This window comes from Ruegeria sp. CH11 (assembly GCF_056537105.1).
This window is the reverse complement of sequence record NZ_JBQFQX010000012.1, coordinates 57672-115342: the sequence shown is the minus strand read 5'-3', so window position 1 is coordinate 115342 and position 57671 is coordinate 57672. Positions and strand designations below refer to the sequence as shown.

Here is a 57671-nt window from a genome sequence, read left to right as displayed (position 1 = left end):
GTCTCCAGAAGCGGGCTTAGCACATCCTTTGTGGTGCCCGGGAATGTCGTTGATTCTAGTACAACAAGCGTATCTGGGGACATGTGCTCAGAGATCGCCAGAGCCGTCTCCTGCACGTATGTCAAATCGGGTTCGCGATGAAGGGTCAATGGCGTGGGAACGCAAATGACAATAACATCGCACGTAGAAAGTTGAGCGAAATTGCTCGTCCAGGAAACTTTTTCGGCATCGGTAACAGACACCAACAACTGGTCTGAAACCGCATCAATATAACTGTTGAGCGCGACCAGTTGCCGAATTTTATCCTGGTCAATATCGAACCCAACGACATTGAAACCGCGGGATGCCGCCGTGACCGCCAGAGGGAGCCCGACATACCCCAGACCGACAACCGCAATTCTGGCGGTCCTGTCCTCAAGCGCAGCAAACACTTTTGATTCGATAGGGTCATTCATGTTCATTGTAGATTTCCAGAGGTTTCCGGCAGGCGATTTTGTATAAGCACGAAGCGGGATGCTGTGCGCTCATTTCTGAACCGGTATATTCTCGAATTTGGTTTATCCTCAAGCCAATTGGCGCTCAGGAGTGATTTGTTCGCCGTCGTTCGGTCTGAATGTTCGAATTCATCGAGGCAGAAAACACCTGGGATGTCGAATCCAAAGACGTTCTTACGGCCGGACTGTTAACAGATTCTTTCAATCCTTTTTAGAACCCTGAGAGCACAGCGCGAACGCTTTCCAATCAGCGGATTGATCTGACAAGCATAAACGCCTCGGCTTTGTCTAGCCCAGCGGTGGCCCCTCGCCAAGTCGACAATGCGTCCAATGCCGCAATCGAGCGGGTGTGCGGGTAGGGACGCATCTCGGATTGGTATGCCATCAACGCTGCTGCCTTTTGTTCCCAATGGTCTGATACATCAACAAACCAGTTCGGCGTAAATGGCCGATCATGAGCCGGCAACTGCCATTCCGTGCTGGACGCCGTTTCAAACTGGAGAATTCGACGAACCGGACAATTCGGTTGTGCCCTTGCCGCTATTGTAACGGCGTCCGCGGTGTAGACATGGTCGATATTAACGTCGCCCTGATGGTGGGTGTAGATCGTATCCGGCGACAAATCAGCAATGAAGTGTTCACATATCTTCGCAATATCCAGCCTTGCTCTGGTGTCCATCGCATTGTCTGGCATGGTCTCAAAGAATACATCAGCAACGCCGAGAATATCGCATGCCGACCGACATTGCGATTGGCGGATCGACGCCGACCTTTCGGAAACCTTATCGCGCGACGCTTCGCCATCCGCCAGCACCAAAACGTTCACTATGTCGCCTTCGGCGGCATGGCGCGCTAATGTGCCGCCAGCACCGATCGTCTCGTCATCGGGGTGCGCAACTATCACAAGAACGTTTGATCGCAACGGTTTCATTCTCCTGATTTCCTCTTTCTTATGATCACCTTCGCGCGCACTTCATCACCGTGTTGAGTCGCCTCTGAAAACTCGTAGATTAGGCCTTCGTGCTGAAAGAACGCCGGCGGATAGCCTTCGGCGTCCAGCATGCGAATGTAATCGTAGACGTCGTTCACTTGGGACAGATGAGACAAGTTACCGTCCTGTCGTTTTCGGCGCACGAACGCTGTAACGTCACCCTGTTGCGGCACGGGCGCGGGATTGGTTCGAATCAGCTCCGCGATCATGTCCCAGGTCATTCGAGCGCATCGCCGCAGAATTTCTTCAGCCGAACCATCCAGCGCCAAGTCGCTTTTGAAATAGATCGGCCCAGCATCGATTTCTTCGGTCATCCGCAAGGCCGTGAGCTTGGTGTGTCTGTGCTTTCGGACAATCAGGTTTTGCAACGGTGAACCGCCGCGCCCATAAGGTAAGTCCGTCATATGAAAACAAACACATTCCGTTTCACTAATAATGTTTGACGGAACGATGTGGCTCCAATGAGGAAAGAAAACGTATCTCGGTGCAATATTTGCGACAAGTTCTGCGGTCAGGTCAGTCGGCTCTGCAACGTAGGTCCATTGTCCCGGAAAACTCGGAGTATGAAGATCAAACAGTTCTTTGTGCCAGGACTTATTTGCCGCAACGATATAGTTAGTCATCTAGCACCATTGAACTATTTTGCGGAGTCTTCGTGTGTACGAACATGTTGTTCCCAATAGCTTCAAACCCGCATTTCGTGAACAGCCGCATCGAGGCCGTGTTTTCGGGCAGAACATGTGCGAAAATCTTTTGACCGGTGTGGATGTCGATCAGGTCGCGCAATGCGCGGCCAGCAATCCCCCGACCTTGCAGTTCGGGTGCGACTAAGATCGAAACCTCCTCATTTTTGTGCCCGAACACAGCATCAGGCACCTCAGCTGTTTCATCCAATCTGACGAAACCGGCGGGAATGTTTCCGTAGAGTACGATCCATGTTTTATCAGGCATCGATCGCAGCCGATTTTCATACCATCTAAGGTGATCAGACCATTCTGGCACGACCGAGGATCTAAAGTGACGTCTGGTACCTGGAAAGCTTTGCCATTCGTACAAGATCTCGGCGTCTGGCGGACCAGCAGGCCTCAATTGCACCTCAAGCTTGTTAGGTACATAGGTCAAAAGGGTCTTCAATGCGCGAATGGAGCCTCCCCCATCTGCTATTGCTGCTGAATTCTCGCTCAGCTGTTCAAGCTGGCTTATATCGCGAAGAAAAGGCAGGAGCGTCTTGTTCACCCATGTTTTTGCCGTCTGTTGGCCGATCGAAGCGGTGCCGTCCCGAGCGCGTGCAAACTTCCCTCCGGAGACCGCAATCCCCGATTGCGAAAGGTTTTGGTCGACCGTTTGTTGGTTATCCGCAATCACTATGTTGAGCGTTGGGATCCCCAAGCAACATCGTTCCCAAGTCGAACTGCCAGCTGCACCAATGCAAACATCGATCGAGGCGATCACCTCGGCAACATTCTTTATGTTGTAGTGCACTTCTAAGCTCTCGGCGTGCCGCCGACATAGTGACATCAGGTTTTCGAGATGCGGGTAAACCGGCCCGACCAACGCATGAATTTTCAAACCAAGCTCAGGCGCGATTTCGAGAATGGCAGGCAGCAGAAACCCAAGCGCATCATCCTGGTCTCCGCCGCCCAAAGCAATAAGCAGAGACCTCGGTGGCTCCTCGCTTCGCGCCCTAGACTGCCTGCGACGAAGTGAGCGAGGACGTTGTTGTACAAATTCCGGACGCAACAGCGCAAATTCGCTTCCGACCAGAACATTCGCGTTGGCAGGTACCAACCCTGAATACTCCTGCGGGTCTTTTCCGAATGTCGTGTCAAGGATTGTGTCCGCGGTATGGTTGCGGCCAAGGTCATCAATTGCAAAAATTGGCAATTTCAATTCAGAAGCAACGAGAGTTTCCCATTCGGCACCGAGGCTATAGTGATCGACGATCATTGCAGAGAGTTTCGCGGTTGGGCGGTTCTTCAGTTCCTTGCAAACACAACTTGCATCAAAAGCTTCACTGGTGCCAAGCCAGGCGCTGTATAGGTCGGCGCTTTGTGGAGGCTTTGGCCCGCCTTGGTTCAATATTGTCACCTCATGTCCGAAAATTCGAAGCAATTGTTCTAGTTCTGGAGAGAGGTTTCTGGACAAGAAAATCGTGCTGAACTGCCTTTCTCGTAGTGCGTTTGCCAACGTCAGGCAGCGCATCACGTGGCCTGTTCCGATGCGCGCAGAACCATCCACTCGAAACACAAACCCGTACCTGTGGTTCGGGTCAGTTTCATCACTCTTCATCTAACATTGCCTTTGCACGATACGCAGTTTCATTGGCGTTGGCGGCCTTATGTGTAAGTTGGATGTCGCTTTTGACCTCCTAACACATTTGATCCGCTAGGCCATAGCCCATCCGAATTCGGCCCAGACAATTTGAACGGGGTGACGATCGCGACCCAAAAAGCAAAAAGTTAGTTGCGAGGTGTTACAAACGTGCTGCTCAAAACGCCCTGTTCGCGTGACCGCCGCAAGATAGCCACCGGTGCGCTTTGGTAGTCGCGGATCTTGCCGTCATACTGATATCACGAGGTTCCGCGCCCAGAGATCAAATTGAGGCAGTCCTTACAATTGCCCACTGCCCGTCAGTAGTTCCGTAATAATTGGCAAAGGAATACTCCTCGCAGTTTTTGAGGACACAAAGAGCGAGACCATGGAATGGCCAACCTCTGGAAATTGGTTCTGTCAAGCTGGTCCCGCTTGACGTCACTTTGAAAAAACAGAAGCAATTGGAGTTCCCATGCGAACGTCTTCGGAACAGAGTAGAAAGAGCCGATTGTCGCCCGAGTGCCTGCAACAGCATGGCCGAATACTCGGAGTTCCTGCGACGGTGAAGCACTTTGTGTTAAGACTAGAAAGGTATGAAAAGCGCATGAGATAGAGTCAAACTCGGGTGAAAACCAGATCAGTCGCAGCCACTTGACCGAAAATCATGCAATCTTCTATGAGGGGCTTGCGGAAGGTGACAACGCGCGAAACTTCAGAGAATTTCTCGTGAACAGAAAACTCTTTTCAGGCAAGGTCCGATAATGCTGCCAATCGTCATTCAATGCCGCCTCAATTCTTCACGCCTTCCCGGGAAAGCCGCTTTGGATATGTGTGGGAAACCGCTTTTGGTTCGTGTCATCGAGAGATGCAGAGCCGCGAGCTATGCTTCTGATGTCATCTTGGCAACGTCACAAGAAAGTCAGGATGATATTCCGATAGCAATGGCGGATTCGTGCGGGGCCAAGTCGTATCGCGGCCCATTGAACGATGTAAGAAAAAGGTTCATTGGCTGCGCTAGTACGTTCGGGGCCAAGACAATAATCCGCGTCACGGCAGACAACCCTTTTGTGGAACCTGCTCTAATAGATGCGTTGATTGCGTATAAACACGCAAACCCGGATTGTGCTTATGCAGTGCATGACCTTAGTCAGACAGTCTATGGGGTCGCGGCGGAGTTGATTGATATGGATATGTTGGATTCGTTGGAAACGGTTCTTCCTGAGAAAGGGCGCGAACACGTGACTACCGGCTTGGTTGATTTAGAAACCGCTGTTGTTTTGTCGCCGCCCAAAGAATATCGTGATCAATCGCTGGCATTGACAGTTGATACTTTGATTCAATACCAGACCGCGTGGCGCATAATGAACAAGTTCGGTAACGGGGCCGACGCCGTCCCGAACATCGTCGCCGCCTACCAATCGGGTTCTGAACCGAGCATCGATTTTCAAATGAGACCTTAAAGACCGATGAAACTTGTGCTTGGGACTGCAAATCTCGGTCTTGCTTACGGGAAGGCAAAGTCAAGGTGTTTGCCAACCAAGAAACTTGCATTTTCAATTCTCGAGCGCGCGATCGACCGAGGGTTCTCTGCTATTGATACGGCCCCGGCATATGGTTCCAGCGAAGCGAGAATTGGCGAGTATCTATCGCGTTGTGCAACGGGTACAATGGGCGCTTGCATATCCACCAAAACGCATCCGTCGCTACACCTTGAACCATATGGTAAAGCGCAACCGGTTCTGGAGGGGTTTTCGCAGTCTCTACAAGCACTTGGGTTGGATGCGATCTCCCAGGTTCTCTTGCACCGCTGGGAACAATACGAAGCAGCCGACGGAAAGATTTGGAACGCACTCAAAACCTTGAAAGAAGAGGGTTTGATTGATCGAATTGGTGCTTCGGTGCAGTCTCCTGACGAATTGGAGGCGGCATTGGGATGTGCGGACATCGACACGATTCAACTCGCGTGCAATATTTTGGATTGGCGTTATGAGGCGCGCGCTTTGGACGTTCGAATGGCGCAGTCTGACAAACGGATTGAAGTGCGCAGCGTCTTCTTACAAGGCCTGCTTGGACTATCCCCATCTGTGAAGTTCCCCAAGATCTCTGATGCGTACGACGAGCTTGAAATTCGTAACTTCCTTGTCGAAGCAGCAGCGAAGTTTACGAATGGCGACGTAATAGCCTTGTGTCTTCGTTATGCGGCGTCGTTGCACTGGGCGGACGCTTTGGTGATAGGGGCCGATAGTCCGGGCGAAATTGACACTTTATCTGATATCCTAGATACGGGTCCTTTAACTGCGGACGTGATCTCCGAGCTTCCTGCACTGCGACCGCACGTCCCTGCATCGTTTCTTGACCCAGCGCAGTGGCAGTAGGATCTGAAAGTATGACAACCAGCCGGTTTGAACGGTCAGGAACAAAGAGTGATTGCCTTAATAACTCATTGGTGCTTGTAACAGGGGCGGCAGGTCATCTGGGGCGAGAGATAGCTTTCGGTCTTGCGCATGATGGGGCCATTCCGGCGCTTAATGGCAGAAACAGAAAAAACCTTGAAGCTTTGGCTGAGGACCTGGATCAGAGTGGGTATCACAGTCTTGTTTTGCCAGCCGACGTCGGTGACGTGCCAGCCATGTCAGATATCCTGGATCACCTCGCGGACCACGCAGACAATAGCGGGCTAAGCTTTGATGGCCTTGTAAACAACGCATTTGCCGGTACCAGTTCTGACGATCACGACGATTTTGCAAGCCTTTTTGCCGCTGCTGCGAGGGTTAATCTTGGCGCAACCGCAGAATTGACGGAACGATTTGCGAACCTGCCGCAGCATTATCCGCGGTCTGTCGTGAATGTTTCATCAATCTATGGAGTTGTGAGTCCGGACCCTAGCCTCTATCCCGAAGGTGTGCCCATTAACCCTGTTCATTACGGCGTCACAAAAGCTGGACTTTTGCAATTGACCCGGACCATGGCCGTCTGTCTGGCCAAGAAGAACATACGCGTAAACGCCGTCATTCCGGGACCCTTTCCCAAACCCTCGGTGCAACAAGAAAATCCGGAATTTTCCGAAAGACTTGCCGGTCGAATACCCCTGGGCCGTCTGGGTGAAGCACGGGAGGTTTATCCCGCCATTCGCTTTCTTTTGCGTCCCGATTCCAGCTTTGTCACCGGTGCCAGTATCCCTGTCGATGGTGGTTGGACAGCCATCTAAGGAGGCCTGCGCCACAATGATCTTTGACCAGTCATATTCTGATGCATACCAAGACTTCCCCACGAGTCACTTCAGGTCCAAGTTCTGGGATTTCTACAAGGTCATTTGGGAAGCCGAGCGCCGCTTTGACCTCGTTTTTCGACGTGATCATAATGTCGCTGTTTGGACCGCAAACCGTGTAAGGTTCTACTATTTGATCGCGGAGAAGCTCGGTCTTTATGACTCACAAATGAGTGTCAATTCCGGGCCTATTCAGGTGACTCTGGAGGATCAGTTCGCCCCAATTGCACCGGTTAATCATATTATTCAAACTGGCGCCAACGGCCCTGCAACAGACCTTCGTAAACGACCGCGTGGCTGCGTGTACACCAGCGAAATCGTCGACCGGTTGTTGAACGCGGGAAGCAGCTTATTGTTGATCCATGGAGCGCCCGAAGATCTCGATCCACATCCGAAGATGCAGGCGATGTCCTTTGATGATTTTAACCGCCGTGTTCGGCAAAATTTGCTCAAGGAAAAGCAAAAGTCCATAAAGTTGGATCCGGAAGCTATCGAATTTTGGGACAGCGTTTCAGCGTATTTTCACGACGAGCTTGGCATCGAGGTTTTTGATTCAGAGGGCATTCGAAGGCGTATTCAAAGCCACCGTCGACAATATGCAGCACACCGAGAGTTCCTCAGGCCGTTGCAAGCGAATTCGCTGGTCTGCATGGCGCACTATTTTCGGTCGCCGCTGATCGAAGCGGCCAAGAATCTGAAGTTGTGGACCGTCGACTACCAGCACGGAATTAACAGCCGTTATCATTTGGGATACGGCTATCCCAACGTTCGACCAGAGCATCGAAATATTCCTTATATGCCAGATGAATTTTGGTCTTGGGGAAAGGTATGGACCGACGAGAGCTGGTTTCCTACCGAATGCTGCGCCCCGCGGCAGCTTGGCCATCACCAAGAGAAACGAAATGCGGAAACGCCAGTCTCGTTTTTGGAGCGGCCAGAGAAAACGATCTTGATCGCAACGTCGTGGGCGATGCAGTCCCAATTTCGGAGCATCGCAAAACAATTGGCCGATAAATACCCTGACTGGACAATACGATTGAAACTCCATCCAAGAGAGGATGCATCAAGTTATGCGAGTGTATTGGCGGATAGCAAGAACCTAGAATTGATCCGCAAGGATGTCGATATTCGGGACGCAGCGGCAAAAGTTCGATATGTCCTCAGCATCTGTTCCAGCTCATTATTCGACGTGTTGCTTGAGGATTGTAAGATTGCCGTACTCAACGCACCTGCAATTGAATACGCCGAAGACTTCGCTACGCGATTTGACGTACCGGTCCTGAATTCGGACGCGGCGAATTTTGCAGATGTTATCAGGGCAATGCGCGACCAAGACATTCCTAAGCGCGACGTCTTTCATGTCGTTACGGAAGAGGAGTGGGACCTGCTGACAGATTCGCTGTCGACGCCAATAGACTCCGTGCGTCTCGAGAAGCTCGTCAACGACGACAAAAACCTTCCGTTCATGGACAGGAAACGGCTTCAATATTATAAGCAGCACTGTGATCACAAAGTACAGCCCGAATTACTGCTTATGCCTAACAAGGGCGGAGTTCTTCAGCGATTTTCTGCCAAAGCTGTCAGACGCAGGAAGCAGCAGACCTATTTTAACGCTATTCGCAATGGGCTCGACAGTCTTGGATCTCTGGACATGAGGGCCACCGCCCTTGAAACGGCCATCGTTTCAGGGTTGGAGCCAGCTCGGTTTGTTGGCCCGCTTCGCGAAATCGTTCAGAACGCAAGCCAGGCAGGAAATTCCGCTGCTCTGCACAAAATTACAGGCGTTATCCGTGCAGATACGAGCGCCCAAAATGCCCCACTTAGCGCGGAAATGTTCGAGCATTTTCTGGCCACGCGAACGGGCAGCGAGGTGCCCGATCGTCGAGCGAACGAGACTCATTGGACTGAAGCGATCTCATTGCTTCGAGACCTGTCGCCGGTTACCAACCGCCTTGCCAAAAGCTATGAGAAATTTGCGACTTTGGCTAACCAATGTTTCGCAGACACCCGCGTCTCGCAGGCCGAACGGTCACGGCTCAAATCCGAGCTCAGTAATCGCATCAAGTCTGGCGACAATTTCACGATGTTGCGGCTTGGAGACGGTGAGGTTTATGCTTTCTCGCCTGACTGGGTGTCCAAAGAAGCAATAATTGCGGATCAGGAACTTCGCGAATCCATGTGGTGGGAGCAGACAATCGCATCGGATATCCGTGAAGATCTCCAACAGCAGGCTCGGAAAGGAATAACAGCGGCAGATTATCTCGGAATACCATCCGCTTATCGGTTGCTGCGCGACATACCCAAGCTGTTGCTAAAAATGCGCGGACCCATTGAAACCTGGCCAAGAACAGCACGCGCCCACCGTATCTTGTTTGAAGAGTTAGAGCGAATGGTCGCGAGCAATGAACTGGACTGGTCTCAAAAGGCTTTGATCGACGACCGGTGCCATCAGGAACTCTTTTTGCCACAGTATTTGAGTGATTTTGCGGCACCTGGCCGACCTGCGGTTCTTGTAAATTGTTTCCCGATGGATGAAGTCAATCGTGTTCTGGGCAATCGCTTTTTTTCTCATGAAATTCGATTACCACCCCACAAGAAGGTAAGGCACCTTGTTCCAGAGGACGCATTGAGTGCTATCGCGACACCGCTGCTTATGGAAGATATCCTCGATCAAGTGAACAATTTGGCCCAAGACGGCGCTATCTTTTTTGTTGCGGGTGGTTTCCCCGGGAAAGCAATCATCAACCGCATTGCCAAGCTAGGGGCAACCGCACTGGATATCGGTGCTTCTGCGGACTATTGGATGGGCGCCACCACCCGTGGCCCGTTGGATTTCAAACAGTATGGCAAGCCCGCTTAGCGGCGTGGCTGGTCCAATCCACATCTCGGAAAAGTGCACTTTGCTTCCGGTTCAGATTTTGTCCCAATCCAATGGCTCACCGGCTGAAATCGCGACTTTGGCCTCGCGACCCAATACCAAGTCCAATTGCTTGGGTGCGATTCCGTGGCCGGGCCTGATGACTCTGATATTGTCTCGGGTAAGTCGTTCACCAGCGTCGATATCTTTGACCGCGAAGATAGAGCGTCGAAACTTGATATTTGACCTTTCCTGACCAACCAAATCGAACGAGACTTGCCCCAAGGCAAGCCACGCCTGACGGCTGGACGCGCACAGTTCGCGAAATTCATTTGGCTCGAGACTGAATTCAGCATCGGGGCCACCATCCTCGCGGGCAAGCGTAAAGTGTTTTTCAATCACACAGGCACCGAGGGCGACAGCAGCAACCGCAACGGCATTGCCTTGCGTATGATCCGACAGACCGATGGGTAACCCAAAAGCGGACTTCAAGGCGGGTATGGTGTTGAGGTTGGTGTCTTCGTCAGCTGCTGGATAACTGCTTACGCAATGGAGCAAAACGATTTCTTCGCAGCCTGCGTTGCGAGCGGTTCTTACAGCCTCGTCAATTTCAGCTAGGGTTGCAATTCCAGTCGACATGATCATCGGTTTGCGCTGGGCGGCGACCGATTTGATCAGGTCCAGGTCCGTCAGTTCGAACGAAGCAATTTTATAGGCCGGTACGTCTAACGATGAAAGAAGTTCGACTGCTGAGGTGTCAAAGGGCGTTGAAAAGAGTGTTACGCCACGGGCTTTGGCACGTTCGAACATGGCTTCGTGCCATTCGTATGGTGTCTGCGCCTCTGAATACAGGTCATAAAGATTTCTGCCATCCCAAAGCCCGCCGGAGATCTGAAACTCTGGCCGGTCACAATCAATTGTCATGGTATCGGGCGTGTAGGTTTGAATTTTGATCGCATCGCAGCCGGTTGCGGCCGCCGCGTCGATGAGGGACAACATCCGATCAAGCGACCCGTTATGATTAGCTGAAATTTCGCAAATTATGTAAGGTGGCTGATCAGCGCCGATCTTGCGCCCGTCGATGGTAATCGTTTCCAGGGTCATCTCTTCTTCCGTCACTGCTACCAGAATTTTGGCGCGCCTCGGTATGCGGCGTGCGTTGAAAGTTATTACTGAGTGGCTTGAATTGCTTGCCCCAAGACATCTATCACTCGGGTCTGATCTTCTTCAGTCAGACCGGGAAACATCGGCAGGCTTATCGCGCGGCTATAATAGTCTTCGGCCTTAGGGTAATCACCGGGGCTGAATCCAAGGTCCCGGTAATAGGGCTGAAGGTGAACCGGTATGTAGTGAAGATTGACACCAATACCTTCGGCGCGAAGACGCTCGAACACGCTACGGTGGATCGATGGGTCCTTCATCCTGACCACATAGAGATGAAAGGCAGAATAACAGCCTTCACTGCGTTTGGGTGTGTCCAACGCTAGGTCCGCGAGTTTGGCGTCATAACGGTCAGCAATTTGATGCCGTCGCAAGATAAAGGCTTCGAGCCTGTCGAGCTGCGACGACCCGAGCGCGGCAGCAATGTCGGTCATTCGGTAGTTCAGGCCCAGGCTCAACTGCTCATAGTACCAAGGACCGTGCGGTTCAAACCGCATCCTTGAAGGGTCTCGCGTAACTCCGTGCGAGCGGATGTCCATCATGGCGGACGCGAGTTCAGCGTTGTTCGTCATCGCCATTCCACCTTCTGTTGTTGTGACGATTTTGACCGGGTGGAAGCTGAAGACCGTTATGTCGCTGTACTCACAAGAACCGACCGGGTTCCCTTGATACTTTGCCCCGATTGCGTGCGAAGCATCCTCAATCACGCGAACCCCATACCTGTCGGCGAGTTCGGATATCCGTTTCATATTCGGTGATTGACCGCACATATGCACCGGGATCACTACTTTTGGAAGCTGACCGGATTGCGCGGCTGCACGCAACTTCTCTTCAAACGCATCGGGGCAGAGATTGAAGGTTTCTGGCTCGATATCAACGAAATCTACGGTCGCGCCGCACAGTCGGGCGGAATTCGCCGTGGCAACAAAAGTAATGGGCGATGTCCAAACCTGATCGCCTTCTCCAACTCCTAGTGCCATACAAGCAATGTGAAGCGCGGACGTGGCGCTGTTGGTCGCGACGCCGAACTTGGAATCTGTTATTGCCGTTACATTCGATTCAAATTCGGGAACCTTTGGTCCTTGCGTCAGAAAATCGGATTTCAATACACGCGCGACGGCTTCCAGATCATTCTCAGAGATATCCTGCCGACCGTAGGGAATCATCAGATTTTTCCGATCGAGCTGTGATTGGCCAGAATCCACTGGTGCAAGTCATCGTCACTCATCCATTCGCTGTTTTGATCGCTTGAGTAAACGAAGTCTTGCGCGACGCGTTTGCCATCTTTTATTCTGGCTTTGCTCGAGCCCCACTGATTGATCGCTGGAAGAATCTTGAAATAGTCATCGTATTCAAAGGTGAACGGGGCATCTTCCATACCGATCATCTGTTCGTGCAGCTTTTCACCGGGGCGAATCCCGACTGTTTCCTGTTCTGCATCCGGGGCGATGACCCGAGCGATATCCGTCACATTCATCGACGGAATTTTCTTCACGTATATTTCCCCACCTTCCATGTCGTCAAACGCATGCCAAACCAGTTTAACGCCTTCGTCCAAAGTGATCATGAAACGTGTCATGCGCGGATCTGTGATGGGTAATTTTCCGTTCTCCCGGATGGATAGGAAGAAAGGAATCACAGAGCCACGCGAGCCCATGACGTTTCCGTACCGAACAACTGAGAACCGGGTTCCGTGTTCGCCCGAGTACGCGTTACCGGCGATGAACATCTTGTCAGATGCAAGCTTGGTCGCACCATACAGGTTAATCGGGCTTGAAGCTTTATCCGTGGACAAGGCGACAACGCTTTTGACTTTTTTGTCAATGCTGGCGTCGATCACATTCATTGCACCCATGACATTTGTCTTGACGCATTCGAAGGGATTGTACTCGGCTGTGGGAACGATTTTCGTCGCCGCAGCGTGAACGACATGGTCGACGCCATCGAATGCCCTGTACAGACGCTCTCGGTCGCGAACATCCCCTAAGAAGAAACGGACACGCGGGTCGTTGGCAAACCCCTTCGCCATCTCATATTGCTTCATTTCGTCACGTGAGAAGATGATGATCTTTTTAGGGTTGTACCGCTCAAGAGTCATCGGGACGAATTTGTTTCCGAACGACCCCGTGCCGCCTGTTACAAGAATAGTACTGTTGGCGAGCATCCACTTATCTCCAGAAGTAACTCTTTTGAAACCGCGTTTCCTTCTGAGTTGATCAAAAAAGCGGATTCTATATGTCTGTACCGATCTATTTGCACAATCGAAGACTGTCCAGCCTTCACTCCAGTGTGTTGTCATATTGCGACTGAAACAGGCAAAGTCGACGCGGTATTGAGTGAGAACTCTATCAGTGTGCCGTGGGAAGAAGCTTGTTTCGGAATGAGTGGTTCTTAAGTGGCACATCAAATATTCTTTGCTCAACGACAGGACTGGCTGTGCGCCCAAGGCGCCGGCGGGCATAGGAGCAGCGCAAAAAAGGGTCTGCCCCATGTGTCCTGGGGCAGTAACAATATATGCAGATGAATTTCCGCGCTTTTGAAGTCAACGCCGAGAGTAACCTGAACAAATTTAGATTGCTCTAGTCGTTTGCGCGACTGAAAAAGACATTCGCTGAGCCGTGGCAAAAGACTGCTGGTCTGGGTTCTTTCTCTTCGGGACTTCCGTTTGCAATACGCTAAAGAATACAGTAGCAGCAGCTAAGAAGACTATCGGACATATTTTGATGCGTGCAATTCATCTCAACTACCACGAGATCACGGAAGACCCGCGTGTCTTGAAAGAGTGTACCGCACTATCAGAGCGTGGTGTGGATGTTACAGTCCTGTGCGCTCTGCATCCCGGATTTCCGGAACGCGAACAGGTTGGCTCGCTGGATGTTCACCGCGTTTCCTGGATGGATCGTAGCAAGTTAGATGCTGAGTACCTCGAAAACGTCTCGGAATTTCCGCGTTCAAAAGAGTTGGTACTACAGCGTTTGCAACCCTTGTTGCCTGCAGACAAAGAGGCGCGGGATTGTGTTGAGGAACACGTCAGGGTTGCAGATTTCGAACTGGACCCAAATTCAGCCTACCGAAATCATCGTGGATTGAAGCGCTTCGCCGCGAAGAGGGCGTATAGGCGCAATCTCAAGTCGATGGTCGCGACCATCGAGAGGGAATTGCAGCAAAAAGACATGGCGTCAGCGTTTGAATCTCGTGATCAATTGCAGCGCGAGATAATGGACTGGCACTCATCGAAGAAAGTGTCCACCGTCAAACACAACGATGTATATCAAGCATCGGCATTTCTGTTCGATCTGAATGCCCGGGCGCTCGAATTTGAAGAGAGCTTCGATATCGTCCACGCTCACGACATCTACACATTGGTAGCTGGCGTTCGTCTGGCCGCAGAAATGAATGCGAAGCTGATCTACGATGCCCACGAATACGAGCCGGAACGCGCGTCGAAGATGCCGCCGGAAGGTAACCAATTGGCAGATTCAATCGAACTCGACTGCCTTGAACGAACAGACGCTTTGGTTACTGTTTCTCCTGGTATTTGCGACCTTTACGCGAAACGGTTCTCAACCCGAGCGCCCACATTGATAATGAATGCCCCGGAGATCCACTCCAAGTTGCCAGATGAAGACACGTTGAACGCGCGAAAGAAAGCGTTTCGCGAACGGCTTGGGCTTAATCAAGACACTCCACTGTTGGTTTTTACAGGGCTCGTATTGGGTGAACAAAGAGGCCTGAGCCAGGTAGTCGTAGCCCTTCGGAGCCTAACGGACTACCACTTGGCGATACTTGGACCGCGACAAGAACACAACGATGCGAAACTGCTGGAAATGGCCAAAGCCTGCGGAGTTCAAGACCGCATTCACCTGCTCGAGCCCGTCGCTCATAGCGAAGTTGTTCCTACCATTCGCGCCTGTGATGTTGCAATCGTTCCGTTTCAGGATGCGGGGCTAAGTTATCGCTACGCAATGCCGAACAAGCTGTTCGAGGGAATCTTTGCCGGTCTTCCCGTGGCAGTCGCCGATCTTCCTGATATGAAGGCATTTGTCGAAGGACAAGGGCGAGGCATTGCAATGGACAGCACAGACCCCGACAATATCGCTGAAACCGTCGTAACACTCTACAACGACCGGAAGAACTACAAACTGGATTCTGAAGCATTTGATAATTTGGTAAGAAACTACAGTTGGTCGGCTCAGGCAACGCGGCTGCATGAACTTTATCAATCGCTTGATGCCAATTGAGTGAGCCCCGACAATCCCACGTCCAAATAAGAAGAGAATTTTGACAATGGTCGATACCGACAGACAAGAAACCCTTAGATTTGCTCTGGTAGGGTGTGGGCGCATTTCAGTCAGGCATTCGCAACTGCTGGGTGAAGGCATGATCCCAGGGGCAACCTTGGCCGCAGTTTGCGATGTTGACTTTGAAAAGGCGAAAGCGCTGGGCGAAAAGTACGACGTGCCGGCATTTGCAGACATGCACGAGATGATGAAAAGCGCCGAGCCTGATGTTGCCGTCGTTCTGACCGAAAGTGGCAATCATGCGCGGGACGTAATCGCGCTGGCCGGATACGGAAAGCACATCGTTGTCGAAAAACCGATGGCCTTGCGGCTGAGCGACGCCGACCGGATGGTCGAAGCTTGTGACCGCAACAACGTCAAGCTGTTCGTCGTCAAGCAAAACCGTTTCAACGTTCCCGTAGTCAGACTGCGCGAGGCTGTTGAGCAGGACCGTTTCGGCAAGCTTGTGATGGGTACCGTTCGGGTCAGGTGGTGCCGTCCGCAAAGCTATTACGATCAGGCATCCTGGCGTGGCACCTGGGCACAAGACGGTGGCGTTCTGACTAATCAGGCAAGCCACCATATCGACCTGCTGGAATGGATGATGGGTCGCGTGACGAAAGTCTCGGCCATGACGGCGCGACAGCTTGTCGATATAGAAGCCGAAGATACAGCCGCCGTCGTACTTGAGTTCGCCAATGGTGCGATTGGTATCATCGAGGCCACAACAGCAACCAGACCGAAAGACCTTGAAGGGTCTATTTCAATTCTTGGCGAAAAGGGTACGGTCGAAATTGGTGGTTTCGCGGTTAACGAAATGAAGACCTGGAACTTCACTGAGCCGATGGAAGGTGATGACGAAGTTCTGTCCAAATACTCGGTCAATCCTCCGAACGTTTACGGCTTTGGACACCAGGAATACTACCAGCATGTTGTGCGGGCGATTAACGAAGGGGGACCAAACCTAGTGGACGGTCTGGCCGGACGTCGCAGCCTGGAACTGATCAACGCGATCTACGAATCCGTTGAGACCGGTCAATCCGTGTCTTTGCGCTTTAATCCCCGCCACTCGCGCCTTGGGCGTTCCGAACAATCGGCGGTTGGAAACTAGACCAATGTCAGACGGAACCCACAGCGCAACACCTGCAAGAAAGTTCCAGGTCGGCTTGAAGGATGTGAAATTCGGCGCCAACGTTACCGTCATCGAACCCGCAAACGTCTATGGCTGCGAAATCGGCGACGATGCCTTTGTCGGCCCATTTGTCGAGATTCAGTCGGGGGCCAAGATCGGAGCCCGCACACGGGTACAGTCCCATGCCTTCATTTGCGATCTGGTCGAAATCGGAGCGGATTGCTTTGTCGGGCACGGGGTTATGTTCGTCAATGATCCGTTTTCGGTCGGTGGGCCCGCCCGTGGGCGAAAAGAGCTTTGGCGGTCTACCCAAATAGGCAACAACGTGTCGATAGGATCAAATGCGACAATCATGCCGGTTCGGATCTGTGATCATGTGGTCATTGGTGCCGGGGCGGTAGTGACCAAAGACATTGAAGAACCAGGTATTTACGCAGGCAACCCGGCGAAACTGATTCGGGTGATCGAGCCGGAAAGCTAAGGCAATTCGCAAAGTGGAAGATTCCTAATGGCAACAGTTCCTTTCAACGATTTGAAACGCCATCATGCACCGCTGCGCAAGCAGCTAGACGCGGCGATTGCGGACGTAATCGACAACTCGTCCTTCGTGCGGGGACCGCATGTGGAAGCGTTTGAGGAAAAATACTCGGCGTTGATGGGCGCGCGTCATACCGTGTCCTGTTCGGATGGAACAACGGCGCTCTATATCGCGATGCGTGCCCTAGGCGCGGGACCGGGTGACGAGGTCATCGTACCCGGAATGTCATGGATTTCGACAAGCGAAACCGTCAGCCAGACAGGGGCGACGGTTGTATTTTGCGATATCACACCCGATACCCATGTGATGGACCCCAATAGGCTTGAGGCGGCGATTACCGACCGCACCGTCGGTGTCATTCCGGTGCACCTTTATGGGCATCCGGCCCCAATGCTCGAGATTATGGAGATTGCGCGGAAGCACAATCTTTGGGTGCTTGAGGATTGCGCACAATCGCATCTGGCGACAATCGACGGCCAGCTGATTGGCTCGTTCGGAGACGTGGCATCCTATTCGTTCTATCCAGGAAAAAATCTGGGTGCGATGGGCGATGCCGGTGCGCTGACAACCAACGATACGACGCTGGCCGAAACGATGGCCAAATTTGCTCGGCACGGCGGCCTGCGTAAAGGCGATCACGAAATTGAAGGGATCAACAGTCGTCTCGACGGTATGCAGGCGGCGATTCTCAACGTGAAGCTTGATCACCTCCGGCAATGGACCGAAGCGCGTCGCGCGGCTGCCGAGAAGTATATTGAACGCTTATCTGAGATCGGCAGTAACAAATTCTCGGTTCCGACGATTGCAGCGGGCTGCAACCCGGTCTGGCACCTGTTTGTCATTCTGGCAGAGGACCGGGACGGGCTGGCGCAGCACCTCAAGGACCATGGCGTGCAGACGGTCATCAACTATCCCAAAGCCCTGCCGTTTCTGCCGTGCTACGCACCCAAAGGTCACACGGCGGAAGAATTCCCCAACAGCCACCGGTTGCAGAACAACTGCCTGTCCATTCCGATTTTCCCGGAAATTACGGATGCGGAGATTGATCAGGTGGTTGAGGCACTTAAAGCTTGGTGAGGAGCCGAGCAACTCGAGCAATGCAAAGGTCGCAAAAAACCCCGCCGGGCGAGGCGGGGTTATTCATTTCTTTCAGAATTGACGACCAGTCTGATCAGCCCTTCTTCAGAACCTCACGGCCCAGCAGTTCGGCAATCTGTACCGCGTTCAGGGCGGCGCCCTTGCGCAGGTTGTCACTGACACACCACAGGTTCAGACCGTTCTCGATGGTCGAATCCTGACGGATGCGGCTGATGAAGGTGGCGAAATCGCCCGCGCATTCGATGGGCGAGACGTAGCCACCCTCTTCGCGCTTGTCGATCACCATGATGCCCGGCGCCTCGCGCAGGATGTCGCGGGCTTCGTCTTCGTCCAGGAACTCTTCGAACTCGATATTCACGGCCTCGGAATGGCCGACGAACACTGGAACGCGGACGCAGGTGGCCGTGACCTTGATCGACGGATCGACGATCTTTTTGGTCTCGACAACCATCTTCCACTCTTCTTTGGTCGAGCCGTCTTCCATGAAGACGTCGATCTGCGGAATGACGTTGAAGGCGATCTGTTTCTGGAACTTCTTCGGCTCAACCTCGGTCGTGGGGTTGTAGATCGCCTTGGTCTGATCCCAAAGCTCATCCATGCCCTCTTTGCCCGCACCCGAAACCGACTGGTAGGTCGAGACAACTACGCGCTTGATCTTGGCGCGGTCATGCAACGGCTTCAGCGCGACAACCATCTGCGCGGTCGAGCAGTTGGGGTTGGCGATGATGTTCTTGTTCTTATAGTCGTGGATCGCCTGCGGGTTGCATTCCGGTACGATCAGCGGGATCTCCGGATCATAGCGATAAAGCGACGAGTTATCGATCACCACGCAGCCAGCCGCCGCCGCCTTGGGGGCGTAGACTTTGGTTGCCTCGGAACCCACGGCAAACAGCGCCATGTCCCAGCCGGTAAAATCGAACGTGTCCAGGTCTTTGGTCGTGAGCGTCTTGTCGCCAAATGTCACCTCGGTACCCAGCGAACGACGGCTTGCCAGTGCGGCAAGTTCATCGACGGGGAACTGGCGTTCTGCCAGGATGTTCAGCATTTCGCGGCCCACGTTACCCGTGGCGCCGACGACGACGACGCGATAGCCCATTTCATGTCTCCAATGTTAAGGACGCGCGTTCATAGCTGCGTTGCGGCAAAGAAAAAAGGCCTATTGCGCAGGTTTTCGGCCTGTCACACCGATTTGAGGCAAATGGGCGCGGTCAGGTGGCATCCAGCAGCGAACGATAGACCCGGACAATCGCCTGCGCCTCACCTTCGATTCGAAAATTGTGTTCGACATGCGTGCGCGCGGCGCGGCCTTCGTCAGCCAGTTTTTCGGGGTCGGACAACATGTCGGACAAGGCGTCGGCCAGCGCATCTGCATTGTCTTTCTCTACCAATCGGCCGGTGACGCCATCTTCGATCTGCGCACTGAAGGCCCCGACACCGTGGCAGGCGATCGCCGGAACGCCCGACGCCATCGCCTCAAGCGGGGTCAGGCCAAAGCCTTCGTGACGGGCTGGGGCCACGAACAGGTCCAGTGCGCGGTAGGTCTCGACAATCTCGTCCCAGGGACGTTCGCCCAGAAAACGGACCCTGCCGGTCAGTCCGGCAGCAGCAAGCTTTGCTTCCTGGTCTTGCTGAAAACTTTCGAATTCCTTTGTGGCGCGGCCCGTAAACACGATCTGTGCATCGGGGTAGGACGGCAGGACGCGGATAGCGGCGTCCACCAGCAGATCGACCCCCTTTTGGGGGCGGATGCGGCCAAAACAGCCGATCAGCGTACCGCCGGGCAGCCCGAGTCTGGCGCGCAGAGCGCCCTTGTCATCTTCGGGGTGGAACAGATCGGTATTTACCCCGTGCATGATGACGGTTGAAGGATGCTCCAGAAACGAGGCCGCTTGCGGCGTCGTCGCAATCAAGGCGTCCATTTTCGAGATCAGCCATTTGGTAAACCCCGAGTGATCGCGCTGCGCCGCCGAGGTGAAGAGCAGCGTGAAATTGCACCGAAAGATCGATCTCAGCATGAGCCCCATCAGCATCTCGGTGTTTCGGCGCGCGTGCCAGACACGCCGGATCCGTCGCGACAAGAACGGTACTTTCCAGAGTCTGATGTGGGGGATCTCGGCCGGCAACCCGGGTCCGGTTGCGCGAATGCCAATCACCTTGTCCTGTATCGGAAGCAGGCGGACCACGGTTGTGGTTACACCGGAAAGGCTGTGTTTTAGATTGGGCGCGATGACCTCGATTTCCCGCACTGTTGTCTCCGATACCGCCAGTCCATGCTCTATCGGCTGATTAGATGGATCGTACAGCCAAAGGCAAGGGTGACGGCAAAGAATCGAAACCCCGCTGGCCCGCCCACACCCGTTTTGCGGACCGTGACAACTGGAGTTCACCACCCCGCCGGAGCGACCCGTGTGTTGCGTTCTATCGCGTAAGCGCGTGAAATGGGTCAGGCAAGGGACATCGTCCATTTCCGAGCTATGTCTGATGGCATGGTTCAAAAAGTGCATTGAGGGCAGGATGAACGCCGCTGACGCTTCGTTTTATGAGACGGTTCCAGTTTCCGTCGATTTCCTGAGTTTGAGTGAGCCGGACCGGTTCACGGCTTTGCCGGACAGTTGGCTGGTTGGCGTTGCGGATATCGTCGATTCGACCGGCGAGATTGCGCGCGGACGTTACAAGACCGTGAACATGGTCGGTGCCGCGGTGATCTCGGGCATGATCAACACCCTGAAAGGACGCAGTTTCCCCTATGTGTTCGGCGGCGACGGCGCCGCGTTTGCCATTCCTGCGCAGGACGAAGCGGCGGCGCGGCTAACGCTGTCCACCCTGCGTAGCTGGTCCAAAGCCGAGTTTGACATGCCCCTGCGTGCAGCCATCGTACCTGTGCGCGACATACGGCAGGCCGGGCGGGATCTTCGCGTAGCGCGACACGCGCCCTCGACCGGGGTTGACTATGCGATGTTCGGCGGCGGCGGGCTAGCCTGGGCCGAGGCGCAGATGAAGGCGGGATTGTACGAGGTGCCCCCGGCAAAGCCAGACGCATTGCCGGATCTAACCGGGCTGTCATGTCGTTGGTCGAACAGCACCGCCCGCCACGGTCAAATCGTTTCTTTGGTGATCCAGCCAACATCAGAGTCTGACGAAGCCGATTTTTCAGAAATTTCCCGGTCTGTTCTGTCCACGATCGAGGGGCTGGATCGGGCGGGTCATCCGGTGCCGGAAAACGGCCCGCCAATGAAGTGGCCTCCGCCGGGCGTCGATCTGGACGCTCATGTCTCGCGTGCTGGGCGTAACCTTTTTCTGCACAAGCTGCGTCTGCTTGGCGAGAATTTTTTGATCGGGGTGTTGTTCAAGACCGGATTGCGTCTGGGCAATTTCGAGCCCCTGCATTACCAGCGCATGGTCAGCCAGAACTCGGACTTTCGGAAATTCGATGACGGGCTGAAGATGACGCTGGACTGTGACGACGACACGCTTGGACGTCTCACGCGATTGCTGGATGCAGCGCGCGACACCGGCAAAATCCGATACGGCCTGTTTGTTCAGCAACAGGCGATGATGACCTGTTTCGTCCCTTCCGCAATGCGGGACGATCACGTGCATTTTGTCGATGGAGCGACGGGAGGCTACGCCCAGGCCGCTTTGGCGATGCGGTCTTAAAAACGTATATTTTGCCGAACGTTGCGAAATTTCGGGATTTGCGCGAAGATTAAGCATGACAGACGACTTGCCATTGATGTCACGATCCCTGCCAATCGCGTTGTTGCGGGCGCGGGAAAAGGTCATGGGCCCAATCCGCTCGATTCTGGCTGATGCGGGCGTGACCGAACAGCAATGGCGCGTGCTGCGTGTTCTGAAAGAAGAGGGGCCGCAGGAGCCGACCCAGATTGCCGAGCGCGCCTGTCTGTTGCTGCCCAGTCTGACGCGTATCCTGCGAAATCTCGAGGATAAGGGCCTGATTGTCAGACGCATTGCGCCCAAGGACCGTCGGCGTCAGATCGTTGAGATCAGCGAGGGGGGCTTGCAGATCATTCGCGCGAATATCGCCCGTAGCGTCGGCCAGGCCGAGCGTATCCGCACCAAGCTGGGACCCGAGCGGCACGATTTGTTGTTGGATATACTGGGTGAACTACACGAGTTGGATAGTTGAATCGACGCTTGAACTGGTCACTGGATGAACGGCTACTTTGAAATCATTGCCTGCTGGACCAAAGCATTCTCTTGTTCGCAGTTGGGTGGGGTCGGATGACAGAACATACGCCTCCGGAAGCGCCAGCAACTCAGAAGGATGTCACTGAGCCCTCAGAGTTGTCGGCGCGCTTGGGTCAGCGCGTGCGTGCCGCGCGGCAGAACCGTGGCATTTCGCGCCGGGTACTATCCGAAGAATCGGGTGTCTCACCCCGGTATCTGGCGCAGCTGGAGGCTGGCGAGGGCAATATCTCGGTTGGATTGCTTCAGCGTGTGGCACAGGCGCTGGGCCACAAGATCGAAGCCCTGATTGCCGAAGATGCGCCATTGGATTCCGAAGCCTTGAACGTGGCCAGATTGTTTCAGCAGGCGGATGCTGACCTGCGTACCGAGGTGTTGCGTTTACTACGTCCACAGCCCGTGGATCCAAGCCGCGCTGACCGGGTTTGCCTGGTTGGTCTGCGCGGGGCAGGGAAGTCGACACTGGGTGCGATGGCGGCCCGGGTGCTGGGCGTGCCCTTTGTCGAACTCACCCGGTTGATCGAAGATATGGCCGGAATGCCTTTACCCGACATCATGGCGTTTTATGGCCAGGACGGATATCGCAAGCTTGAAGCGCAGGCCCTTGACCGCGTGATCGATGGGCATGACAGGCTAGTTCTGGCTGTGGCAGGTGGCATCGTTGCGGAACCCGGCACCTATTCGACGCTGCTGGGCCGGTTTCACACCATCTGGCTGCGTGCTACCCCGCAAGAACATATGGACCGCGTCCGTGCGCAAGGGGATGAGCGCCCGATGAAAGACAATCCGGCGGCGATGGACCAGTTGAAGTCGATCCTTGCCAGCCGCGAGGCGCAATATGCGCAAGCTTCGGTGCAGTTGGATACGTCCAGCCGTCGGGTCGAGGACTCTTTAAAAGACGTCCTGCGCGTGATCCGCGAAAACAATTTTCTGGACTAAAAGCAGAGTCTATTTAGCAGATTTAAGCCAGCCATCTTCAAACACGACTTGGTCAAGTTCGGCGAACCGCCTGACACGATCCAGTTCGGCCTCAAGCCGCCGGGTTCGGGCGTCAGACCAGCGCACAGGCCGCTCGGGCCAGACGGCCCTGACCCGCAGCGTGCCGTGCTCGCGATGCGCCTTTGCGTCGATCCGACCGATCAAACGGTCGCCCTCGAGCATCGGAAAAACATAATAGCCATATGTCCGTTTTGGCGCAGGCACAAAAACCTCGATGCGGTAGTGAAACCCGAACAGCCGTTCGGCCCGGTTACGGTCGCGCAGCATGGGATCAAACGGGCTGAGCAGCCTGATCCGCCCCGGCGGCGCGGGCAGGGAGATTGCTGCATCCACAGCACCGGGCCGTGCCAGAACTTTGCGGCTGCGACCATCGGCGCAGGTCACCTCGATTTCTTCCAAATTTCCCTGTGTCAGAGCCTGTTCGCACCAGAGCTTTGCTTCGGCTGACGTGACCGTATCCCAAAAGGCGGCCAGTTCGCCCGAGGTGGCAAACCCCAACCTATCCAGCGCGGCGTTGCACAACCAATCCACGGTGGCCGCCGTGTCACAGTCGCGATTGCCGGGGCAGAGATGCGTCTCGATCACTCGCTCGGTCAGATCATAGCGCTTCTGAAACCCCTCGCGCCCGATCACGGTCAATGCGCCCGACCGCCAGAGGTATTCGAGAGCGGTCTTGGACGGATGCCAGTCCCACCACCCACCGGATCCCTTTTTCTCATCCTTGCCAACATCGGACGAGCTGACGGGTCCGTGGTCGCGAATATGGCGCAACACGTCCTCGAACCGCTCTTCATATCCGTCACGGCGCCAGTTCTTCCATCGCGCCTTCAGCAGTTCCGTATCGCGCAGAAACCGCAGATGCCAATGAGCGTAAAACTCCATGGGGATCATCGCCGCATCATGAGTCCAATGCTCGAACAGGGCTCGGTCGGCTTCGTAAAGGCGTTTGAGGTTGCGGGCGCGATAGCTGGGCCTGCGCGCAAACAGGATCATGTCATGCGCACGGGCGACGGTGTTGATACTGTCCAGTTGTACAAAGCCCAGCCGCCGGATCAGCGTCAGCAGGTCGCCTCCTTTGGCGTTCCCTGTCGGTTGTTCCAGCAGGGCGTGGCGGTCCATGAAAAGAGCCCGCGCAGCCTTGTTGTCCAGTTGTGGCAGGGTCAAGCGCTCAGCGCCGTTTGAGCGTGTCGCCAAAGCTGATCTTGGGGGTAAGCGTCACGCGCGTTTCCACCTCGGCTTCGGGGTCGTTCAGTTGTGCCGAAATGATCTCGGCTGCCTGACGCCCGATCTCCAGCCGGCACGCATCCATCGTCGCCAGCTTACGTGGCAGCCCTTGCAACAATTCGACGTTGTTGAAACCTGCCAACCCGATCTGCCCGGGAATGTCGATGCCCTGTTCCAGCAGGTACAACAGCCCACCCGCGCCGATCATGTCATTGGAATAATACAGGAAATCCAGATCCGGTGAACGTTCCAGCATCGCCTGCGTCATCTCGCGCCCCTTGGCCAATGCCGAGCCGCCGGAATAGAATTCCCGATCCTCGATCTCAATCCCGTGCTTGCCCAGCACTTCGGTAAAGCCCTCGAACCGTTTCCGCGCCCGGTGATCCAAGGGCATCTTGGTACCCATGAACCCGATATGTTCGTACCCTGCTTTCAGGATTGCCTGCGCCATCTCCCGACCTGCGCGGCGGTGCGAGATGCCGACCATCGCGTCGACCGGCTTGCCATCGGTATCCATGATCTCGACCACCGGAATACCTGCGGAATCCAGCATCGCCCGGGCCGCCTCGGTATGCTCAAGCCCAGCAATTATCACGCCCGATGGCCGCCACGAGAGCATCTCGTACAGAACCTTTTCCTCTTTTTCGGGCAGATAATCGGTGACGCCAACAACCGGCTGCAACTCGGTATCTTCCAACACCTGATTGATGCCGGTCAGGACCTCAGGAAAGACCATATTTGACAGGGACGGGATGATCACTGCGACCAGATTGACCCGGCTCGAGGCCAGCGCGCCCGCGATTTTGTTGGGTACATATCCAAGCTCTTTCGCGGCGGCCAGAACCCGGGTGCGGGTGGCGTCCGACACATCGCCGCGATTGCGCAGGACCCGGCTGACCGTCATTTCCGACACTCCGGACGCTTCCGAGACATCACGAAGGGTAAGCGGGCGTTTGGTTTCAGTTGTCACGGGAAGGCACCTGCAAAGTTGTTTTGTCCGATGGTAGCGTAAACAGAACGCAATTTACAACTGTTGACCAAAGCCGATGACAACCCCGGGAAACCAAGTTACACAGAGCACCGCGCGGCCCCGTGGCTCAACTGGATAGAGCAGCCCCCTCCTAAGGGGCAGGTTGCAGGTTCGAATCCTGCCGGGGTCGCCAATTCTCTCAAATCCTTATTTTATTGACGAAATATAAGATGTGGTGTTATGGCTGTGGTGGAGTTACACCACGATTTTACACTACAAATGATCAAGCCATGAGTAATGATAGGAACCTTGAGCAGCCACGTGGACCCGGTACGGCGTGGCGGTTTCGCATGTCTACGCCCAAAATTTTAAAAGGAACCACAGACCCCGAGACAGGCAAAACCTTTGGTCGAAACATCATCAGAAGCCTTGGAGGCGTTAAGCACAAAGCGACGGCACGTAAGTTACGCGATGTAGAATTGAGCAAGGTTCGAGAGTTAGAACTGCAGGCGCTGGGCAGGAACCGTTACAGCCTTGCTGCTGCAGACCGATGGGCGGAGGCAATGGCGGACCCAGACCCAGAGGCTGCAATACTGGCGCGTGATGTGTTCTATGATGAGGTCGAAAGAGCGCCTAGCGCAGTGCGAGATGCGTTTGGTAAACGGGGTATGGCCAAATCCAAACCACTGGCTGAGATGGTTGAGGCGTATATTGAAGCCAGAGCGCCGGGGAATGCTTCAGGTTACAAACCACTGAGGGGTTCGACCATCAACGATTTCCGAACTTCGGTTCGCTATCTGGTCGACTTTCTGGGTGGCGATGTATCCAGCCTTCATGTGGACGATGTGGCAGACGTTGAGGCGGTGGCCTTCAGGGAATACCTAGGGGGCATTATTTCGGAGCGGACAGAGCAGCCATTGGCAGGCGCGACAATCCAGAAACTCATGACACAACTTCGCATGTATTGGGCGTGGGTGGTTGAGACCAAGGCCACAAGCAAGCCCTCTGTGGACCCCTTCACGCTGCCTAAGGGGGTCACTAGGGAAGCGGCAACGCCGACGAAAGAAAGGCTGATGTATCGACCAGATCAGACCAGCGCTTTGTTCTTAGCGCGTTCGCAGGAGACACAGTTAGGTGCTTTGATACGGCTGGGTCTGATACTCGGAACACGCATATCTGAGTTAGTTAGGGTCACAGTTGACGATACTGACGTCGATGGCGCTGGGCTAAAGATCATTGTCGGCAAAAGCGATAACGCGAAACGGTGGACGCCTGTACCCGCTGAGCTTCAGGGAATGGTTTCAAAGTTGCGAGACGAGGCAGAGAGCAGAGAGGGACCTAAAGGCAGACTTTTGGGTGCCTTCAGCTTGGACCCAAGGACTGGCAACAGTAAGAAAGCCAGTAAGGATTACAGCCGCCTTAGGGACGAAGTTGTAGGACGGGCCGAGGGTAATGTCATGCTGGACTTTCACAGCTTTAGACACACGTGGACGACCTATGCGCACAGGGCAGGTGTCGACGATAAAGACGCTAATCAGCTAGGAGGCTGGACCAAGGATAAGCGCAGGTCTAAGGAAATTTACAACCACGGGCTGGGACGCGATGAGTTGCGAGAGGTGCAGCGCAGGATTGTGGATAGGATGCGGGCTGACGGATACCTTGAAGGGCTTTAGGGACTTGGAAGGCGATCACATACGTCGTCTGTGTCCCAAGTCGCTTCAATTGCTACGATACCGGCTGCGCTTGCCGAGGCCTTAATTTCATTTGGTCGTACAGGTAGACCACAAGCGCCCTTCAAGGCCATCATCATCGCCTCCATTAACTTCTCTTGAATGGCCGAAACGCTTGAACTTAAGGAAAAAGCTGCTGGAACGGGTTCTATTTCTCCGCCTGACATAAAAACGTATCCGGGAAGCCCATCAACATTCGGAACCGCCATGAAATCTACCTTACCGGGTCCTGCCGTTGATCTGTAAACGGACCACGAGACGTCCGGCGTTGTTGGCAATGTTTGGGTCACATCTTCGTCGGTCCAGCCCTGCGCCACCATTTCGTCGGTGAGAACTTTTGGCGTCAATCCGCCAGCCGCCTTTAGCCAAGACTTATTATCGTATGTGAACTCTGGGACGGTGTCCAAACCGCCCGCAATCATTTCAGCCATTAGTGGATCACCCCCTGAACCAGAAAGGCCGTCGTCAGTCATAGTGGTGATCACGCCATCAAACGCATCTGCATCTAGTTTTTGAGCGTACAATTCAGACGCTTGAAAAACACTCAAGGCTAAAGCGGTTCCTAAAATGAGCCTCATCACAATTCCCCAAAGAAAAATTCCAGTAACATACTCACTTTACGCAAAAGAAAATTCTGCCGTCCATCAGAAAAGGCCCGATATTTGACAGTGGTTATTCAATCCACGCAGGCGCTCAACAATTTTGGAAAAAATCTGAGTGCCAGAGATTATATAAGGTGCCGCGCATACCCCCCTGGGTGGGGCCACCTCGGGACCAACTCTCTCCATCTACGGGAATTTCCCATTAATGCAATAAAAACAATGTGTTGACTGTCATTTGGCGCTGGGCCAAGTTAAGTGCGCATCGCTCCTGATGCACATCATTTAATGAGGTAATGACCCATGATCATTTTTGACTTTCGCTTTGGCCCTTTTGACTTACTCGTTGAGCGTGAGACCCGTTCAGTTCCATTTAAGGTGACCCATGAGGGACCCGGTGAGGTGTTCCTTGATGTTGGACGGTACGCTCTGACCTTCACGAACCACCGAAAGGTTGCCAGAGCGCATGCGTCTCATTTGACCGGAGTGTAACAAGACAGTTGCCAACCCCTCAGATACTGTCTCATTTAAGTGGGGTTGACACTTAAAGCACATTTTCTTATTTAACCCTTAAAAACAAATGATACAATTTCGGAGGCGGGCACATGCTCATCGGATACGCACGGACATCCACAGCAGACCAGATTGCGGGGTTTGAAGATCAGCAACGCAAGCTAACAGACCATGGCTGTAAGGAGGTGTTCGCTGAACAGGTGAGCAGCGTGAAGCAGAGAGACCAGCTTGATGCTGCCATAAACTTTGCCCGTGAAGGGGACATTCTGGTCGTCACTAAGCTGGACCGTCTGGCCCGCTCGGTCCCTGACCTCATCGACATTCGCAAGCGGCTTTCGGACAAAGGCGTCGGACTGCATATCATGGATATGCCCATGATGAACGACAGCGCCACCGCGCAGATGCTTGAGACAATTCTCGGGGCTGTTGCTCAGTTTGAACGTGAGGTGATGCTTGAGAGGCAGCGTGAAGGGATTGCGAAGGCCAAGGCCGATGGCAAATTCAAAGGACGCCCTGCCATGGATGAGAAGAAGGCAGCCGCCATTCGTGAAGCGTTCCAGAACGGCGAGAAGCCGACCCAGATCGCAAGGGACTTCAAGGTCAGCAGAGCGACCGTTTACAGGCTGGCCAAAGAGGCGGCCTGAGGGGCTGAAACAATTCACCCACGTACATGCAGAAAGAAAACGGTCAGTGAGCAACAGTCATCGCTCATACATGCAGAACCAATTCACCCACACTATAGCCCCTACGCATCGCTCGCCATTGGCTCAGAGTTAACCCTCATACAAACCCTAACAGAACGCGCCCGGTGGCTCGAAGTTATCGGTCACAATAGCCCAACCTGACGGCCAGACAGGGTCAATTCACCCCCACTATAGCCGTCCACAAAATTTCCGAATTGCCTCGTTTCGTGGAAGTGCGAGGCGATGTCAGCATGGCGTTATCACCGACCGACAAGGAAGGCGGATAGCAGACCATCTGTGGTGGGGCGTCCTGTGTGCTGGACGTCTCACCCAAGCATTCCCCGTGAGTTGCCCCGTGGGTTACCCTGAAGCGGAACCTATCGGGCACTTCATGTGTATTTCCGATCATTGTTGTCTGGTGATGGCGGGGCGTTGGTCCCCTCAGATCATTTCGACATGCCTGTGCATCAGGGCGTCATCAGTTCAAAAGCCAAGTTGCACGCAATGCAGGAAGCAAACCCTCAACCCATGTAAAATGGAGCCAAGAGCAATGAAAGCCTCTGACCTCAACGCTGAACATGTCGTGGCCACACGCGACGAGATACCTGTCACCTCAATAGCAAAAGACCCCCGATTTTGGTTTCGTTCTGGTGAAGCGCCCAGCGCCGACCACATCGACACCCTTTCGAAAGCCTTGCGGGCTGGCCGAGAACTCGACCCGATATTGCTCTGGCGCGAATGCGATGACACCGGCAGCCGTACCGGGCGGTTGATCATCATGGATGGCCACCACAGGACGGAGGCTTACTACCACCATTTCGAAACCTACGGGATTAACCTCAGCGATGCCCCTCTGGTTCCCGTTTTGGTGCACGAATGCCTACCTATGGTCGCCCGTTTGTTGGCGCTGGCGGCGAATACAAAAGACAGTAAGCCGTTGATGCCTGCGGAGCGGAACAATGCCGCATGGCGGCTGGTGCGCGATAGCCTGCACTGGACGGGTAAGGCTTGGCAGAGCCAGCTAACCAAAGCACAGATTGCGCACGCATCCGGGGTTTCCACGCGAACCGTCCAGCGCATGAACAAGGTGTTCAAGTTGATGACAGAGGCGAAGCACGAACCGACCGGGGAGTGGTGGCAGGACAATCAGTGGAAAGTCCAACGCGACGACGATTGGACGCCACCCAGCAGCGAGGAATTAGAAGCGATGACCAACGACGCGGCGAATGCAATCAGCAAGGTGTTGACCGATGCCAAGCTAAAGCGGGATGAGGATGTGCTTACAGTTCTGTGCAAGGTGTTTGTCCCTTGGCGATTGAAGCAGATCACCGCAGAGCTTTGGGAAAGCGATGTGTTGGACGCTGACGAAGAATTTGCGGACACCAGCATCGTTGACCGAAAGCGTACCGCAAGGACAACTTTAGGGGACGCCGAACGCCCGCTTGATGCGCTACTAAGAGCGGCGAGTAACGATGAAGGCAACGACTTCAACTACAACCCCCGGCGTAACTTCAAGGGGCGGATGGACGCGCTTTCAGACGACGCCATCAAATTGGATTAGGTCGGCTCCTGAGAACAGCCTGAAAGAATGCCCGAGGTGACCGTGAAGGCGGCACTAGGGGAGACACCATAAAGGGAGACATTGTCTCCCCTGAGCAGCAACCGAGGGCGTCCAGAACGGGCGTCCCTCTTCATATCTGGAACACACAATGGAACTGAATGAACAGAACCGGGTGGCCGACAAACGGTTACGCCGTATCGGCTACGACAAGCGACGAGCGTTCACGAAACGCCTGAGGTCAACCGCACGTGCCCGTCTGGGGCACGATAAGATTGATGGACAGCTTGCCCCTTGGGCCGACAAACCGAGCCACTGGGCCAGCATGAGAGTGCGCCCTGAGGTGGTGGTTACAGTCAACACTGTGCGTGAGCGCATGGTTAAGCAATTGGAGCGTGAGGTTTCACAGAGCGAAGCGCTTTCCTTCTTGGTTGAGCTTGGCGTGCTGGCCATGAACCGCAGAGGCAAGACCGCGTGTTAACGACGCCGCAAACAAGTCCCAAGAACCTCATAACGAACGATGAAGAACCCAAAATGACAAAAACTGAAATCACCATTCATACTGATGGCTCTTGCCTTGGTAACCCCGGTCGCGGCGGCTGGGCGGCAATTCTCCGTCGATACGAAGGTGGCAAAGAGATCAAGAAGCGGTCCATTCACGGAGGCGTCAAACGCACCACCAACAATAGGATGGAAATGATAGCCGCCATTCAGGGCCTCAAAAAGATCAAGAAAGACGAGAAAGCCCAGATCACGGTCTACTCTGATAGCCGTTTGCTTGTCCAAGGAATGACCGAATGGGTGTCCAAATGGCAGGCTAACGACTGGCGAAAATCGGGCGGGAAGCCAGTTGAGAACCGCGAACTTTGGGAAGAGCTTCTGGCGGTCGCAACGGGGTTGAACGTGCAATGGGAATGGGTGCGAGGTCACGCCGGAGACCCAAGGAACGAAGATGTGGACGCACTGGCAGCGGCGGCGGCCAAGAAGGCCGCGTGAACGAGGCGCATTCAACCCCGGCAAATACTCAATTTGTCCCCGCTCAGTTTACCACTGGTGGGGACAACGACCACAAAAGGTCGATTTCACAGCAAAAAATTGGTGGAACGTTCGACTAAACCAAATTTTAGGCTACGTTTAGAAGTGCTTGAGGATAGTGCGCTAAGCTGACACAAGCAAAACGATTGACTTATGGTCGATCCCGATTCATTTTCGTCGCATCTGCGCACCAATGACAATGTAATGGCCGGGCGCGCTGCCTCGACCCTGGCGTAAGAAAGGATTCGTTGCGAGCTATGGCATCAGTGATAACAGCAGACGACTTCTTCCTAGCTACAATTGCGCTTCTTAAGAAGCAATCGGTGGACATACTACCGGTCAATGATGACCTGGATAGGAAATTTGCAGAACTGTACGCGCTGGTTTTTGGCGAGAAATCAGATGCGTTTCTCCCAACTTTCAATTTCAATGTTGATGAGGTTCATGGGAATTCGAGAGGTTTTCGAGAAACGATGTATGCGGCGCGTTTCAACAATATTGTTTCGTTAGAGAACCCGACGTTTCACAGAATGAAGATAAAGCTCACGGAGGAAGACGCAGAGTTTCTCTCCGATCAATCAGAAATAACTGACATTTTGAACGATCATATAATGTCTGTTTTTGCGGACAACATTACGGATGCCCGAATTAGCGGTTAGTCTAGAAGACCTCCAAAGGTTCTTTGAGGAATTTGCAGATCAACAGTTAGCTGAATATGTTGACTACATTTCTCAGGGGCCGGTTTGTTTCAATTCGAAAGAGATAAATGACCCTGTATGGGGAACAATAACGCTTTCTCCATTCGAGGTAGCAATACTAGATTCGCCTTTGCTTCAGCGCCTCAGAGGCGTTCGTCAACTTGGGGTGGTTCATTGGGTCTATCCTGGAGCGATCCACACACGGTTCGAGCACACACTTGGTGTCCTGTCCCAAACTCAAAACCTAATAAGTGCACTGAACTCGTTTCCAACCAAAGCTGATGAAACAACCGGGATTTCAAGGAGCATTTCTCAAACACTAAGGCTAGCGGCACTGTTGCATGATATTGGTCATGCTTGTTTTTCACACGTGTCCGAGAAAGCATTGGGGAACTTTGTCGAATTTCAAGTCGCTGTAACAAATTTTAATAAAGATCACGGGATCGATAAGTCGCAACTCAGCGAGATTGCAGCCTTTTATATGATTAAGTCACCTAGCTTTAAGAAGCTAATCGAAGCGCTATTCGGTAGAGCAGAAGGCTGGCCACAACTGACTTCCAATTTCGAAAAAAACAAATCAGAAGTGATAGACGCTGTATCAAAGATCATTATTTCAAAGAAGTTTGATGACGAGCATCCGACTGCCCAAGATATAATTTCAGGACCATTCGATGCTGACAAGATCGACTACCTTATGAGGGATGCGCTCTATTGCGGTGTGCCGAATGTTGTGGATACATCTCGGTTGGTGCAAAAACTGCAGCTAAAAAATGTCGCCGAAGCAGACGTTCCTAAGCACCTCCAAGATGGCCTGAAGAGCGGCAAGACTGGCTACAAATTATTTGGAATCAAGTCTTCAGGAGCCCGGGTCTTGGACGAGTTGGTTATGGCTAGAACATTCCTACACTCCAAGGTTTACAGGCATCAAAAGGTTCAGGCGATAGAGTCGATGATCGAAGCGCTCTTTCGTGCATTTGCCAAACAAACGAAATTAAAATGTCTGCTTCAAATCGCTTACCTCCTTTCCGACGAAGAAGTCTTGTCACTTAATTCGGAAAATTTTGAACGACGAATGAGTGCGATTGGCGTTCAGCTACGCGATAGTGCTGATGCTAAGTCAAATCTGCACGTTATAGGCAAGCTAACGTTCAAAATCAGGAATCGCCGTCTCTTTGCTCGTGTCATGCAATTGGAGTCAACGTATCCAGGTGACCCACATGGGGAGCGTGATCAACAGAAGAGAAACCTCACAAGGTTGATGAACGATCTGAAAAATGTGCAGAAACTTGGATACATCAAGGATAACCTCGTTACCGAGATCGAAGAGATATTAAGAAAGGCTCCAAACCTTGTCGCAGGAGTTAAGGACATCGCAACTGACTTTGCTTTGGCGATCACTCCCCCATCCGGTACATCTGGCAACTCAGAAATTGATCGGGCTTTAATATTTCATAAGAGCGGTCAAATCGAAAGATCTGGGGAAACACTTTTTAATTCAGATGGTTGGTCGAGTGCCTATGACGGCTCTGGGGCTGCGGCGGGGTTTATCTTCGCTGATCTACCTTATGCGCTAGTAACCTATTTGGCGGCAGAGAAAACTCTCTACAAAGAGTATGGTGTCATAGTTCCTTCGTCTTCATTGGTTGGTTCAAAGGTCACAGTAGAAGACATTGCGGATGCAAAAAAACAACTTGGGGAATTGGGATTTTACAGAAGCCTTCCAATTCAGATGCGGCCAGAACCAAGAAAATTGGAAGAGGTGCGCGCCAATACTGTGATAGACGATTTCTGCAATAAAGTGTCTCTGTACCAAGGTCCAACCGAATTCGAGGGGGACCATGTCATCGATGGAGACATACGGGAAAAAGTTGTAAACTGGCTAAAGCAGTTTGAGCGTGACCATCTAGTAGATATTGCACTCCAAATCTTGGAGAAATTTAGGGTGATGGCGAGAGCGGATGTTGTAAAAGCCGCGAAGAACTTCTTTGAGAAGCATCCTGATTTCAAGAGTGCGTATATCTGCGGATTTGGTTCACTCAAGGACAGTTCTGCTATCGTATCATACTTCGCAAATGATCTTTCTGCTGACTTACACTCTGGCGTGTATTCGGTCGATGAAGCAAAAGACAAAGCTAAAGCGGAAAACAACAAGTTACCCGTAGTCTTTTTTGACGACATTATTGCTTCGGGAGGTCAGGCATCCGATTTGCTTTCTGGCTGGTTTGGAGATGACCCAGGAAGAGAGGGCTTAAATGAAGAACGATTACCGCTTCACAAAGATACAATCGAGTTTCTAAAAGGTCGTAAAATAGCTTTCCTGTTCGTAGCTGGTTGGGATGCAGGGAAGAAAAAGCTGGAGGCCAAGTGTGAATCGCTTGGGCTTGACGCAACGGTTTACATAGATATCCCGGAGACAAAGATTCCTTTCGCATTCGAAAACTGCGATATCAAGGCAAAAGAAGACGATATTCAGGAGTTCCAGGACATCTGCAACAAAGTTGGTGAAGAACTCCTCCGGAGCAAAGGGCAGAGTACAGAAAAAACAAAGAAGCGCGGCCTGGGATACGGGAATCGTGCGATGTTGCTTGCTCTCCCTTATAACGTACCGACGCAAACATTGACCTGCATTCGTGAGAGAGGGGCCTATTTGGGCAGCGATTGGCAGGAAATATTTTTGCGCCGACAAAAGAAATAGACGTCCACTCGGTCATCTGACAATTGACTGAGTTTCGCGCTCGAAAGTGCTCCTTTGGATCGGAATACCTTGGCCTCAGGCCATAGCTGCTGTCGATCCGGACGCCAAGTCGCTCTAAGTGATGAGTAAGCTTGTGTCTGCTCCGTTTCTAAAGCGAAACCTGACTACGGCGTTGTTGACTTTGGCGTAGTGCAACTTGCATCACACAGCGTTTACACTACGTGAAGATGCGAAATTTATATTAAAAACAATCATTTAATGCGCATCTGGATTAAGTGGTGAAAGATTCCTGCCGGGGTCGCCAGAAAAGTACCCAATCGCCCAAGTTCGCCGAACTTCATTCTTCGTGCAATCCAGCGCAAGACGCAGAATTCTGTGGATGCAAAGATCGCGAATTGGGACGCGTTGCACGAGATCCGTTGCCAAAGCCTGCCGTCCCAAAAAGCTGTCAAAGGACGCTGCTAAGGCTATGCTCTCGAAGTCCGGACACCCGTTCACGGGGATCAGAACAAGTTTTTTCTCTTTCTAGGTGATTGTGTGCTATGGTCGCCGATATAGTTTATTGATTTTTCATTTTGGAGGAATTTGGTCCTTTGTCCGACACTCTGCAAAGGCGTTTCCGGCTCCGCCCTTTGGAGGCAGCGGATCTTGAAACCGTGGCGATCTGGTTTCAGGACGTTCAGGATCTGGCCTTGTTTGACCGGACCTTGCGGGCTCCCCTGAACCGGGCGCAAACCGATGAGATATGGAAAGATGCGGTTGGAGGCGATCAGAACTCGGGCAAGTGTTGGTTCATGATCGAAACCGAGGAAGCGCAGCCGATGGGCTTGGCCGGGCTCGAGGCGATATCGAACACCAATCGCGATGCGGTCATCCCGCTGTTTGTGGACAAGTCCGTTCGCAGATCCGGCGTTGGAATACGCGCGGCCGCGTTGACGCTGGACTTTGCGTTCCGGCAGTTGGGGCTGCACCGGATTACCTCGTACTACCGCGAGGACAACCAAAGCACCCGCGATCTTGTCAGCCAGCTGGGCTGCCAGGTCGAGGGCAAGATGCGGCAGGCCTGGTTCGCGGATGACGCTTATCACGACATGGTTGTTGTTGGGCTGCTGCGGCAGGAATGGATGGCGCGGCGTGAGGAACTGGCCAAGGAATTGTCTCCGGACACCACGGTGTATTTTGGCGACGTGAGCAGCACCAGTTGGTGTTGGCCACCCCGGAGAACCTGACTTGACCAGCCCCTGCAGAATTGTCAGGCATTTGCATGACCCGAATTTGTTATATGTTTGCTGTCAGAATCGACGACGGCCTTTAGGCGAGTATCCGCAGTGAATCGTGCACCATCAACAACTCCGATCCGGCAAAAGCTTGGTGCCGTCGTGTTTGCGGATGTTGTCGGCTATTCGCGACTGATGAGCGAGAACGAAATTGATACGTATAACGCGTTGAAATCTCTGCTGTCTCATCTGGAACAGATTTGCCCCAATTATCAGGGCAATGTTGTCGAGGTCCGGGGTGACGGGATTCTGGCTCTGTTCGAAACCGCCACCAGTGCGGTCGAGTTCAGCATCGAGCTGCATCGGATTGCAGGTCAGCACAATCAGGACCGCGCCACGCATGAGCAGATCAAGTTCCGGGCTGGCGTCCATATGGGTGAGGTGTTGCTGGACGAGCGCGGTGTGCATGGAGACAACGTCAACATCGCGGCCCGTCTTCAAGAAATCGCCGAGCCCGAGCGGGTCTATGTCAGTTCGGCCGTATACGAACAGATTCGCAACCGCTTGCGGTATGGCTATGAGTATCTTGGGCCAAAGCAGCTGAAGAACATTTTGTCTCCGGTCGCGACCTATTGTGTCCGCAGCGAGGTTGAGGGCGCGACAATGGCGGCAACGCTGCGCCCGGATATGCAGATCGAGGTGCTGGAGCGCCCCGATATCCCTTCGGTCGCGGTGCTGCCTTTTGCAAGTCAGGGCAACAACGAGGATGACGCCTGGGTGGCCGAAGGGCTGACCGACGACATCATCATGAACCTGTCAAAGTTCCGGAACCTGTTCATCATCGCGCGGAACTCGTCGTTCTTTTTCAAGACGCAGTCGATGTCACCACAAGAGGCAGCGCGGCGTCTGAATGTACGTTACGTCGCGCGCGGCAGCGTCCGCAGATCGGCCAGCCGTATCCGGATCACTGCCGAACTGATCGACGCCAGCACCGAGCGTACCATCTGGGGCGAACGGTTTGATCGCAAGATCGATGACATCTTTGATATTCTGGACGAGGTGACAGAATGTATCGTTGCCGCCACCGCCGTGATGATCGAGTCGCACGAAAAGCAGCGGATGGTGCAGGCGGTCCCTTCAGACTTGCAGGCCTATGGATCGGTCCTGCAAGGGCAGCACCACATCTTCAAATACACACGCCTGGATAACCGCAAGGCGCAGAATTTCTACGAATCTGCGCTCGAGCGCGACGAAGGCTATGCGCGTGCCGCAGCCGCCCTGTCACGCACGCTGAATCTGGATTGGCGCTATTCCTGGACCGAGGACCCCAACAGCGCGCTGGACAAAGCGCTGTCCCTGGCGCAGCGCGCGGTCGAGCTTGATCCGACGGACGCGCGCGGGTTTGGTGAATTGGGCTATGTGCAGCTTTATCGCAAGGAACACGACTCGGCGCTCGAAACCTACAAACGCGCCTTGGCACTGAATCCCAATGATGCGGATATGCATTCAGACTATGCCGATGCGCTGGCCCATTCCGGTGACAATGAAAACGCGATCAAACATCTGCAGCAGGCGATGCGTTTGAACCCTTATTTTCCGGATCAGTATCTGTGGCATCTGGGCGGCGCCTACTACAATCTCAAACGCTATGACGAGGTTATTGCGTCGGTCAACAAGATGAACAACCCGACCGAGGGCCAGCGGGTGCTGGCTGCCAGCTATGCCCAGCTTGGCGATATGGACATGGCGCGCCAGATCGCGGACAGACACCGGATCGTGCACCCAAACTTTTCGCTAACGCGTTGGGCCAAGGTACAGCCCGACCGCCTGACGGATGACACCCAGCACTTTGTCGAGGGTCTGAAGAAGGCGGGGTTCTAAAAAAGGCGCTCGAGAAAAGCGCCCTTTGCCAATCCGATTCTGGCAGGTTCAGTCGCCGCGCGCCTTGGCACCACTCACCTTCGCGCCGCTGACTTTTGCACCACTGACCTTGGCTCCGCTGACCTTTGCGCCACTCACTTTGGCGCCGCTGACCTTGGCACCGCTGATGGCCGGGCTGTCGAAACCGAAATACAGGTCCAGCAGCACCTGTTCGAACTGCCCGGACATCACGTCCATGCGGATCGTGTAGTCGGCCTTGTCATAGTCCCAGACGCGGATGTCGTCGGCCATCTGGTAATCCGCAGCGGCAACGCCTCCCAGCGACGGGTTGTTCGGGGCCCGAGACGCCAGATTACCCGGATTGTTCATGTCGGTGGCGCTTTCGCCTTCGCCATGGACCAGGAAAATCGACGGCTCTGGCAGGTCGTAATAGGTACCTTCATAAGAGAACCCGTAAATCCGGGCGAACCGTGCGCCCTTGCCCAACTGGTCGCCCAGGAAATTGTTTGCGCCCTGGCCGCGGCGTCTGGGCACTTTCTTGAACTTTTGGCGCCCTTTGGTGAAGTTGCCGACCTGTTTCCAGAACCCGGCCTGCGATCCTTCCATCACCTTGATCACGGTGCCCCATTCGAACTGGCGCTTGTCGATCCAGTCGTTGCTGTCGTTGCTGGACACCCGATATAGGCCATTCTGGCTTTTGCTGGACTGGTTCTTGATCAGAATCCAATCTCCGGCATAGACCTGCTGGCCGTTCACGCTCAGACCCTTGAGATCGGCGATATTCTCTTCGCTTGCCACCTTGGCCTCGAAAGACGAAATTTGCAGTTCCTGAATAAGACGTCCAAACAACAACACTTCTGAAAAACTGAGCAAGGACTCAGACATATCATTTTCTCCCGACTAAAGGATCGACGACGCCAAGGACCTCATCTCCCCCCTTATTGGCGCGCAGGTTGTGCGTGCCTAATTTCAAAAATCATCATCCCGTGCGCGTAAACTGCCACAAAACACGCAAAAAACAAAGACATTAAGCCCCCGTCAGTCCGGAACCATGGTGCGTACCGAGGACGCGTGGCTTGTCTCATCCGGTTCCTCAAGGCGTGGGCCGGCGGTGGTCAGGCCAATTTCGCGCATGCGGAAATTGCCCTGGATGATCTGCTGAAAAGCCCCGCCGGTAATTTCCTGATCGACGGCCAGAAGCGCGCGCTCAACGCCGAAATAGCTCAGCATGTCCGCATCCAGCTTCTCCCATGCGTCGGCAAGGTAAGAGCCCAGAAAATCCCGCGCTTCCAGCAGCGCAATGCGGAAGCCTTCGGGGTTCTCGGCATACCGCTGGTCAAAGATCTGCTGCATCACCTGTTCGTACTCGGGTGAGCCTTCAAGCTGATCGGACAGGTGCTCTTCTTCGGGCGAAATCAGATCATGGACCAGCAGACGCTCGTGATAAATGTCGACCAGAATGTCGAACATTGCCCCGGTCAGGGGTTCTGACAGGGCATGCTCGCTGGACCAGCCGTGAGAGAACTCGGACAGCACCCTGTTGTTTGTGGCGATACGGATTTGCGCGTTCTCGGACAGTTCCGCAAAGCGGCTGAGCCGGTTGAACGAATAGAGATTGCCGCGCGTGTTCTCCAAAAGGTCCTCGACAACCGAGCCAAAGTGAAGGGATGCCAGAAGGGCCACCAGATCGGCAGCGGATTCATGGAACCCGTAATACTCGCCCGAGGCATCCCCGTCCGACGGCATTCCGATCACGCTGTAAATAATGGCGTGCCCGATCTCATGCGCCACCACGTCGAAATTCAGGCTATAGGGCCGGTATTCATCGCCGTGATCCCAGGTGCCGCCGGTTTCCAGAAACCCCCAGCCGATGTGCGCGTTGTCCAGACTGGGCAGAAGAGACAGTTCCAGCCGGTCGAAGTCGCGGGCGAAATGCCAGGGGATCGGGCGGCCGAAATAGCCCTCCCATACATCCATCGTAAAATGGGCCGATCCGAACAGGTGCGCGGCTTCGAATGCAGGATCGTCTGGGGTGATGTGGATGAAATTGCCGAACTCATCGGGTTCGGGCGGCGGCTGAATATAGGCGTCCCATGGTGGCAGATACATCTGCGGGCCATTGGGTCCGGGCACCATCGCGCCGTAGGGCGTGGTTTTACCAACCGGGTTCATCGCATACATGCGCGGGCCGGATGGGCCGGGGCCGATGCTGCCCGGCGGGGCCGAGATTTCGACCATCTCAGGTTGCATGCCCGGCTCTAGGAAAGGGGATTGCGGGTAGAGTAGAAACCGGGTTCCGGGTGCCTCGTCGTCTTCGGGGGTCTCGAGCCAGCTCATCCATCTATCCCTTCAGGGTCTCAGTCCGGCGACCCGTTCAAATGGCAATATGCATATTCAGCTTCAATCAGTTCAATAAACCTGTCGCGCCCGTCCAGACCAAGCGCCTTTGCATGGGATTCAAGATCATCGGGCACCGCGCGGTCAAGCCGTGTTTCAAAATACCAGATCAACGCCCGCAAGTGGCGGGTGGGTTCGTTCTGTCGTGATGGTGCCGGTTGTGCAGCGGTCCGCTTGTGGCCTGCCCGCTGTTTCAACGCGGCATATCCACCCGAATGCCGCAGCTCATCCAATACCAGCGCGTCCAATTGAGTCTGTCGCGCAGTGATCGCGGCCTCGGACCGTGCCCGGTCGGACAAAAGCGCTTCGTATTGTTGCAGCGTCAGATCATTTTCGTTCAGCCAGCGCATGAGGTCAGCCTGACGCGGCAACCCGGATTTGGCCCGGTGATCCGACATCTGCCGCATCAGGTCGTCCCGGTCTGGCTGGTACCCGTCATCGCGGGCCAAAAGCCGCAGCGCCGCCTGTTCGCGCAATAGCGCAAAATGTTGCGGGTTCAGCCGTACCTCGTCCAGCACAGCGTGATCTGTGGGCACATCCGTGGGCGGCTCGGAGTCGATGCGGGCGCACAGCTCGCGCCATGCCAGCGTTTGCTCCACCCTTGCGGGATCGGTTGGCACCTGTGCGCCTTGGTTCAGATGCTGCGCCATCAGCGCCAACATCTCGCGTGCATCATTGGCCTTGATATCCACCGCCCCGGTCGCCAACCACTGACCAAACGCGTCCAAACCCGGCAAGCGCTTTGCGGCCTCAAGAATGGTACGCCATTCCCGGTCGCGGTAATGCAGTGCCTTAGCCAGCTTCAGCACTTCGACTGCGCTGTCGGGCGGCAACACTCCCTGATCGCGCGCATTGTCTACTGTAGCTCGGACCGAAACCATCGGCGTGCTGAGCGGTTTGAACCCCAATTCTGCCGGGCTGTGCAGAACCGCAACTTCGTCATCATCCTGAATTGCGCCGCTGCGGTAGTCTTCGAATACGCGGCCAACACCGATCATCCCGAAATCCGCCAGCTCTGCCGCCCGCAAGGCCCCCATGCTGGCGCTGCCGTAAACGGGGATGCCCAGTTCCAGCGCCCAGAGTATCTCTTTGTGCCAGACCGATGGAACGCCATCGAAAAACCCGTCGATGATACCGATTGCGCGAGGTTTGTCCTGCGCCGCGCGATAGACGTCGCCTTGCTGCACGGGGGGCAGCACAACTGCGTCCAGATGTTCCAACACATTGGTGGCAGACAACGTCGGTCCGGTGAACACGATAACGGTCATGGGTGCGCACCTGCCTTTTGCGCCCGGGGGCCTGCGACATAGTCGGGATCGTCGTGCGGGGCCTCCAGCCCGGGGATGACCGCACGGACGACGGCGATGTCATATTCGGGCCGGGACAGGTCGACGATCACTATCTGCGGCGCTCCGATAACGGCAAGCTGGGTTACGAGGAACACCAGATCCTCTTCGAAAGAGCTGGTGACATGTGTCGGGCATGACCGAAAATCCTCGGTCGGAGCCGAACCGGATATCAGGTCACTGACATAGTCGCCGCGCCAGGATCGGGCGGCGTCGCTGAATTCGGCGGGGTCCAGATCGTCCCGTGCGCCAGAGATATAGGTCAGGCGCGTCTGCGCGGCCTCAGTCACCGCTCGCAACAGGGCAATATCCCGGTCGGGGTGGCATCCATCTCCGATGCCGATATGGCCTTGGGCGCTGCCCTGTTCGCAGATCACGCAGCGAAAGCAGGCGACCCCGGTATCAGAGGTGGTGTTCCAGATACCAAGCTGCAAGCCTGCCTCGGCAATCCTGTCCATCGCCTGTCTCGATCTCGGGTCGTCCACAGTTTCCGTATCTATGCGTTGTCCCGGCCCCCGGTGGTGCCAAAGCGTGGTTGCGTCCCGCTCGATCACCTCGCAGATCGCGTGGCAGCTGGCCTCGGCCTTGTTGTTGCCCGATGCCAGCCCGTTGGTGGTGCGGGGAAAGGCGCGACCCGGCCCGTCGGGAGGTGTGGTGTAATCCGTATCCACCATCTCATACGGCACCCAGCAAGAGCTGTCAGTCGTCAGATCCACGCCTTCGACCCACAGCCTGCGGTCATGCGGATCGAAACGACCGCCAGTGACCCGAGGCAAACGAGTGGTATCAACGACGTTGGCCGTGGCGGCCAGATCGGCATAGCTGGCCAGCCGCAACGGCAGGTCGATCCGTTCTGCATGCCAGGACTCGATGGCCTCCATCACGCCCGAAGCGCGCGCGGCGCTGGGCGACAGTCCCTTACCCAAAGACACCGCAACCGAACGCGAATTGGGTCGCGTCACCATCACCGTTGGCAATCCGATCCGATCGAGCCCGGTCAGATCGGCAACCCGGGTAATACCCATTTTTCCAAGATAGGGCTGAACTGTTGCCAGCGTCTGCTCGGGGCTTCGCAGCCTGTGGGTATCATGCAGATACGCCTTCTTCGAGGTGTCGGGCATATGCTCAACCTTGCCAAACAATTGATGGGCAACCAAAAACCCCGATCACCGGACCGGAGGCAGTTTCAATGCGGTCAAGGATGCTGGATCAGAACAAATGGGTCAACTGCGCAGCCCTTTGCCGGATCATCTGGCATATGAAATGCCTCAATCAAGCGCGCGTTGCCTCTTGCGGTCATACCGGCGTCAGCTTTACCAGCCAGGAAACCGCCGCGCTATCGAGCTGCGGAATCTCTTCCGTGCTGCCCCCGGACAATATGCGCATGGCCGCGTCGTTCTGAAGATGCGCAGACAGCAGGTCGATCGTTTCCTTATCGAGGGCGTCCTCATCCAAATCCGCCTTCCGGGCTGCAAGCAGCAGGTCGGCGATACGGGGATCACGGGCCAGAACCTGCCAAAGGCCTGGATGTTCCGACATCAAAATGATCCAAAGTACAAGCTGCCTCCACTTGTCCGTCCCGGGTGTGATGGCCTGCAGGACCCGCGCGCTGCCCTGATAAATCGCGACCATGTTTATGATCCGTTTGATGCGCCGTGGATTTTCGGGAAGGCATCGGCGGAAATCCATCAGGCGATGGGCCACGTCCTGGCGCACGTCGTCGGAGTAAGCGGTGTTCACAACAGCCTCGGTATTGATCGCTCGTGTCAACGACCGCAGGGTTTCAGCGTCACCTCCGAACTGGTTACCGGCCTGCTGGATCAATTTTTCGGCTTCGGCGTCGATCTCTTTCGCGCTTCTCCGGTTTGCCAGCTGCTGGCGGGCTTCGGTCACGAACGCGTTCAGCTGTTCGTCACGCGCCGGATCGCTTTGCTGCGGCCCCTTGCGTTCGCCGGTCAGAAGATAGCCAAAATAGGCATCGCGCACGGACTCATCTGCTTCGGGCAAAAGAAACGACAACTGGATGACCTTTTCGGCAAACCGAGCCCCAAACGAGATATCCTCGCTGCGATGCGCGTCCCTCATGTTGTCGTGCACCTGCGCAAAGGACGCCTCGATCCAATGTTTGTCGCCCAGCAGCAGGTAAACCACATAGGGTGACCTGAAGACGGTCAGAAGGCCGCGCATCAATTCGACCACATATTCCGGCTCGCATCGGTCAAGATCATCGATTACCACGACAAGCGGGCGTTGAGCGTGCCGGCTCAACTTGGCGGCTTGGCTGGCGAACCGGCGGCGCAGGCGATCTAGCGGGTCAGAATCGCCCAGGTTTTCGGAATCCACCGCGCTGCCAGCCGTTACGATCACGTTCTGCAATCCGTTGCGCAGCGAATTGATCAGCGCGAGACCCGAGCCACCACCGACCAGCGTCAGAAACAGCGGCCAGAAACCAATCGAACTGGACTCAGGCTTTTTGAATAGCGAACTGAACCAGTTCTGGTCGGCAGCCTCTTGTCCGCTGAACGCGTTGGTCAGAATTGCGACCACAAACAAGAGTGCCGCGAATATCAAAAGACCGACAAAGGGCATCCAGACCCCCGGCATCCGCAGGCGCCACCAACCTTCCGATAGGTGGTTCACGACCCGCTTTGGCCAGGGCAGCGTTTCCAGATACCCCTTTCGGATGGTCTGATAGAAATCCCACCACGGGGGCGACACATGCTGGTGCTGCCACGCGTTGAACGGCACCGAAATCCATTTGCGTTCGCGCCAGCGCTGTGGCCAGCGCGACGCGATCTTTTCCGCCACCGCAGCAAAGACCGAAACGTTGTCGCCCGTGTTTTTGCCCAACTGCTGCAGATCGATCCCGTATTGCGACGGGTTCAGCATCCGCGTGATGTAATTGGCAAAGGTCGTTTTGCCCCCGCCCCACGGGCTGTCGATATGCAGGACAAAGGCGGCCTCGGACGGGACCTTGCCGCTGTCGCCTGCGGCCAGTTGATCGTCCTGAACCGCGTTGATCAGCGAGGCCAGCGAAAAGGCCAGCGGCCCACGATCCAGCAGGTCACGGGTCGTCTCGGCCCGGTCCGAGGACAGGGTCACTTCGGTCGGGCGGTCCCCGCTTGCGCCGGGATCTTCCGCGACTGAAAAAAGATGCCGGAATATTTCGACCTCACCCTGTTCGAGCTCTCGCAGCGAAATTTGACCCGGCCAGTTTTTGCCCGTGTTTTCAACAAAACGAAGAACGTTATCGCGTGAAATGGGTGAGTTCGGAAAACTGTCGCGCAGGCGCAGGGAGATCTGATCGCTCTCCGACGTCGGAAGCGCCTCGATCTGCGCCCATCCCACGACGCCGCCGCGGCTGGAGGGTTTCCCGCTGTATTCTTTGTTGTCCACCGTTCGCCAGATTGCCACCACATCGCCTGGCCTCATGGCGCTTTGCAGCTCGCTCGACGATTTGGGTTTGATATCCCAAGATTCCACCGATCCCGGGCTCATCCGCCCTTCCAGTTGGGTGCTGTCGGTTCGGCGATACTGGCACAGCCAAAGGGGTCGGTCGGTCAAAGCAATCGACAATTCGCTGTTGTCGTTGCTTAGCGCATGGTCCACGCCACCCCGCCGCAACAACGCCGCCGCATAATGTACTGGCTGCAATCCGCCAAGCTGCCTGAGCAGATTGTGGAATGAGTCTCCCTGATAGTCCCGGACTTGAACGAAATTCAGCAACTCAAGCACCACTTGCGCCGCATCCGCCGAGCGGCCATCTAGGCCAATCAAACCGACGAGCATGTCCAGGTTGTTCGACGCGGTTGCAATCGTGTTGAAATCGGTTCGCGCAAGAAGGGTCGCATCGGGGAACTCAACGCCATCACGAAAGAAGGTGGCCATGGTTTCCGAGTAAGCGTCTGCGGCGTGGTTTCGAACAAATGTTGCCAGATTTCGCAGAGGAAGCGGCGGTTCGGTCGAAGGATTCTCCGCCATACCCCATTCGATCGCCGCCAAGAATACCGTCGACGTTGAAACCAGCCCTGTCGATGAGGTCTTTTGAGGTGCCAGCACATAGGCAAACGCCAACAGGGTCCGGGCGTCGTCTTCGAGCCGATCACCAAGGCGGTCGCCCAGCCAAATGGTCACCTCGTCGTCGACCTCCAACGCTTCGTTCAGTTCGGATTTTGACTCCGCGGTCACTCTAACGAACCCCCACTTGCGCTGCGCCAGTCAGGCGGCGCGTCTGTGGATCAACCTAGAGCATAGGATGCACTCAATACAACAATGGCCAGATGCGGTTTCACGAGTGTCAATTCCGCATTTACTTGCTACGCGGTCTTTTGCACCTTTGCCAAAGCCTTCTGTAACTGCACGATTTTTGCGTCGCGCTCGGTGGCCAGCGTTTCGACGGGTGTGTCACCCGTGGCTTCAGAAAGGCCATTCGCCAGCATCTCGGATATCTCGCGGGTCAGCTGTGGCGTGCCAAGGTCATCCCACCAACCGTTGAACGTGTCAGAGAAATGATCGCAGAACGCGGCCAACCCGCCCGACCCGGCACCAAGGCTGAACAATGTGGTTGGTCCCATGACGGCCCATCGCAGCCCCGGACCTGCGGACATGGCCTTGTCGACATCTCCGACGCTGGCCACGCCTGATTGCACCAGATGGATTGCCTCGCGCCAGACGGCGGCCTGAAGCCGGTTGGCAACATGGCCGGGGACCTCTTTGTTCACGCGAATCGTGACCTTCCCGATATCCGCATAGAAGGCTTCGGCGGCAGGCACCACATCGGTGTCTGTCTGGCTGTTGCCCATCACCTCGACCAGCGGGATAAGATGTGGTGGGTTAAAGGGATGACCCAGAATAAAGCGCCCCGGGTTCTGCCACCCGGCCTGCATCTGGCCCAGCGTCAGGCCCGAGGCCGAACTGGCCACGATTACACCCGGTTCGATGGCAGGTTCAATATCTGCAAAGATGGCGTTCTTGATTGGCAAACGTTCAGGCACGTTCTCCTGCACAAATCCCGCACTTTCGACGGCCTTGCGCGCTGTCTTGGCAAACTTGATCCGGTCTGGATTGCCCCGGTTCGTTAGGCCCAGATCGGTCATGGTTGGCCACGCCTGTTCAATATACGCGCGAACGGATGCCTCAACTCCGTCGCCCGGATCGTAGACACAGACGGACCGGCCCGACGCCAGGAACAGGGCCGCCCAGCTGGCACCTATGGTGCCAGCGCCTAAAACCGCAGTATGCGAAACCTCAGCCATCAGAACAGTCCGGTGTTGATCGGAGAGGCGGCCGTCATGCCGCCGTCAATTGTGAACAATTGCCCGGTTGCAAATCCCGCCTCGTCCGAGGCCAGCCAAACCGCCATCGCGGCAATATCCCTGGGTTGACCAAAGCGTTTCGTCGCATGGCGTGCCAGCGCGTCCATTCGCGCTGCGTGTGGATCATCGGACAAATCAAACCCGGCTTCCAACATACCGGTCTCGATCCAGCCCGGACAAATGGCGTTGCAGCGGATCTTGGGGCCGTGATCCACGGCAATCGAGCGTGTCAGCCCGTGCACGAATGACTTTGATGCATTGTAGAGCGCCATAGAAGGGTCCGCGACCTGACCCGAGGTTGACCCGATATTGATAATCGACCCGCCTCGCGGCATGGCTGGGATAGACGCCCGGCACATGTTGAACACGCCGCGGCAATTGGCTCCGATGAGCAGGTCCCAATCGGCGTCGGTGCTATCCACGACGGTTTTTTCGATCTGGATGCCAGCGTTGTTCACCAGCACATCGATGGCTCCGACCGACTGCACCAATGCAGCAATTTGCGCAGCGTCCGAGACATCGGTGCTTTGCCAATGGACCAACTCTGGTAGCTCCTCGGGTCGGTCCCCGCGCCCGCAGGTGGTCACGATTGCGCCTTCGGTCAAGAAGGCGTCGACAATGGCGCGCCCGATGCCCTGACGGCCTCCAGTTACCAGCGCTGTTTTCCCTGCCAACCGCATCAGTGCGCCACCATGACGTGCCGGATCGAGGTATAGGCGTCGAGCGCGTAGACGCTCATGTCGCAACCGGTGCCGGAGCCTTTCATTGCAGCCCATGGCATCTCGGGCGTGCCGACGCCGTGGGTGTTGACCCAAGTAAACCCATATCGCAGCCGACTGGTCATCTCCATCGCGCGTCCCACATTGTTGGTCCAGACAGATGAGGCCAGACCGTAGCGACCCGCATTCGCGATGCGCAGTGCATCTTCGGGGTCGTCGAAACGCGAGATAGTAACGACAGGGCCGAAGACCTCGCTGGTTGCGACCTCGGCGTTGTTGTCGACGTTGGCGAGGATGGTTGGTTGGTAGAAATAACCCGAGCCGTCGGCAGCCGCGCCACCAGTGACGATTTCACAAGAACTCCGAGACCGATCGACGAAGCCTGCCACGCGCTCGTGCTGGCGGGCCGAGATGACCGGACCCATTTCGGTGCCTTCAGCCTTTTGCGCGCCAATCCGGATTTCGCTGACCTGCACAGCGATCGCTGCAACAAGCTTGTCGTAAATCCCGCTCTGCGCCAGAACACGGCAAGGCTGGGCGCAATCCTGTCCGGCATTGAAGAAACTGCCATAGCGGATGGTTTCTGCAACAGCGTCAATATCCGCGTCATCGAAAACGATCACCGGTGCCTTGCCACCCAATTCCAGATGCACATGGCGGATCTGATTGCCAGCCGCCCGCATCGCCGCCATTCCGGTGGCAGGGCTGCCGGTCACTGTGATTGCTTCCATCTCAGGGCTGTTGATCAGTTTGTCTCCAATGGTCGGACCTGCGCCATGGATCACGTTCAGAACGCCCTTGGGCAGAATATCATTCAGCAACTCCGCCGCCCGCAGGGTGGAAAGGGGAGTAAGCTCCGAAGGTTTCAGGACCACCGAACACCCCGCCGCAATAGGGGCCGCCAGTTTCCAAGCAGCCATCATCAGTGGATAGTTCCAAGGCGCGATGGCGGCCACCGGCCCGACAGGGTCGCGTCGGATCATACTGGTGTGGCCAGTGACATACTCTCCGGCAGCGCTGCCCGACATGGTGCGCGCCGCGCCGGCAAAGAACAGGAACGTGTCGATGGTCAATGGCATCTCATCATCGCGGGCCGAGGGCCAGGGTTTGCCGACGTCCAGGCTTTCGAGTTCGGCAAGCTCGTCCTGATTGGCCTCAAGACAATCCGCGATGGCCAGCAGCAACGCCGAGCGTTCTGCCGGGGTGCTGCGCGAAAACGTTTCGAACGCTTCTGCAGAAGAGCGCACCGCTGCTTCGACCTGTTCAGGGCTGGCCTCATTCACACGGACGATTTCGGCACCGGTTGCCGGATCGACGATTGGTAGTGCGGCCCCTGTTCCGGCGACCAACACGCCATTGATCAGCATGTTTGTCTGCATGTTTCCCCCTAGAATGCGACCTGGTCGCCGCCCTTGAGCGCCAGGCGTTCGCGCGCTTCGGTCGGGGTCGCGACCGTCAGGCCAAGGTTTTCGATGATGTCCCGGATTTTCCGAACCTGCTGTGCACTGGATACGGCTTTTTCGCCCGGCCCGATATAGAGGCTGTCCTCCATCCCGACGCGGACATTGCCACCCAGCAAAGCGCTTTGCGTGGTGAATGGTATCTGAAAGCGTCCTGCGGCCAGAACCGACCATTCATATTCGTCGCCAAACAGCTTGTTGGCGATGGTGTGCATATGCATCAGGTTGTCGAGATCGGCCCCGACGCCGCCCAGAATTCCAAACACCATCTGCACAAAGATCGGCCCCTCGATCCAACCCTGATCCCGCATCCAGGCAAGGTTGTAGAGATGGCCCAGATCGTAGCATTCAAACTCGAACCGCGTACCGTGCCCGTGGCCCAGCTCTTTCAGGCAATATTCGATATCCGCAAAGGTATTGCGGAAGATGAAATCGCGGGTCATGTCCAGAAACTCGGGCTCCCACGCATGTTTCCAGTTCGAGTATTTGTCCTTCATCGGGAAGATGCCGAAATTCATCGACCCAATATTCATGCTGGCCATCTCGGGCGAGGCTGTGGTGGCAGCGCGCAGACGTTCTTCGCGCGTCATGCCCAACCCGCCCCCGGTCGAGACATTTATGACCGCATCCGTGGCCTGTTTGATCCGTGGCAGGAACTCCATGAATAGTTCAGGGTCAGGATCGGGCTTGCCGGTTTCCGGATCGCGCGCGTGCAAATGGATGATCGAGGCGCCAGCCTCAGCCGCTTCGATCGAAGCGGCTGCGATCTCGCTGGGCGTAATCGGCAGATGTTCGGACATGGTCGGGGTATGAATCCCGCCGGTGGGAGCGCAGGTGATGATGACGCATTTTTGCTTGGCCATTGGTTACAGTCTCATCTGCTGCACCTGAGCCGACAGGCCACCATCCAGCACCCATAACTGACCCGAGGCATAGCGCGCCTCGTCCGAGGCCAGCCAATTTACCAGATTGGCGATGTCTTCGGGCGTGCCATAGGTTCGCATTGGGTGAACATCGCGCACCGCCTGCTGCAACTGGTCGATGGTTTTGCCGCCAGCTCCGGACCCATCGCCTGTGAAAAAGCTCTGCAACATCGGCGTGTCGATATAGCCGGGGCAGATGGCGTTGACGCGAATGCCTTCGGGACCATGATCACAGGCCATCGCGCGGGTCAGAGCGTGAACTGCACCCTTGGTTGCGCAATAGGCTGCCAGACCGGGATCTGCAATGAAGCCATCGTAGGAGCCGAAATTGATGATCGAGGCCGATGTTCCGGCGCTTGCTGCCTTGCGCATCAAGGGCAGGGCATATTTTGAGGTCAGAAACGTGCCAGTGCAGTTCACAGCAAAGCTGCGGTTCCACTCCTCAAGCGATGTATCTTCGATGGTTTTTTCAATCTCGATCCCGGCGGCGTTGACCAGAATGTCGAGTTGCCCGGCCTGTGCGTCGACCTGTTTCATCACGGCAATGGCGTCGGCCTCTTGCGTGACATCCAGTTTGACGAAAATACTGCCATCTTCGTCATGCGCAGCCAGCGACCCTTGCGGGGTGAGATCAGCCGCATAGACCTGCGCGCCTTCGCGTAGGAACCGTGCGACAATCGCGCGCCCGATGCCGCCCCGCCCGCCCGTAACCAGAGCGGTTTTTCCTTCAAGATTTCCTGTCATCTGGGGTCCTCAGGTTCAAACGGTAATGTTCTGCCGCCACGGTCCAATCCATGTGGTTGCGCACATATTGCTTGCTGGCATCCGAGGGCGGGTTATAGTCCCAATGCTCTCCGGCCCCGGCCTCCATCGCTGCGTGCAGGGCGCGGCGGGATTTCTGAGTGGCGATGATATTGCAGCGCAAAGCCTCGCTGTCCCAACGCTCGGCGACTTCCGCAGCAAAGGCTTGCGCCGCGTTGGAATAGGTCGGATCAGTTGCAACATTCACCGTCTCCAGCGGATCCGCAGCCAGATCATAAAGCTGCGGCGGGTCGGCGTCGCAATGAATGTACTTGAGCGGCCCGCGCCGGATCATGAAGACGGGATATGGCGTCATCTCGGCGCAATATTCTCCGATGGCCTCATCCACCGGATCATCCGCGCCACGGGCCAGCGGCATCAGTGACCGGCCATCCACCGGCTCGCCCAGATTTTCCGGGTCACCACCGGCGATTTCAACAAAGGTTGGCAGCAGGTCCAGCAGTGAACACGCATTCCCGGCGACGCCATGCGCCACCCCGGCACCTGCCATGATCAGCGGCACTCGGGCAGAATGTTCAAAGAAGTTCATTTTGTACCACAGCCCACGCTCGCCCAGCATGTCGCCGTGATCAGCGGTCACAAAAACGATGGTGTTGTCGCTTTCGCCGATCACTTCGATCGCTTTGACGATCTCACCGACCTTGCTGTCGAAATAGCTGACATTGGCCAGGTAAGCGTGCCGGGCGCGGCGTATTTCCTTGTCGTTCAGGGGGACGATACTGGCCTCGATCCCATCCATCACCCGGCGCGAGAACGGGTCCTGTTGCTCAAGCGGGGGTACATAGTCAGGCATTGGGATATCTTCATCGAAATACAGATCCCACCACTCCGGTTTGGCAACATAAGGGTCATGCGGGTGAATGAAACTGGCCACCAGACAGAACGGCGTCGCATCACCCGAGGCACGTTCACGCCCCCGATCAATCAGCCAGCGATGCGCGGCGAAACCGACCTCGTCGTCATAATCGGTCTGGAAGGTGGCAATCGCAACGCCACTTTCCTTGACGGTTTGCATGTTGTGATACCACTTGTCGATGCGTTCATCCGGGGCTTCCCAATCCGGGGTCCAGGCAAAATCGGCAGGGTAGATATCGGTGGTGATACGGTCCTGAAACCCGTGTTTCTGGTCGGGGCCAACAAAATGCATCTTGCCGGATAGGCAGGTGCGATACCCGAGTGCCTTTAGGTAATGCGCAAAGGTCGGAACCGAGGCACGAAACTCGCTGGCGTTGTCATAGGCAGCAATGCGGCTGATCAACTGACCCGACATAAAGGCAAAACGCGAAGGCGCACAGAGGGGCGAGTTGCAATAGGCCGCGTCAAACCGCATTCCCCGTGCCGCGAGGGCATCGATATGCGGGGTTTTGGCCACCCGATGACCATAGGCGCCGGTCCAGTGCGGCGCCAGTTGATCAGCCATGATGACAACGATATTGGGCTGCGTCATCGCAGGGCACCAGCGTAGGCATCCAAGACCAGCCCGTGAAAGTGGTGTACCGCGTGCTCGGATTTACCTGACCCTGTTGGGTCGTTCACAATGCGCCCCTGGGTAAAGGCCGGTGTGCTCATCCCGCGCTGTACGCTTTCGACCAGACCGATGTCTTCGACCTGCAAAACCTCATCCAGATACCGGATCGCGTCCAGTTCGCCTTCGTCCGGCTCGGGCGTTTCCAGAAAGAAATCATAGGTTTCCAGGGTCCGGTCCGGGCCGACAGGAATGATGTTCAGCACGATCATGCTCGACCGTCCCGGGTACCGCATCAGGCAGGTTGTTGGCCACAGCCACCAGACCGCATGGGTGCGAACCGTGGCGTTGGACACATCATAGGCCGAATTCGCGGACGTCCCCGCATCGGCCATATGGCTCGAATAAATCCCCTGCGTGGTCACCTTGTAAGTGTCCATGTCGACAAGATCGCAAAAGTCCTTATGCGCCGTCGGGCAGTGATAGCATTCCAGAAAATTGTCGACGACGTTCTTCCAGTTCGACTTGATGTCATAGGTTAGCCGGTGCCCGAATGTCAGCTGGTCGATATCCGGGGCCCAGTGGCGAATCTCGGTTTCCAGATTGCCGGATTGGTCCCGCAACGGGGCGGCGGACGGATCGAGATTCACAAAAATAAAGCCTGCGAATTCCTCGACCTGGACCTGATCCAGACAAATCTCACCGGTGCTGAAATTTTCGAGGTGCTCCGTTTCCGGCGCGCGCACAAGCTGACCGTCCAACTTATAGACCCACGCATGATAGGGGCACATGATGCGGCTCGTATTGCCCTCGCCTTTCAGCAGCTCGTGTGCGCGGTGCTTGCAGACATTGTAAAACGCGCGCAGCGTGCCTTCCCGGTCGCGGACAACGGCGATGGGCTGCCTGGCGATCTCGACGGTTACGAACGACCCGGGCGCGCGCAGCTTTTCAACATGACAGACCCACTGCCAGGACTTCGCAAGAATCTCGCGCTGATCGGCCTGGAACCATTCCTGCAACACATACGCGTCGGCTTTCAGCGATTGCGAGTCACCGGCGTCCGATGAATAGCCGTCGCCAATGGTCGAGAATTGAGCCTGGGTCGGTAGGTTTGCCATGCCGGGCGCTCCTTTGCCTGCCTGCGGGGTCGCACGGGGTATGATCGGCCAAATGCGGTCAATTGACCAATAGTTTAATCGCCTTTGGATAAACCTTATTCGTCATTTTGAACGGCTGGCGCCGGGCGGTACATTGGCCAGGCCCTGAACTCGAAAGGGACGCGACCTTCAATCCGGTCCTGGCTGGGCGGCAGGCCAAAGCGCTGTTTGTAGGCACGCGTAAAATGGACATGGCTGGGAAAACCGCATGCCAATGCAACCTCGGAGATGGGTAATTCCGTTTGCGTCACCAGCCCCCGCGACCGGTCCAGGCGAATGTCACGGTAGTAGAGTTGTGGGCTGGTTCTTACATAGTCCCGAAACAAGCGATTCAACTGGCGTTGCGACACGCCCGCCAGTTTGCACAGTTCGGGGATGCTGATCAGGGTTTCCAAATGACGTTCCATGATCTCGATGGCCTTGCGCACCTTGGGCGGTGCCGTGTTCCCCAATGGTTCTAGACGATCATCGGTCTGATGCGCGCCCGGACCGCGCAGGTTCCGGTAGAACAGATATTTGGCACAATCGTTTGCCAGCGCGTCGCCAACAATTCCGCGTAGCAGGAACAGCGCATATTCACCGGCTGCCGCCCCACCGCAACAGGTCCCAATATTGCTTCCATGGGCAAACAAGTCCTCTGACACGTTGACCTGCGGGTATTTTTCGCCAAAGGCATCAATATGTTCGTAATGAACGGTCGCGCGCCGTCCTTCAAGCAATCCGGCTTCCGCCAGAATGAACGCGGCGGTGTCAATTCCTGCGATAAAACTGCCGGTCCTGGCGAATTTTCGTATCGCTGAAAGCAGCGGCTCGCTCGTGAAGGCCTCGGGTGTCCAACTGCTTGAAACCGCAATAATGTCCGGGCGGTTGTGTTTCAGTGTGTCCAGAGGGTTGACGGAAACCTCCAATCCGTTGCTGGCCCGACAGAGCGCTCCTTCCACGCTTGCGATGTGCCAAGTAAATTGTTGGCGACCGTCAAGATAATTCGCGGCCCGAAACGGATCCAGAAACGCCATCGTCGCCGCAAGATTGAAGTGCGGCGTAACCAAAATCAGAATCTCGGTGCCTTCGGTCTTTGTCTGCATGACCGCACGTTAGCGGAAACCGGCCCATGCGGCGAGTGCGTGCGCGAGCTGCATGTAGGCAACGATTCCTGGACTCTTACGAGAGCTGGTGCCTCAAGAGGGACTCGAACCCCCGACCTTGTCCTTACGAAGGACCTGCTCTACCAGCTGAGCTATTGAGGCAAACCAAGCGTGCATTTAGACGGTTGGCGCGTGTCTTGCAAGTCGGATTCAGATCGGATTACCACCCAAGTCGGCCCAACAAGCCCGGTCGCAAAGCCTGGCCCTTAGACTGTTGCGCCCTTCAGGCGGATCGCTGTGCCCAGGCTACCAGCGCAGACGCCCACGATAACAGCAATCACCAATTCCAGCGGTTCGACATGCGCGAATTGCCAGCCCGCAAAAACCAGCGTTTCAAGCACACCGATGACACCGCCCATCAGCGCACCGAGCCACAGTTTGCGGGTCATCATTCCCAGCGCCAGTCCCAGAATGCCGGGCAGGCTGAGGATGTTTCCGCCGATTGTTCCAAGAATATCAAGCATATCTACCCCGCCTCAGTCCGTGGTCGTGTTCAGGAAATCGCGAATGTCATCACCGGCCGCCGCGTGTTTTTCGAGCCGGTCGCCCGCGCGCGCGCTAAGGCCCTCGGTGACGTTCTGGTACTCTTCCAGGTATCCAGGAGGCAGGCTGTGGGCGATGCCCTGATGGCAGTCGATACAGGTCATATTGTTGTCGATGGCGCGTTGATGTTCCGAAGCGGCGCGGGCCTCCTGAATGGTGAAGTCCATATAGTCGAAATTGTGGCAATTCCGGCACTCGCGACTGTCCGAGGCTTTCATCTTTTTCCAGACCGCCGCCGCCATGCTCAGCCGGTGTGCCTCGTATTTCTCGGGGGTGCTGATGGTGCCGGCCAGTTCGTGATAGACATCCTTGACCGCCATGATCTTGGCTTTGATCTTGTGGTTCCATTCATGCGGTACGTGGCAATCGGAACAGATGGCGCGCACGCCCGAGTGGTTGTTGTAGTGGATGGTCTCGCGATATTCGCCCAGATTGACCTCCATCGTGTGGCACGAGGTACAGAATTCCTCGGTATTGGTCAGTTCGAGCGTCCAGTGAAACCCGCCCCAGAACAGGATTCCGCCCAGAAATCCGGCGATCAGGGTGAAACCGACACTGAGAACCGGGATCGGGCTCCAGAACCAGTTCCAGAGACGACGAATGAATCCACGGTTGTCTTGGGAGTCTGCCATCTTACGTGCTCCTTTTTCGATCCGTTTTGGTCAGTTGTCGTAGGACGGGACAAAGACGTTCTCGACCAGCGGATCGGTGTCGGCCTGCGGAACATGGCATTGATTGCAGAAATACCGTGTGCCCGCGATGTGATCCAACTCGCGGCCTTCGCGATCCAGATAGTGGGTCATCGATAGGGTCGGGGCATTGCGTTCTCCGGCCTTGGTCCAGTCGTGGCAGGACAGACACTGATTGGTGCGGATATCGATCTGATATTGCGAGGTCGAATGCGGTATCAGCGGAGGTTGCTGGCGGTAGTTTCGCACCATTCGCCCCTCGCGGCCTTCCCATTGCAGTTTCGTATCCACGATACTGGGCGCATCTACTGGCGTGCCGCGCAGATCCCGAACCTCTTGCGCAATCGCGATGGTGCCAAGCGCGGTCAGAAGGGCTGCGGCTGTCGTGACTATCTTGTTCATCTTGCAGGTTCCTTGTTGCTTGTCCGGATGGCGCGGTTCAGGCGCGTTCCACTTTGCAGGCACATTTCTTGAAGTCGGTCTCTTTCGACAGCGGGCAGGTCGCGTCGAGGGTCAGCTTGTTGGTCAGCTGGCCTTCGTCGAACCAGGGCATGAAGACCAGACCGCGCGGCACCTTGTTGCGGCCTCCGGTTTCGATGCGGCTGTTGACCTCACCGCGACGGGTGGACAGAACAATCTCTTGCCCTTTGCGCAGACCACGGTCCTTGGCGTCTTCTGGGTGCATATAGACCACAGCGCCCGGGTAGGACCGGTGCAACTCGGGCACGCGACGCGTCATCGAGCCCGAATGCCAGTGTTCCAGCACGCGTCCGGTGCATAGCCAAAGATCGTATTCCTCATCCGGCACCTCGGGGGCGGGTTCATAGGGGGCAAAGATGATCTTGGCCTTGCCGTCCTTGTGCCCGTAGAATTTGACGTCGGCCCCGGCTGGTACGTAAGGGTCATACCCTTCGCGGAACCGGTAGAGCGTTTCCTTGCCGTCCACGACCGGCCAGCGCATGCCGCGCACCTGGTGATAGGTCTCGAACGGGGCGAGGTCGTGGGCGTGGCCGCGTCCGAAATCGGCATATTCCTCGAACAGACCTTTCTGAACGTAAAAGCCAAAATGTTCGGATTCGTCATTGTCGAACCCGTCTGCGGTTTCCGACAGCGGGAACTGGTCGACCGAGCCATTGGCGTACAGCACATCGAACATCGTCTTGCCGCGATGTTCGGGCATCTTGGCCAGCAACTCCTCGCCCCAGACTTCTTCTACGGTGAAGCGTTTCGAGAATTCCATCAGCTGCCACAGGTCGGATTTCGCCTCACCTGGGGCCTTTACCTGCTGTCGCCAGAATTGGGTGCGGCGTTCCGCGTTGCCATAGGCGCCTTCTTTCTCAACCCACATGGCTGTGGGCAGGATCAGGTCGGCCGACAGCGCAGTGACGGTGGGATAAGGGTCCGACACCGTGATGAAGTTCTCGGGGTTGCGATAACCGGGATAGCCTTCTTCGTTGATGTTGGGCGCGGCCTGCATGTTGTTGTTACACTGCACCCAATAGGCGTTCAGTTCGCCATCCTTCAGCTTGCGGTTCTGCAGAACGGCGTGA

49 protein-coding genes and 2 tRNA genes (2 of these 51 cut by a window edge) are annotated in these 57671 nt (G+C 55.4%); 21 read left to right on the top strand and 30 right to left on the bottom strand.

The annotated features are described in order from the left end of the window. The 4 genes from ACR0LX_RS17090 to pseG all read right to left on the bottom strand — a co-directional run. Positions 1–461: the 5' portion of a nucleotide sugar dehydrogenase gene (locus ACR0LX_RS17090; RefSeq protein WP_480784750.1), read on the bottom strand. The gene continues 883 nt to the left of window position 1, outside the view; the window shows 461 of its 1344 coding nt (coding positions 1–461); its start codon is at positions 459–461; its stop codon lies off the left edge, out of view. A gap of 280 nt (positions 462–741) precedes the next feature. Further along, a complete protein-coding gene (locus ACR0LX_RS17085; protein WP_480784749.1) occupies positions 742–1425 on the bottom strand; it encodes a PIG-L deacetylase family protein in 684 nt (227 codons plus the stop codon). Beyond that, positions 1422–2108: a formyl transferase gene (locus tag ACR0LX_RS17080; protein WP_480784748.1), complete on the bottom strand. Its 687-nt coding sequence runs from the start codon at positions 2106–2108 to the stop codon at positions 1422–1424. The genes ACR0LX_RS17085 and ACR0LX_RS17080 overlap by 4 nt, the downstream gene beginning before the upstream one ends. Then, entirely contained in the window at positions 2101–3774 is a 1674-nt protein-coding gene (gene pseG, locus ACR0LX_RS17075; RefSeq protein ID WP_480784747.1) for a UDP-2,4-diacetamido-2,4,6-trideoxy-beta-L-altropyranose hydrolase, read from the bottom strand. The genes ACR0LX_RS17080 and pseG overlap by 8 nt, the downstream gene beginning before the upstream one ends. A gap of 785 nt (positions 3775–4559) precedes the next feature. On the opposite strand from pseG, the gene ACR0LX_RS17070 reads away from it, so the two are divergent. Genes ACR0LX_RS17070 through ACR0LX_RS17055 form a run of 4 tightly spaced genes read left to right on the top strand, consistent with a single transcriptional unit; the run spans position 4560 to position 9926 of the window. Beyond that, entirely contained in the window at positions 4560–5258 is a 699-nt protein-coding gene (locus tag ACR0LX_RS17070; RefSeq protein ID WP_480784746.1) for a cytidylyltransferase domain-containing protein, read from the top strand. Between the two features lie 6 nt (positions 5259–5264). Then, positions 5265–6173 carry an aldo/keto reductase gene (locus ACR0LX_RS17065; protein ID WP_480784745.1) on the top strand — a complete coding sequence of 303 codons (909 nt, stop codon included), beginning with the start codon at positions 5265–5267 and terminating at the stop codon, positions 6171–6173. Between the two features lie 11 nt (positions 6174–6184). Then, a complete protein-coding gene (locus tag ACR0LX_RS17060; RefSeq protein ID WP_480784744.1) occupies positions 6185–7006 on the top strand; it encodes an SDR family NAD(P)-dependent oxidoreductase in 822 nt (273 codons plus the stop codon). A 16-nt stretch (positions 7007–7022) separates the two neighbouring features. After that, the gene (locus ACR0LX_RS17055) at positions 7023–9926 is read left to right on the top strand and encodes a hypothetical protein (protein ID WP_480784743.1); all 2904 of its coding nucleotides are present in this window, start codon (positions 7023–7025) and stop codon (positions 9924–9926) included. A gap of 51 nt (positions 9927–9977) precedes the next feature. Here the strand turns inward: ACR0LX_RS17055 and pseI are convergent, their stop codons facing one another. The 3 genes from pseI to pseB all read right to left on the bottom strand — a co-directional run bounded on the left by pseI (position 9978) and on the right by pseB (position 13248). Further along, entirely contained in the window at positions 9978–11027 is a 1050-nt protein-coding gene (gene pseI, locus ACR0LX_RS17050) for a pseudaminic acid synthase (protein WP_480784742.1), read from the bottom strand. Between the two features lie 65 nt (positions 11028–11092). Then, entirely contained in the window at positions 11093–12289 is a 1197-nt protein-coding gene (pseC, locus tag ACR0LX_RS17045; protein WP_480784741.1) for a UDP-4-amino-4,6-dideoxy-N-acetyl-beta-L-altrosamine transaminase, read from the bottom strand. Beyond that, on the bottom strand, positions 12250–13248 hold the full coding sequence (gene pseB, locus ACR0LX_RS17040) for a UDP-N-acetylglucosamine 4,6-dehydratase (inverting) (RefSeq protein WP_480784740.1): 999 nt from the start codon (positions 13246–13248) through the stop codon (positions 12250–12252). The genes pseC and pseB overlap by 40 nt, the downstream gene beginning before the upstream one ends. Before the next feature lie 559 nt (positions 13249–13807). Between pseB and ACR0LX_RS17035 the strand changes: the two genes are divergently transcribed. The 4 genes from ACR0LX_RS17035 to ACR0LX_RS17020 are packed head-to-tail and all read left to right on the top strand — an operon-like array spanning position 13808 to position 18111. Then, positions 13808–15325, top strand: coding sequence for a glycosyltransferase (locus tag ACR0LX_RS17035; RefSeq protein WP_480784739.1), 1518 nt, complete (start codon positions 13808–13810; stop codon positions 15323–15325). Between the two features lie 46 nt (positions 15326–15371). Further along, positions 15372–16475 carry a Gfo/Idh/MocA family protein gene (locus ACR0LX_RS17030; RefSeq protein WP_480784738.1) on the top strand — a complete coding sequence of 368 codons (1104 nt, stop codon included), beginning with the start codon at positions 15372–15374 and terminating at the stop codon, positions 16473–16475. A 4-nt stretch (positions 16476–16479) separates the two neighbouring features. Then, positions 16480–16977 carry an acyltransferase gene (locus tag ACR0LX_RS17025; RefSeq protein WP_480784737.1) on the top strand — a complete coding sequence of 166 codons (498 nt, stop codon included), beginning with the start codon at positions 16480–16482 and terminating at the stop codon, positions 16975–16977. 27 nt (positions 16978–17004) lie between these two features. Beyond that, positions 17005–18111 (top strand): DegT/DnrJ/EryC1/StrS family aminotransferase, encoded by a 1107-nt coding sequence (locus ACR0LX_RS17020; RefSeq protein ID WP_480784736.1) that lies wholly within the window; start codon positions 17005–17007, stop codon positions 18109–18111. Positions 18112–18205: 94 nt separating this feature from the next. Here ACR0LX_RS17020 and ACR0LX_RS17015 read toward each other — a convergent pair whose 3' ends face one another. Further along, a complete protein-coding gene (locus ACR0LX_RS17015; protein WP_480784735.1) occupies positions 18206–19228 on the bottom strand; it encodes an aspartate-semialdehyde dehydrogenase in 1023 nt (340 codons plus the stop codon). 112 nt (positions 19229–19340) lie between these two features. Continuing rightward, positions 19341–20378 carry a glycosyltransferase family 4 protein gene (locus tag ACR0LX_RS17010; RefSeq protein WP_480784734.1) on the bottom strand — a complete coding sequence of 346 codons (1038 nt, stop codon included), beginning with the start codon at positions 20376–20378 and terminating at the stop codon, positions 19341–19343. A gap of 268 nt (positions 20379–20646) precedes the next feature. Here ACR0LX_RS17010 and ACR0LX_RS17005 point away from each other — a divergent pair, with 268 nt between their 5' ends. The 3 genes from ACR0LX_RS17005 (at position 20647) to ACR0LX_RS16995 (ending at position 23277) form a co-directional block, all read left to right on the top strand. Continuing rightward, positions 20647–21789, top strand: a complete 1143-nt coding sequence (locus tag ACR0LX_RS17005) for a DUF3095 domain-containing protein (protein WP_480784733.1) — start codon at positions 20647–20649, stop codon at positions 21787–21789. Positions 21790–21844: 55 nt separating this feature from the next. Next, positions 21845–22279 carry a homoprotocatechuate degradation operon regulator HpaR gene (hpaR, locus tag ACR0LX_RS17000; protein ID WP_480579563.1) on the top strand — a complete coding sequence of 145 codons (435 nt, stop codon included), beginning with the start codon at positions 21845–21847 and terminating at the stop codon, positions 22277–22279. A 95-nt stretch (positions 22280–22374) separates the two neighbouring features. After that, positions 22375–23277 (top strand): helix-turn-helix transcriptional regulator, encoded by a 903-nt coding sequence (locus ACR0LX_RS16995; RefSeq protein WP_480784732.1) that lies wholly within the window; start codon positions 22375–22377, stop codon positions 23275–23277. A gap of 9 nt (positions 23278–23286) precedes the next feature. Here the strand turns inward: ACR0LX_RS16995 and ACR0LX_RS16990 are convergent, their stop codons facing one another. Next, on the bottom strand, positions 23287–24501 hold the full coding sequence (locus tag ACR0LX_RS16990; protein ID WP_480784731.1) for a winged helix-turn-helix domain-containing protein: 1215 nt from the start codon (positions 24499–24501) through the stop codon (positions 23287–23289). 4 nt (positions 24502–24505) lie between these two features. Then, positions 24506–25531, bottom strand: a complete 1026-nt coding sequence (locus ACR0LX_RS16985) for a LacI family DNA-binding transcriptional regulator (protein WP_480579557.1) — start codon at positions 25529–25531, stop codon at positions 24506–24508. A gap of 116 nt (positions 25532–25647) precedes the next feature. Here ACR0LX_RS16985 and ACR0LX_RS16980 point away from each other — a divergent pair. Both ACR0LX_RS16980 and ACR0LX_RS16975 read left to right on the top strand, forming a co-directional pair. Beyond that, a tRNA-Arg gene (locus ACR0LX_RS16980) sits at positions 25648–25724 on the top strand. A 157-nt stretch (positions 25725–25881) separates the two neighbouring features. Beyond that, on the top strand, positions 25882–27204 hold the full coding sequence (locus ACR0LX_RS16975) for a tyrosine-type recombinase/integrase (RefSeq protein WP_480784730.1): 1323 nt from the start codon (positions 25882–25884) through the stop codon (positions 27202–27204). Here the strand turns inward: ACR0LX_RS16975 and ACR0LX_RS16970 are convergent. Beyond that, positions 27201–27839 (bottom strand): hypothetical protein, encoded by a 639-nt coding sequence (locus ACR0LX_RS16970; RefSeq protein ID WP_480784729.1) that lies wholly within the window; start codon positions 27837–27839, stop codon positions 27201–27203. The genes ACR0LX_RS16975 and ACR0LX_RS16970 overlap by 4 nt on opposite strands. Positions 27840–28465: 626 nt before the next feature. On the opposite strand from ACR0LX_RS16970, the gene ACR0LX_RS16965 reads away from it, so the two are divergent. The 8 genes from ACR0LX_RS16965 to ACR0LX_RS16930 all read left to right on the top strand — a co-directional run bounded on the left by ACR0LX_RS16965 (position 28466) and on the right by ACR0LX_RS16930 (position 38140). Then, the gene (locus ACR0LX_RS16965; RefSeq protein WP_480784728.1) at positions 28466–29017 is read left to right on the top strand and encodes a recombinase family protein; all 552 of its coding nucleotides are present in this window, start codon (positions 28466–28468) and stop codon (positions 29015–29017) included. A 589-nt stretch (positions 29018–29606) separates the two neighbouring features. Then, positions 29607–30617 (top strand): hypothetical protein, encoded by a 1011-nt coding sequence (locus tag ACR0LX_RS16960; protein WP_480784727.1) that lies wholly within the window; start codon positions 29607–29609, stop codon positions 30615–30617. Between the two features lie 148 nt (positions 30618–30765). After that, positions 30766–31095 carry a hypothetical protein gene (locus tag ACR0LX_RS16955; RefSeq protein ID WP_480784726.1) on the top strand — a complete coding sequence of 110 codons (330 nt, stop codon included), beginning with the start codon at positions 30766–30768 and terminating at the stop codon, positions 31093–31095. Positions 31096–31148: 53 nt separating this feature from the next. Then, positions 31149–31610, top strand: a complete 462-nt coding sequence (rnhA, locus tag ACR0LX_RS16950; RefSeq protein ID WP_480784725.1) for a ribonuclease HI — start codon at positions 31149–31151, stop codon at positions 31608–31610. Positions 31611–31906: 296 nt separating this feature from the next. Continuing rightward, positions 31907–32308: a hypothetical protein gene (locus tag ACR0LX_RS16945; protein WP_480784724.1), complete on the top strand. Its 402-nt coding sequence runs from the start codon at positions 31907–31909 to the stop codon at positions 32306–32308. After that, a complete protein-coding gene (locus tag ACR0LX_RS16940; RefSeq protein ID WP_480784723.1) occupies positions 32289–35042 on the top strand; it encodes an HD domain-containing protein in 2754 nt (917 codons plus the stop codon). The genes ACR0LX_RS16945 and ACR0LX_RS16940 overlap by 20 nt, the downstream gene beginning before the upstream one ends. 593 nt (positions 35043–35635) lie before the next feature. Next, the gene (locus ACR0LX_RS16935) at positions 35636–36271 is read left to right on the top strand and encodes a GNAT family N-acetyltransferase (protein ID WP_480784722.1); all 636 of its coding nucleotides are present in this window, start codon (positions 35636–35638) and stop codon (positions 36269–36271) included. Positions 36272–36370: 99 nt separating this feature from the next. Beyond that, on the top strand, positions 36371–38140 hold the full coding sequence (locus ACR0LX_RS16930; RefSeq protein ID WP_480579553.1) for an adenylate/guanylate cyclase domain-containing protein: 1770 nt from the start codon (positions 36371–36373) through the stop codon (positions 38138–38140). Between the two features lie 48 nt (positions 38141–38188). Here the strand turns inward: ACR0LX_RS16930 and ACR0LX_RS16925 are convergent, their stop codons facing one another. The 18 genes from ACR0LX_RS16925 to napA all read right to left on the bottom strand — a co-directional run. Further along, on the bottom strand, positions 38189–39025 hold the full coding sequence (locus ACR0LX_RS16925) for a hypothetical protein (protein WP_480579551.1): 837 nt from the start codon (positions 39023–39025) through the stop codon (positions 38189–38191). Positions 39026–39178: 153 nt separating this feature from the next. Then, on the bottom strand, positions 39179–40477 hold the full coding sequence (locus ACR0LX_RS16920) for a gluzincin family metallopeptidase (protein ID WP_480784721.1): 1299 nt from the start codon (positions 40475–40477) through the stop codon (positions 39179–39181). Between the two features lie 20 nt (positions 40478–40497). Then, positions 40498–41805 (bottom strand): TfuA-like protein, encoded by a 1308-nt coding sequence (locus ACR0LX_RS16915; RefSeq protein WP_480784720.1) that lies wholly within the window; start codon positions 41803–41805, stop codon positions 40498–40500. Next, the gene (locus tag ACR0LX_RS16910) at positions 41802–43004 is read right to left on the bottom strand and encodes a YcaO-like family protein (RefSeq protein ID WP_480784719.1); all 1203 of its coding nucleotides are present in this window, start codon (positions 43002–43004) and stop codon (positions 41802–41804) included. The genes ACR0LX_RS16915 and ACR0LX_RS16910 overlap by 4 nt, the downstream gene beginning before the upstream one ends. 175 nt (positions 43005–43179) lie before the next feature. After that, positions 43180–46071, bottom strand: coding sequence for a KAP family P-loop NTPase fold protein (locus tag ACR0LX_RS16905; protein ID WP_480784718.1), 2892 nt, complete (start codon positions 46069–46071; stop codon positions 43180–43182). A 128-nt stretch (positions 46072–46199) separates the two neighbouring features. After that, on the bottom strand, positions 46200–47138 hold the full coding sequence (locus ACR0LX_RS16900; protein ID WP_480784717.1) for a 3-hydroxyacyl-CoA dehydrogenase NAD-binding domain-containing protein: 939 nt from the start codon (positions 47136–47138) through the stop codon (positions 46200–46202). Then, the gene (locus tag ACR0LX_RS16895; protein ID WP_480784716.1) at positions 47138–47878 is read right to left on the bottom strand and encodes an SDR family NAD(P)-dependent oxidoreductase; all 741 of its coding nucleotides are present in this window, start codon (positions 47876–47878) and stop codon (positions 47138–47140) included. Before ACR0LX_RS16895 ends, ACR0LX_RS16900 begins: the two co-directional genes overlap by 1 nt. Beyond that, positions 47878–49296: an aminobutyraldehyde dehydrogenase gene (locus tag ACR0LX_RS16890; protein ID WP_480784715.1), complete on the bottom strand. Its 1419-nt coding sequence runs from the start codon at positions 49294–49296 to the stop codon at positions 47878–47880. Before ACR0LX_RS16890 ends, ACR0LX_RS16895 begins: the two co-directional genes overlap by 1 nt. Positions 49297–49304: 8 nt before the next feature. Further along, a complete protein-coding gene (gene kce, locus ACR0LX_RS16885; RefSeq protein ID WP_480784714.1) occupies positions 49305–50240 on the bottom strand; it encodes a 3,5-dioxohexanoate:acetyl-CoA acetone transferase in 936 nt (311 codons plus the stop codon). Positions 50241–50243: 3 nt separating this feature from the next. Continuing rightward, the gene (locus ACR0LX_RS16880; protein ID WP_480784713.1) at positions 50244–51044 is read right to left on the bottom strand and encodes an SDR family NAD(P)-dependent oxidoreductase; all 801 of its coding nucleotides are present in this window, start codon (positions 51042–51044) and stop codon (positions 50244–50246) included. Then, positions 51028–52569: a choline-sulfatase gene (betC, locus tag ACR0LX_RS16875; RefSeq protein ID WP_480784712.1), complete on the bottom strand. Its 1542-nt coding sequence runs from the start codon at positions 52567–52569 to the stop codon at positions 51028–51030. Before betC ends, ACR0LX_RS16880 begins: the two co-directional genes overlap by 17 nt. Continuing rightward, entirely contained in the window at positions 52566–53705 is a 1140-nt protein-coding gene (locus ACR0LX_RS16870; protein ID WP_480784711.1) for an aromatic ring-hydroxylating oxygenase subunit alpha, read from the bottom strand. Before ACR0LX_RS16870 ends, betC begins: the two co-directional genes overlap by 4 nt. Positions 53706–53800: 95 nt before the next feature. Then, a complete protein-coding gene (locus ACR0LX_RS16865; RefSeq protein WP_480784710.1) occupies positions 53801–54829 on the bottom strand; it encodes a GlxA family transcriptional regulator in 1029 nt (342 codons plus the stop codon). Positions 54830–54915: 86 nt separating this feature from the next. Continuing rightward, a tRNA-Thr gene (locus ACR0LX_RS16860) sits at positions 54916–54991 on the bottom strand. A gap of 104 nt (positions 54992–55095) precedes the next feature. Continuing rightward, positions 55096–55353 (bottom strand): hypothetical protein, encoded by a 258-nt coding sequence (locus ACR0LX_RS16855; RefSeq protein WP_480579519.1) that lies wholly within the window; start codon positions 55351–55353, stop codon positions 55096–55098. Positions 55354–55365: 12 nt separating this feature from the next. Continuing rightward, positions 55366–56064: a NapC/NirT family cytochrome c gene (locus tag ACR0LX_RS16850; RefSeq protein ID WP_480579521.1), complete on the bottom strand. Its 699-nt coding sequence runs from the start codon at positions 56062–56064 to the stop codon at positions 55366–55368. A gap of 30 nt (positions 56065–56094) precedes the next feature. Continuing rightward, entirely contained in the window at positions 56095–56523 is a 429-nt protein-coding gene (locus ACR0LX_RS16845) for a nitrate reductase cytochrome c-type subunit (protein WP_480579523.1), read from the bottom strand. A 37-nt stretch (positions 56524–56560) separates the two neighbouring features. Next, on the bottom strand, positions 56561–57671 hold the 3' portion of the coding sequence (gene napA / locus ACR0LX_RS16840) for a nitrate reductase catalytic subunit NapA (protein WP_480784709.1). 1382 nt of this gene lie beyond the right edge of the window; 1111 of the gene's 2493 nt are visible here — the last part of the coding sequence; the start codon falls outside the window, past its right edge; the stop codon is at positions 56561–56563.

What these genes read in the sequence shown, in the direction of transcription:
- ACR0LX_RS17085 (WP_480784749.1), bottom strand. Translation starts at nt 1,425, where the DNA reads ATGAAACCGTTGCGATCAAACGTTCTTGTGATAGTTGCGCACCCCGAT.
- ACR0LX_RS16975 (WP_480784730.1), top strand. Translation starts at nt 25,882, where the DNA reads ATGTCTACGCCCAAAATTTTAAAAGGAACCACAGACCCCGAGACAGGC.
- kce (WP_480784714.1), bottom strand. Translation starts at nt 50,240, where the DNA reads ATGGCCAAGCAAAAATGCGTCATCATCACCTGCGCTCCCACCGGCGGG.
- ACR0LX_RS16900 (WP_480784717.1), bottom strand. Translation starts at nt 47,138, where the DNA reads ATGGCTGAGGTTTCGCATACTGCGGTTTTAGGCGCTGGCACCATAGGT.
- ACR0LX_RS16940 (WP_480784723.1), top strand. Translation starts at nt 32,289, where the DNA reads ATGCCCGAATTAGCGGTTAGTCTAGAAGACCTCCAAAGGTTCTTTGAG.
- ACR0LX_RS16870 (WP_480784711.1), bottom strand. Translation starts at nt 53,705, where the DNA reads ATGGCAAACCTACCGACCCAGGCTCAATTCTCGACCATTGGCGACGGC.
- ACR0LX_RS16850 (WP_480579521.1), bottom strand. Translation starts at nt 56,064, where the DNA reads ATGGCAGACTCCCAAGACAACCGTGGATTCATTCGTCGTCTCTGGAAC.
- ACR0LX_RS16895 (WP_480784716.1), bottom strand. Translation starts at nt 47,878, where the DNA reads ATGCGGTTGGCAGGGAAAACAGCGCTGGTAACTGGAGGCCGTCAGGGC.
- ACR0LX_RS17030 (WP_480784738.1), top strand. Translation starts at nt 15,372, where the DNA reads ATGGTCGATACCGACAGACAAGAAACCCTTAGATTTGCTCTGGTAGGG.
- ACR0LX_RS16925 (WP_480579551.1), bottom strand. Translation starts at nt 39,025, where the DNA reads ATGTCTGAGTCCTTGCTCAGTTTTTCAGAAGTGTTGTTGTTTGGACGT.
- ACR0LX_RS17065 (WP_480784745.1), top strand. Translation starts at nt 5,265, where the DNA reads ATGAAACTTGTGCTTGGGACTGCAAATCTCGGTCTTGCTTACGGGAAG.
- ACR0LX_RS16970 (WP_480784729.1), bottom strand. Translation starts at nt 27,839, where the DNA reads ATGAGGCTCATTTTAGGAACCGCTTTAGCCTTGAGTGTTTTTCAAGCG.
- ACR0LX_RS16910 (WP_480784719.1), bottom strand. Translation starts at nt 43,004, where the DNA reads ATGCCCGACACCTCGAAGAAGGCGTATCTGCATGATACCCACAGGCTG.
- ACR0LX_RS17025 (WP_480784737.1), top strand. Translation starts at nt 16,480, where the DNA reads ATGTCAGACGGAACCCACAGCGCAACACCTGCAAGAAAGTTCCAGGTC.
- rnhA (WP_480784725.1), top strand. Translation starts at nt 31,149, where the DNA reads ATGACAAAAACTGAAATCACCATTCATACTGATGGCTCTTGCCTTGGT.
- ACR0LX_RS17015 (WP_480784735.1), bottom strand. Translation starts at nt 19,228, where the DNA reads ATGGGCTATCGCGTCGTCGTCGTCGGCGCCACGGGTAACGTGGGCCGC.
- ACR0LX_RS16945 (WP_480784724.1), top strand. Translation starts at nt 31,907, where the DNA reads ATGGCATCAGTGATAACAGCAGACGACTTCTTCCTAGCTACAATTGCG.
- ACR0LX_RS16965 (WP_480784728.1), top strand. Translation starts at nt 28,466, where the DNA reads ATGCTCATCGGATACGCACGGACATCCACAGCAGACCAGATTGCGGGG.
- betC (WP_480784712.1), bottom strand. Translation starts at nt 52,569, where the DNA reads ATGACGCAGCCCAATATCGTTGTCATCATGGCTGATCAACTGGCGCCG.
- ACR0LX_RS17060 (WP_480784744.1), top strand. Translation starts at nt 6,185, where the DNA reads ATGACAACCAGCCGGTTTGAACGGTCAGGAACAAAGAGTGATTGCCTT.
- ACR0LX_RS16890 (WP_480784715.1), bottom strand. Translation starts at nt 49,296, where the DNA reads ATGCAGACAAACATGCTGATCAATGGCGTGTTGGTCGCCGGAACAGGG.
- ACR0LX_RS16960 (WP_480784727.1), top strand. Translation starts at nt 29,607, where the DNA reads ATGAAAGCCTCTGACCTCAACGCTGAACATGTCGTGGCCACACGCGAC.
- ACR0LX_RS17020 (WP_480784736.1), top strand. Translation starts at nt 17,005, where the DNA reads ATGGCAACAGTTCCTTTCAACGATTTGAAACGCCATCATGCACCGCTG.
- ACR0LX_RS16855 (WP_480579519.1), bottom strand. Translation starts at nt 55,353, where the DNA reads ATGCTTGATATTCTTGGAACAATCGGCGGAAACATCCTCAGCCTGCCC.
- pseG (WP_480784747.1), bottom strand. Translation starts at nt 3,774, where the DNA reads ATGAAGAGTGATGAAACTGACCCGAACCACAGGTACGGGTTTGTGTTT.
- pseB (WP_480784740.1), bottom strand. Translation starts at nt 13,248, where the DNA reads ATGCTCGCCAACAGTACTATTCTTGTAACAGGCGGCACGGGGTCGTTC.
- ACR0LX_RS17080 (WP_480784748.1), bottom strand. Translation starts at nt 2,108, where the DNA reads ATGACTAACTATATCGTTGCGGCAAATAAGTCCTGGCACAAAGAACTG.
- ACR0LX_RS16915 (WP_480784720.1), bottom strand. Translation starts at nt 41,805, where the DNA reads ATGACCGTTATCGTGTTCACCGGACCGACGTTGTCTGCCACCAATGTG.
- ACR0LX_RS16955 (WP_480784726.1), top strand. Translation starts at nt 30,766, where the DNA reads ATGGAACTGAATGAACAGAACCGGGTGGCCGACAAACGGTTACGCCGT.
- ACR0LX_RS17055 (WP_480784743.1), top strand. Translation starts at nt 7,023, where the DNA reads ATGATCTTTGACCAGTCATATTCTGATGCATACCAAGACTTCCCCACG.
- pseI (WP_480784742.1), bottom strand. Translation starts at nt 11,027, where the DNA reads ATGACCCTGGAAACGATTACCATCGACGGGCGCAAGATCGGCGCTGAT.
- ACR0LX_RS16880 (WP_480784713.1), bottom strand. Translation starts at nt 51,044, where the DNA reads ATGACAGGAAATCTTGAAGGAAAAACCGCTCTGGTTACGGGCGGGCGG.
- hpaR (WP_480579563.1), top strand. Translation starts at nt 21,845, where the DNA reads ATGACAGACGACTTGCCATTGATGTCACGATCCCTGCCAATCGCGTTG.
- ACR0LX_RS16865 (WP_480784710.1), bottom strand. Translation starts at nt 54,829, where the DNA reads ATGCAGACAAAGACCGAAGGCACCGAGATTCTGATTTTGGTTACGCCG.
- ACR0LX_RS17035 (WP_480784739.1), top strand. Translation starts at nt 13,808, where the DNA reads ATGCGTGCAATTCATCTCAACTACCACGAGATCACGGAAGACCCGCGT.
- ACR0LX_RS16920 (WP_480784721.1), bottom strand. Translation starts at nt 40,477, where the DNA reads ATGAGCTGGCTCGAGACCCCCGAAGACGACGAGGCACCCGGAACCCGG.
- ACR0LX_RS17005 (WP_480784733.1), top strand. Translation starts at nt 20,647, where the DNA reads ATGAACGCCGCTGACGCTTCGTTTTATGAGACGGTTCCAGTTTCCGTC.
- ACR0LX_RS17070 (WP_480784746.1), top strand. Translation starts at nt 4,560, where the DNA reads ATGCTGCCAATCGTCATTCAATGCCGCCTCAATTCTTCACGCCTTCCC.
- ACR0LX_RS16845 (WP_480579523.1), bottom strand. Translation starts at nt 56,523, where the DNA reads ATGAACAAGATAGTCACGACAGCCGCAGCCCTTCTGACCGCGCTTGGC.
- ACR0LX_RS16995 (WP_480784732.1), top strand. Translation starts at nt 22,375, where the DNA reads ATGACAGAACATACGCCTCCGGAAGCGCCAGCAACTCAGAAGGATGTC.